The organism is Nocardia colli (genome assembly GCF_008704205.1).
Taxonomy (GTDB): Bacteria; Actinomycetota; Actinomycetes; order Mycobacteriales; family Mycobacteriaceae; genus Nocardia; species Nocardia colli.
This window is the reverse complement of the sequence record NZ_VXLC01000012.1, coordinates 115,344-171,654: the sequence shown is the minus strand read 5'-3', so window position 1 is coordinate 171,654 and position 56,311 is coordinate 115,344. Positions and strand designations below refer to the sequence as shown.

Genomic DNA, 56,311 nt, shown 5'->3' with positions numbered 1-56,311 from the left:
ATACATGAAGAGCGTTTCTATGTCCTGACCCACCCGGAATGGAACGGGCACATCGAACACCGAATGAAGCAGATCCTCAACGGCGACAACCCGACTCAATTGCCGCCGCCGGATATGTGATCGACGCTCAGGACGCTACATCGGACTGCTCGCGGCCGGTTCGGGGAAAGCCCAGCACCAGTCGGCAGACCTCGTCGGGGACGTCCAACTGCGGGCAATGGCCGACACCGGGCAAGGCGACGAACTCGCTGCCGGGCAGCATCGCGTGCAGCGCGCGGGCGGCGGACATCGGAATGATGCGGTCTTTGGTGCTGTGGACGACGAGGACCGGGCAGGCGACGACGAGATCGACGTGACCGGACGGGTGTTCGCGGGCGTAACGGGTCGCGTCCTGGCCGCGTGCCGCTACCGCGGCCATGTCGGGCACCGAACGGATTGCGGTGGTGAGGAATTCGGGATCGGCGACGACGCCGGGTCCGTAGACGAACAGTGCTACCGCGCGGCGCACACTCCAGCGCACCAGCGCGGCCGGAATGGGCAGGAGGCCGACCAGACGGAAGAACGTTCGGTACTCGCGCAGGCGACCGACGCGGGCCAGCCAGTGCCGGGCCAGCAGCGGCTCATCGAGCGAGACCACCGCGGTGACCTCGCCACCCGGATGCCGGGCGGCGGCGTGCAACGCGGTGGCGGCACCGAGGGAATTGCCGACCAGGACCAGTGGGCCGCGCTCGGCGATGATCGCATCGACGAAGCTGTCGAACTGCGGGGTCATCGGGCCAGGCCGGCGCTCATCCGCCAGGCCGAAGCCGGGAAGGTCGACGGCGAAAGCCGCACGGCCCGCGGCTTCCACAGCGGTGAGCACACCGCGCCAGGTATCCGCGCTATCGGCGTAACCATGCAGCAGCAGGATCGGCGTGCCGGACCCCGCGACGGAGAGAACGCGCGTGTTGACGCCGTCGTAGCGCGCGGTGGTTTCGGTGATCATCGGCCGGTTGCTCCTCGATGAGCACGCACCGATACGGCGCGTAGGACCAGCGGCGTTTCGATTGCGAGACCGGCGATCCCGGGTGCGCACGCCGTTGTAGCGCACCCGGGATTCGTAGCACGGTCAGGCCAGCAGACCCTTGGCGATGTGCGTCACCTGGATCTCGTTGCTGCCCGCGTAGATCATCAGCGACTTGGCGTCGCGCGCGAGCTGCTCCACCCGGTACTCGGTCATGTACCCGTTGCCGCCGAACAGCTGCACCGCCTCCATGGCGACCTCGGTGGCCGCCTCGGACGCGTAGAGCTTCATCGCGGACGCCTCGGCGAGCGTCGGCGGCTTGCCCGCGCGACCGCGCTCCAGCGTGTTGAACACCATGTTCTGCACGTTGATCCGGGCGATCTCCATCTTGGCCAGCTTGAGCTGGACGAGCTGGAAGCGGCCGATCTCCTGACCCCAGAGCTTGCGGTTCTTCGCGTAATCCAGGCAGAGCCGGTGACATTCGTTGATGATGCCCAGCGCCATGAAGGCCACGCCGACTCGCTCGGCGGTGAAGTTGGACCGCGCGCTCTCCCGGCCGTCGCCGCCCGTGTGCTCCTCGGTCTCGCCGAGCAGGCGGTCCTTGCCGAGCCGGACGTTGTCGAAGAACAACTCACCGGTGGGCGAGGCGTGCAGGCCCATCTTCTTGAACGGCTTGCCCTGGGTGAGCCCCTCCATGCCCTTGTCCAGGACGAAGGTGAGCACCTTGCGCTCGCGCTTGTCGCCGCCGTCGCCCTCGTCGACCTTGGCGTAGACGATCATCACGTCGGCGAACGGGCCGTTGGTGATGAAGGTCTTCTGGCCGTTGAGCAGGTAGTCGTCACCGTCGCGGCGGACGTAGGTCTTCATGCCGCCGAACGCGTCGGAGCCGGAGTCGGGCTCGGTGATCGCCCACGCCGCAACCTTTTTCATGGTCACGATGTCGGCGAGCCAGCGCTCCTTCTGTGCCAGCGTGCCGCGCGACATGATGGTGGTCGCGCCGAGGCCGATGCTGACGCCCATCGCGGTGACCAAACCCATGCAGACACCGGACAGTTCGCCGACCACCACCGCCATCAGCGATTCCTGCCCGGCGAACGGGCTACCGCCGGAAGACTTTTCCTTCTTCTTCTCCGGCAGCGGCTCGCCCGCGGCAATCGCCTCCGCTTTGGCGCGCTGCTTCGACAGCAGTTTCGCCACCGCCTCGCCGCCCATGGCGTCGATCCCGAACTCGCTGAACAGCTTCCGGATGATCGGATAGGGCGACAGTTCGCCGCTGTCGAGGGCGTCCAGGTTGGGCCGGATCTCCTTGTCGATGAACGTCCGCACGGCATCGCGGATCAAGACATCGGTCTCGGACCATTCGAACATCGTTGTTCTCCTTAACGTTGCGGCGAGCTCAGGGCAGCCGAGCGGAGATGTCGTCGATCAGCCACGGTCCCTCGGTCTCGATCGTCTTCACATCGTGCCAACCGGCCAGCTCGGAGATGGCCCCGCCCTGCACCGCGAACATCTTGCCGGTGATCGGGCACTTGTCCGAGGCGAGGTAGGCCACCAGGGGCGAGATGTTGGCGGGGCTGAACGCGTCGAATTCGCCGTCTTCGACCTCGTCGGCCTCGGCCGCCATCATGGCGCCCATGCCGGGCGTGGCCAGGGTGAGCCGGGTGCGCGCGATCGGCGCGATGGCGTTGACCCGCACGCCGTAGCGGGCGAGTTCGTCGGCGGCGACCAGGGTGAGCGCGGCGATCCCCGCCTTGGCCGCGCCGTAATTGGCCTGACCCGCGTTCGGCACCGTGGTGCCGGAGGCGGACGCGGTGTTGATCACCGCGGCGTTCGGCTGATTGCCCGCCTTGCTCTGGTCTTTCCAGAAGGCGGCGGCGTGGTGCAGCACGGCGGCGTGGCCCTTCAGGTGCACGGCGATCACCGCGTCCCACTGCGCCTCGTCCAGGCCCGCGATGAACGCGTCGCGCAGGATGCCCGCGTTGTTCACCACGATGTCGAGGCCGCCGAGCTCGGAAATCGCCTGGTCGACCACGTTCTTCGCGCCGTCCCAGGTGGCGATGTTCGCGGTGTTGGCGACCGCGGTGCCACCGGCGGCGATGATCTCGTTCGCGACCTCTTGGGCGGGCGTGGTGTCGGTGCCCTCGCCCGCATTGCTGCCGCCGAGGTCGTTGACGACCACGGCCGCGCCCTCCCGGGCGAACAGCAGGGCGTGCTCGCGACCGATGCCGCGACCGGCGCCGGTGATGATGGCTACTCGACCTTCGAGTGCACCCATCGATGTCTCCTCTTCCTCAAGTCTGTGCTGAATGTTGCGGCCGGACAACGACATTCGCCGGGACGGCGGAACCGTCCCGGCGAGCGGTCAATCGGCGATCTCGGCCAGCCCGTCGCTGAGGACCACGTCCTCGCCGCGCACGGTCTCGAAGGCGTAGGTGGTGACGCCGTCGGCGGAACCCACCTTCCAGATGCGGGTTTCCAGATCGTCGCCGGGGAACACCAGCTTGGCGAAGCGCACGGCAAACCGCTCGAGCCGGTTGACATCCGACCCACCGACCTCGGTGAGCACCGCCCAGGACGCGAACGCCATGGTGCACAGCCCGTGCGCGATGATGCCGGGCAGCCCGGCGTCCTTGGCCACCTGCTCGTCCAGATGCAGCGGCACCGGATCGCCGGAAGCCGGTGAGTACCTGAAGGTCTGGTCGTCGTCCACGTGCTGCGTGACGACCGCCGCCGGCGGCTGCGCGCGCAGGCCCTCGTCGAACTTGTGCGCCGGCGCCGCGGCACCGACCGTCTTGCCCGCGTCGATATTGCGGAAGAAGGCGGTCAGGTACTGCTCGTTGACCAATTCCCCGGCCTCGGTGCGGCATTCGATGAGGATGGTGATGGCCGTGCCGTTGGGCCGGCTGGTGTAGCCGGTCGCCTTGGCCCGCGAGACCAGCTGGTCGCCGGGCTGGATGGCCCGGTGGAAGTGGAAGTCCTGCTCGCCGTGCACGACCCGGCCGAAGATGTCCATCGGCGCGACCTCGATCACCGGCATCATCATCGCCTCGAAGACGGGGACGATGGCGAAGACCGGCGAGGCGACCTTGCCCGCGAGGTGCGCCTCGATCGGATCGTTGGTGGCCGCGGCATACTCGCCGATCCGCTCGCCGGTCACCTCGAAACGTTCGTCGTCACACCAGGTTTCGAGCCCGGCGTCGTCGAACTCGACGAGCCGGGCCGTGGTTGTCTCCGAGGTCATGCGGAAGCCAGGGCGTCGAGCTGCTCGAGCGACTTGTCCAGCTGCTTGAGGCCGTCCTTCTCGACCGCCTTGCCGAGCGCGCCCTTGATCAGCGCGCCCTCGAAGTCACCGGAGACCAGGATGGTGCTGCCGCCGTCGCCCTTGGGCTGGATGTCGAAGGTGAATTCGGTCTTCACCCCGGCCATTCCGGTGCCGCCGAGGGTGAGCTTGGTCGGCTGCTCGACCGAGACCACGGTCCACTCCAGCTTGTTCGCCATGCCGAGCATGACGATCTTGGCGACCAGCTTGGCGCCCTCGGTCAGCACGGCCGGCGGCTCCTCCATGAAGCGCTCGTGGATGGTGAACCACTTCTCCCAGGTGTTCGGGTCGGAGACGACCGTCCAGAGCGCCTCGGGGGTGGCGTTGACGTCCTTGGTGGCTTCGATGTGTCCCATTGAGATGACTCCTCGTCGAATTTCGTTGTGCGAGTTAAGCGATCAGCGGTCGGCGCGCCGGTAGGCGGTCACGACCGCGGCGCCGCCGAGGCCGATGTTGTGCTGCAGGCAGGCGGTGACGTCGTCGACCTGGCGCTTGTCCGCGGTGCCGCGCAGCTGCCAGGTGAGTTCGGAGCACTGCGCCAGACCCGTTGCGCCGAGCGGATGCCCCTTGGAGATCAGCCCGCCGGACGGGTTCACCACCCACTTGCCGCCGTAGGTGGTCAGGTTCTCGTCGATCAGCTTTCCGGCTTCGCCCGGGCCGCACAGGCCGAGCGCCTCGTAGGTCAGCAGCTCGTTGGCCGAGAAGCAGTCGTGCAGCTCGATGACCTGGAAGTCCTCGGCGCCGAGTCCGGCCTGCTCGTAGACCTTCCGCGCCGCCTGCACGGTCATGTCGTAGCCGACCAGGTTCTTGGCGGTCTCGTCGAAGGTGGACCGGTAGTCGGTGGTCATCGCCTGTCCGACGATCTCCACCGCCTGCGCGGCCAGGTTGTGCTTGTCCACGAACGCCTCGCCGGCCAGGATCACCGCGCCGGAACCGTCGGAGGTCGGCGAGCACTGCAGCTTGGTGAGCGGGTCGTAGATCATCCGCGAGCCGAGGATGTCATCCATCGAATACTCGTCCTGGAACTGCGAATACGGGTTGTTCACCGAGTGCTTGTGGTTCTTGTAGCCGATCTTGGCGAAGTGTTCGGCGGTGGTGCCGTACTGCTTCATGTGCTCACGGCCGGCCGCGCCGAACATCCACGGCGCCACCGGGAACAGCACCTCGGAGATCTCGGCGAGCGCCATGATGTGCCTCGCCATCGGCTGCTCGCGGTCGTCCCAGGTGGAGCCGAGCGAGCCCGGCTGCATCTTCTCGAAGCCGAGGGCCAGCGTGCACTCGGCCAGCCCGCCCCGGATCGCCTGTGCCGCAAGGTAAAGCGCGGTCGAACCGGTGGAACAGTTGTTGTTGACGTTGACCACCGGGATGCCGGTCATGCCGAGCTCGTAGACCGCGCGCTGGCCGGAGGTGGATTCGCCGTAGACGTAGCCGACGTAGGCCTGCTCGACCAGGTCGTAGGCGATGCCCGCGTCGGCGAGCGCCTTGGTCCCGGACTCGCGCGCCATATCCGGGTAGTCCCAATCGGTGCCGTCTTCGTTCTTGCGGCGGCCCGGCTTCTCGAACTTCGTCATGCCGACGCCGACGACGTAGACCTTGTTCGCCATCGAACTCCCTCAGGTTGTGCCTGTGCCGCCGCGTGCGGGCAGCGGTGAACCGATCCGTCCGGATCCAGCTGGAAACAAACATACAGAGATGTATGTAAGTACGCAAGGTTGTCAGCGTTACCGCAGGTTGCGGATACCGAATAGCCAGGTGGTAACACCCGGCCGTCGACATACAGCCCGAGGTGTATGTATCGCCAGTTTGCGCTGGTACGCAGCGATTTCCTGGTCCTGGGCCAGATCTCGATGCCATCGCTGTGACGTGCCTCACCGCCCCCGACGCCGTAACAGCCGCGTAATCGTTCGGAAATTCCCCGTCCACAACCGTGTACGACCGTCGAATGGTTGCAGTTATCGGTGCGGGGATGAGGAGTAAAACGTGGTCGAGCTCGATACCCGGTCGTCGAATTCCGACGGGATCGCCGCGGCGAAGGAAACCCTCGAGGACTACACGCTGCGGTTCGCGCCACGGAGCTACCGGAAATGGAGCCCGGCCGTGGTCGGCATCTCCGCCCTCGGCGGCATCGCCTACCTGGCCGACTTCGCCATCGGCGCGAACATCGGCATCGCGCACGGCACCGGGAACGCGCTGCTCGGCATCGGTTTCTTCGCGATCGTCATCATGGTCACCGGATTTCCGCTCGCCTATTACGCGGCGCGCTACAACCTCGATCTCGACTTGATCACGCGCGGTAGCGGATTCGGTTATTTCGGCTCGGTGCTCACCAATGTGGTGTTCGCCTCGTTCACCTTCATCTTCTTCGCGCTGGAGGGGTCGATCATGGCCCAGGGGCTGGAACTCGGTCTGGGCATACCGCTTTGGCTCGGCTATCTGGCCTCGACGCTGCTCATCTTCCCGCTGGTCATCTACGGCATGAATACGCTGGCCAAGCTGCAGGTCTGGACGACTCCGCTGTGGCTGCTGCTGATGGTGCTGCCGTTCGGATTCCTGCTGGTGCGCCATCCGGATTCGGTGTCGTCATTCTTCGCCTATGGCGGCGAGAACGGTTCCGGGGTAAGCGTTTCCGGCACGCTGCTGGCCGCGGGCGTGTGCCTGTCGTTGATCGCGCAGATCGCCGAGCAGATCGACTACCTCCGCTTCATGCCGCCGCGCACGCCGGAGAACGCGCGCAAGTGGTGGGGCTGGATGCTGCTGGCCGGTCCGGGCTGGGTGGTGTTCGGCGCGCTCAAGCAGGTGGTCGGGCTGTTCCTCGCGGTGTACCTGATCGCGAATCTGCCTGCCGCGCAGGGCATCGCGAACCAGCCGGTGCATCAGTTCCTGGAGATCTACCGGGACATGGTGCCAGGCTGGCTGGCCATGACGCTGGCCGTGGTGCTCGTGGTGATCAGCCAGATCAAAATCAATGTCACCAACGCGTATTCGGGGTCGCTGGCCTGGACCAACTCCTACACCCGGGTGACCAAGAGCTACCCCGGCCGGCTGATCTTCCTCGCGGTGAACCTGGTGATCGCGCTGATCCTGATGGAAGCCAACATGTTCGACTTCCTCAACAACATCCTCGGCTTCTACGCCAACTGCGGCATCGCCTGGATCGTCACCGTCGCAACGGATATCGCGGTCAACAAGTACCTGCTGAAGATCTCGCCGAAGCAGCCGGAGTTCCGCCGCGGCATGCTCTACGACTTCAACCCGGTGGGGCTGGTCGGATTCGGGCTCTCGGCGGTGCTGTCGATCATGACGTTCTTCGGCGTCTTCGGTGAGCTGCTGAAGCCGTACTCGCCGATCGTCGCGCTGGTGGTCGCGTTCGTCGCCACCCCGCTCACCGCGATCGCCACCAAGGGCAAGTACTACCTGCGCCGCACCGACGACGGCATCGACCTGCCGATGTTCGACGAGCACGGCAACCCGTCCGGCGAGACGCTGACCTGCCACGTGACCGGCCTGGAATTCGAACGGCCGGACATGATCGCCTCGGCGGTTCCGGGCCCGGAAGGCGAGATCCAGTACATCAGCTCGCTCGCCCTCTCCACCGACAAGGCCGGCGACCACCTACTCCCCCGGCAGCACTGACCCCTAGTCGGTAGCGCGAACGTCGGCGAGGGCCGCCTCGGCGATGTTGCGCAGGTGGGCGGTGGCGCGGCGCCAACGACGTTGGGCGCGTTCGTTGTCCGGGTCGACGAAGTTGGAGACGAGGATGCCGCGCAGGGCGTCCATCGCGGTGTAGATGAAGTCGCGGGCCTCTTTGCGGCGGATCTCGTCGGGAACGAAGCGGGCGACGGCCATCAGGACGGCGTTGTTGACGAACGGCTCGACCTTCTCCATCGCGGCGGCCAGCACCGGGTCGGTGCGACCGGCAACCCACAGTTCGACGGTCGCGATGAACAGCGGGCCCTGATGCAGTTCCCACAGGAATTCCAGCGCGGCGGCGACCGGGTCGTCGCCGCGCTCGACCTTGGCCATCTCCCGCATCGCGGTCTCGGCGCGCAGCTGGGCCAGATGGCTGATCGCGGCGACGACCAGGTCGGTCTTGGAACCGAAGTGATGCACCTGGGCGCCGCGGGTGACGCCGGCGCGTTCGGCGACCCGGGGCGTCGTGGTGCCCGCGTAGCCGTATTCGACCAGACAGTCGACGGTCGCGTCGAGCAGCCGGGTGCGCATCTCGGTGCTGCGCTGTTCCTGGGTGCGCCGCTGCGGTTTCGCGACTTCGATCCTGGCCATCCGGCGATTCTACACTTACATACAGCTCTGTATGTTGCCGAAGCGTCGGGTCAGGCGACCAGAGCCGCCGCCGCGACGAGGCGGGCGTCGCGCCGGGCGACCCCGACGGTGATCGCGAACAGCACCACACCGACCACGGCGAGGCCCGCCCCGACCACGGCGGGTGCGGTGTAACCGAGTCCGGCGGCGATCACGGCGCCGCCGAGCCAGGCGCCGCCGGCGTTGGCGATGTTCAGCGCGGCGTGGTTGAGCGCGGCGGCCAATGTCTGCGCCTCGTGCGCCACGTCCATCAACCGGGTCTGCAAGCCGGGCGCCAGCGACGCACCGGTCGCGCCGACCAGGAACGCGCCGATCGCGGCGGTGTACGGATTGTGCGCCGCCGCGACGAAGATCGCGAGGATGACGGCCATGCCGATCATCGAGGCGTAGATCGCCCGATCCACACCGCGGTCGGCGAGCACGCCGCCGACGATATTGCCGACCACCATGCCGACGCCGAACAGCATCAGCACGATCGGCACCAGCCCGGCGGACATGCCTGCCACACTGGTGAGAGTCGTGGTGATGTAGGTGTAGACGGCGAACATGCCGCCGAAGCCGATCGCGCCGACCAGCAGGGTCAGCAGCACCTGGGGACGGCGCAGGGCGCCGAGCTCGGTCATCGGGTTGGTCATGGTGATGCCGGTGAGCTCCGGCACGAAACGGATCAGCGCGGCTACCGTCGCCAGCCCGATCACCGCGACCACCACGTACGCGTCGCGCCAGCCGAGATGCTGGCCGAGCCAGGTGGCTGCGGGAACGCCGACAACATTGGCGGCGCTCAGACCGAGCATAACCGCGGCAACCGCTTTCGCGCGCTGACCCACCGGGGCGAGGGTGGCCGCGGCCAGCGAGGCCACGCCGAAGTAGGCGCCGTGCGGCAGGCCGGAGACGAACCGGGCGACCACCAGCAGGTGGAAGGTGGGGGCGAGCACGGTCGCCACGTTGCCCAGGGTGAACGCCGCCATCAAGGCGATGAGCAACTTCTTCCGTGAAGCCCGGGCGAACACGGCGGCGATCACCGGCGCGCCGATCACCACGCCGAGCGCGTACGCCGATACCGCGTGGCCTGCGGTCGGCTCGGAAACACCCATGGCGCGCGCGATCTCCGGCAGCAAACCCATGGTGACGAATTCTGTTGTGCCGATACCGAACCCGCCGAGCGCCAGCGCGAGCATGGCAGGCATATGCCAAGTCGTCCGCGCGGCCTCGGGGCGTGCGGGGGCCTGGGTAGCGAGGGGTGTGGTCACGTATCCATGAAACGCTTCCACTGGCCGTTTCGCTTCCCGAGTAAACGTGAGTTGAGACACGCTAACATCAAGAAAACGTGCAGGTCAGAATGCAAAACCGCGCATCAGGGACACCGCGGGCGCCCGACCTGGCAAATTCCATTCGGAAACAATCGCGTACCCCACGCCGGCTCGGACACCCGGGGCACCGGATGTGGCCAGCGTCATCGGGGCGTCGGATTCGCTTCCGGCTCCAGGAAATTCACGCCGGACGTTGCTCGAAGGTGCGGCGGTATTCGACCGGCGTGACCCCGACGACCGCGGCGAAGTGCCGCCGCAGATTGGGCGGCGGTGCCGAGGCCGCACATCCGGCTGATCCGATCGATGCCGAAATCGGTGGACTCGAGCAGGGATTGCGCGCGGGCCAGGCGCTGGGTCAGCAGCCATTGCTTCGGCGTCGAGCCGATCGACTGCCGCAGCCGCCGATGGAAGGTGCGCGGACTCATGGTGGCGCGGGCGGCGAGCAGCTCGACAGTCAGCGGCTCGTCGAGGTGTTCGACCGCCCATTCCAGCGCCGGACCGAGGTCGGCCTCGGCCCGTGCCGAGACGGACAGGTCGACGAACTGGGCCTGGCCGCCGGTCCGGCTCGGCGGCGCCACCAGCCGCCTGGCCAGCCGGTTCGCCACGGCGGCGCCGAAGTCGCGACGAACCAGGTGCAGCGAAAGATCCAGCGCGGCGGTCATTCCCGAGCTGGTGAGGATGTCGCCGTCGTCGACGTAGAGCGCGGACTCGTCCACCTCGACGGCGGGAAATCGGCGCGCCAGCACCGCCGCGTGCTCCCAGTGCGCGGTGACCCGGCGACCGTTCAGCAGACCCGCCGCGCCGAGCACGAAGGCGCCGTTGCACAGCGCGACCATCCGCGCGCCGCGCCGATGCGCCTCGACCAGGGCGTCGAGCAATTCGGGCGGCACCGGACGATCGTCGGTGGTGCAGTCGTAGGCGATCGACGGCACGAAAACGGTGTCGGCCGAGACCAGTTCGGCCACGCCGTACTCGGCGCGCAGGAATGCGCCGTGCCCGACGGCGGATTCGGGGACTTCCGGCAGCACCGAGCAGATCCGCAGCTCGTACCAGGGATCGGCGAGGTCGGGCTGGGGCGTGCCGAAGATCGCGCCGAGTTCGTAGAGGTCCCAGGGATGCAGCACGCCGGGGGTGACGGCGATGGCGACGGTATGGCCGGTCATGCCCGCCAGGATATGGCGGGAACCGTTCGCCACCGGTCGGTCCTGCCACTCGCGCGGTCCGCTCCGTCCGCGAAAACTGGGCACCGGGCGCCCACCCGACGAACTCACGGATCTACGGAGGAACGCATGACCAGCGATCACACGGCCGGCACGCGGGTGACGGTGCTCGGCCTCGGGCGGATGGGTTCGGCGATCGCCGAACGCTACCTGCGCGCCGGTTACCCGACGACGGTGTGGAATCGGACGCCGGGCCGGGCGGCGCACCTGGACGACCTCGGCGCCGAACGCGCCGAATCCCTCGCCGCCGCCATCGCGGCCGGCGAACTGATCGTCCTCTCACACATCGACACCGCGGGCGTAGCAGCCTTACTCGACACCGTCCCCGACGCGGTGGCCGGACGCACCGTGCTGAACGTCTCGACCGGTCGCCCCGACGACGCACGCGCCCTCGCGACTCGGATAGCCGCGCAGGGCGGACGATTCCTGGACGGCGCGATCCTCGGCATGCCCGCGACCCTCGGCACAACCGACGCGCTGATTCCCTACAGCGGATCGGCAGACGCGGCGGCCGAACACCGCACGACGATCGCGGAGCTGGGTGCCGCGACCTACCTCGGCGCCGACGCCGGACTGGCGGCGCTGCACGACATGGCGGTGCTGGCCGGCATGTACGGCATGTTCGGCGGCTTCTTCCAGGCGACGGCGATGCTCGGCGGCGAGCCGGCCACCGCGCACCGGCTCACCACCGAGTTCCTGGTGCCATGGCTGCGCGCGCTGCTCGACCTGTTGCCCGGCCTGGCCGCCGAAGTCGACGCGGGCGAGTTCGCGCCGACCTTCGCGAGCATCGCGGAGATGGGCGCGGTGCTGGAGACGATCCGCGGCGTGAGCCGCGATCAAGGCGTGCCCACCGACCTGCTCGACCCGCTCCAGCGGCTGCTCGAGACGGGCGTGGCACGCGGCCTCGGCGCGGACAACTTCACCCGCGCCGTCTCGGTGCTCCGCGACAATCCGGTCCCGGCCTGACCGGAAAAACAGTCCGGGCACCCGTACCACGATGTGGTGCGGGTGCCCGTTGTTCATTTCAGCCTGCCCGGGCGACATCTGATTTCGCTCGAACATGGGTAACTCACCGGGTACGCCCAGCGCCCATCCATGCCGTCACCGGCAGCCCGCCACGAAAATCTCGCGGCACCCGCGACCGGCAAAAGTCGCGGAGAGGCGGAGGAGCTCAGCGCAGAGCGCGGGCCAGGTTGGCGTCCAGGGCGCCGAGGAATTCCTCGGTGCTCAGGTAGCCCTGATCGCCGCCGACGAGCGAGGCGAGGTCCTTGGTCATCTGGCCGCCTTCGACGGTCTTGATGACGACATCCTCGAGGGTCTGCGCGAAGCCGATGACCTCGGGGGTGTTGTCCAGCTTGCCGCGGTGCTCGAGCCCGCGCGTCCAGGCGAAGATCGACGCGATCGGGTTGGTGGAGGTCGGCTTGCCCTGCTGATGCTGGCGGTAGTGCCGGGTGACGGTGCCGTGCGCGGCCTCCGCCTCACAGGTCTTGCCGTCCGGGGTCAGCAGCACCGACGTCATCAGGCCGAGCGAGCCGAAGCCCTGCGCCACGGTGTCGGACTGCACGTCACCGTCGTAGTTCTTACAGGCCCAGACGTAGCCGCCCTCCCACTTCATCGAGGAGGCGACCATGTCGTCGATCAGGCGGTGCTCGTAGGTCAGGCCCGCCGCGTCGAACTGGGTCTTGAACTCGGCATCGAACACCTCCTGGAAGGTGTCCTTGAACATGCCGTCGTAGGCCTTGAGGATGGTGTTCTTCGTGGACAGATACACCGGGTAGTTCTGCTGCAGGCCGTAGTTGAACGAGGCCCGCGCGAAATCGATGATCGAAGCCTTGAAGTTGTACATGCCCATGACGACGCCGCCGTCTTCGGGCATCTTCACGACCTCGTGATGGATCGGCTCGCTGCCGTCCTCCGGCGTGAAGGTGATGGTGACCGAGCCGGCCTGATACACCTTGAAGTCGGTGGCGCGGTACTGGTCGCCGAACGCGTGCCTGCCGATGATGATCGGCTTGGTCCAGCCGGGCACCAGGCGCGGAACGTTGGAGATAATGATCGGCGCACGGAAAATGGTGCCGCCGAGAATGTTGCGGATGGTGCCGTTGGGCGACCGCCACATCTTCTTCAGGCCGAATTCCTCGACGCGCGCCTCGTCCGGCGTGATGGTGGCGCACTTGACGCCGACGCCGTGGCGCTTGATCGCCTCGGCCGCGTCGACGGTGACCTGATCGTCCGTCTTATCCCGGTATTCGATGCCCAGGTCGTAGTACTCGAGATTCACATCGAGGTACGGGTGGATCAGCTTGTCCTTGATGAACTGCCAGATGATCCGGGTCATCTCGTCGCCGTCGAGTTCGACGACGGTACCTTCAACCTTGATTTTGGACATGGATCTTCGTGTCCTCCTAGGATGGTGCCCTCATTGCACGGCCAGGTGAACACGCTTGTGAGCGGACCCCAGCTGTTCCAACAGACAACGTATATGCCCCGCGTTGTCCGCGAGACGTGTGGTGCAAACAAGACAAGCGTACTGCTGCCGATGATCGTGGTGTGCGGGCAGCCCCCCGAGTGAGAAACCCCACGAACTTACTGACTGGTAGGTCATTCCGCAATTCGTCGTTCGCCACGCCCAACGACCTCGGTCCGCGCATCGCCGAGCTGGCGATACGCGGACCGAGGGGTATTTCGCGGAAATATCAGACGCCGACGTGCACCGGGCGCGCCCCGTCCTCGGAACCTTCGATCAGGTTCTCCGGCCGGTCCCTGATCATGAACGCGATCACCGGAACGGCGGCCAGGAAGAATCCGGCGCCGACGTAGAACGCCACGTCGTAACTGTGGATCGAGGCGCGGGCGATCAGGTTGTCGATCGTCGCGTGGCTCTCCGCGTAGGACTTGGCGGTCTGCACCGAGATGGTGGTCAGCAAGGCCGTGCCGACCGCGCCACCGACCTGCTGGGCCGCGTTCAGTAGCGCACTGGCCACGCCGGAGTCCGCCTCCTCGACCTGGTGCAGCGCGACGGTCTGCATGCCGACGAACAGCGGACCCATGCCCAGTGCGATCAGCACCTGCGCCGGCAGCACGCTGGCGGCGTAGCTGTCGCCGAAGCCGAGCTGGGCCAGCCACAGCAGGCCGAGCACGCCGAGCACAGCGCCGGCCACCATCAGCGGCCGCGGGCCGAGCTTCGGCAGCAGCGCACTGGTGATGCCCGCGGAGATCGCGATGCCGGCCGGGAAGGGCAGGAACGCGAAGCCGGCCTTGAGCGAGGAGTAGCCAAGGGTGATCTGGAAGTAGTAGCTCAGGAACAGGAACATCGCGAACATGGCGATCGGCACGAGCAACGCCGCCAGGAACGCGCCGCCCCGGTTGATCTCACCCGGAATGTGCAGCGGCAGCAGCGGATTGGCCGAGCGCCGTTCGATCACGACGAAGGCGATCAGCAGCGCGGCGCCGGCGATGAGCAGGCCCAGGGTGCTGCCGGAGAGCCAGCCGTCCTCGGCCGCGCGGCTGAAGCCGTAGACGATCGAGATCAGGCCGAGCGTCACGGTGACCGCGCCGGGCACGTCGTAGCCGCCGGTCCGCGGGGCAGGCACGTCCTTGACCACCCAGGCCAGCGCGCCGACCAGGGCGAGCAGCGCGATCGGGGTGTTCACCAGCAGGCACCAGCGCCACGAGGCGTACTCGGTGAGCGCGCCGCCGGCGATCAGGCCGAGCGCGGCGCCACCGGCGGAGATGCCGGCGAACACGCCGAACGCGGTGGCCCGCTCGCGCGCCTCGGTGAAGGTCACCGACAACAGCGACAACGCCGCGGGGGCGAGCAAGGCCGCGAACGCGCCTTGCAGCGCACGCCCGGCGAACATCTCCGCGCCGTTCTGCGCCAGACCGGCAAGTGCCGACGCACCGGCGAAGCCGATCAGTCCGACGATGAACATCCGGCGTCGGCCGAGGTAGTCGGCCAGCCGCCCGCCGAGCAGCAGCAGGCCGCCGAAGATCAGCGTGTAAGCGGTCAGCATCCACTGCTTGTTGCCGTCGCTGATGCCGAGATCAGCCTGGGCGAAGGGCAGCGAGATGGTCACGATTGTGGCATCCAGCACCACCATGAGCTGGGCCAATGCGATCACGCCGAGGGCGAACCAGCGTGCCGAACTGCCTTGTTTCTGGGGAACTTCTACCGCTTGCGCAGTGTCGGTCACGGTCATCTCCTCTTCGTTCGAACTCGGTGGCTATCCTGTCAGTAAGCGACATTTGGCGTCAAGAGCAAAATGTCGCAACACGACATTTGGCGGTTAAAGACACGAAAACACTGGGTTGCGATAGGGTGTGAACATGCTCGAGTCACCGACGCCGACGGGCGCGAGTGCCGCAGCGGAGCCCCCCGCGAACGCACATCCCGGCCTGCGCGAACGCAAGAAGCAGCAGACCCGGTTGCGGATCATCGAGGTCGGGCTGAACCTGTGCGACACACAGGGTTTCGACGCGACGACGGTCGAACAGATCGCCCACGCCGCGGACGTCTCGCCGCGCACGATCAACCGATACTTCGACAGCAAAGAGGACATCGTCCTCGGGCCGGTGCAGGACTTCGGTCAGGCCGTGGCGCAGACGCTGCGCGAACTGCCGGTCACCGACAACGAACTGGAATCACTGCGTACGGCGTTCTTGCGGGTGGTCGACCAGGCTGCGAACGAACCCCGCGGCGGGCCGATCTCGTTCCGGCAGTTCCAGCAGATGCAGCGGATCGTGCGCAGCAGTCCGGCGGTCAGCGCGCGCAGCCTCGAGCACGCGGACAACAAGAACATCGCCATCGCCGCGGTGGTCGCCGAACGAATGGGCACCACGCCCTGCGCACTGCCGGTACGGCTGGTCCTCGGCTCCTGGCAGCTCATCGCCCATCTCGCGATGGAGTGCGGGGAGAGCATGTTCGACTACGAGGATCTGCACGAGGCCGCGACCGCAGGCCGCAACTCGTTCTGCGCGGCGTTCGACGAGTTCGTCCGGGTCTGCGGCGGCGCGCGGACCAGCGCTTCCGGCTGAGTTCGCGGATAGGTTTCGGCTGTCGCGGGGCAGCCGGTTATGATGCCCTCAGGTCATGAGTGCCAGCGCGAAGCCCCGGCTTGCTGGACGGCAACCCTCCAGCAGCGGTGGGGTGCTCCGGGTGATGACCGGGCTCTCGAAGGTCGAGAGCAAGCGCGCTTTCAGGAGGTTCCCGAAATGTGTTGTTGTACTTCGCCCAAATCCCGATAACCCCCGTAGTTCTGGCGAACAACCCTTTTCATTGGAGCAAAGCTCATGAGTGATTCCACCGTGTCCGCGGCCGACGTCGATCCCACCGCGCAGTGGTCCTTCGAGACCAAGCAGGTGCACGCGGGCCAGGCCCCCGACAGCACCACCGGCGCCCGGGCCCTGCCCATCTACCAGACCACCTCGTACGCCTTCCGCGACACCGATCACGCCGCGGCGCTGTTCGGGCTCGCCGAGCCGGGCAACATCTACACCCGGATCATGAACCCGACCCAGGACGTGGTCGAGCAGCGCGTCGCCGCGCTCGAGGGCGGTGTCGCGGCCCTGCTGCTGGCCTCCGGCCAGGCCGCGGAGACCTTCGCGATCCTGAACCTGGCGTCCTCGGGCGACCACATCGTGTCCAGCCCGCACCTCTACGGCGGCACCTACAACCTCTTCCACTACTCGCTGCCCAAGCTCGGCATCGAGGTGTCCTTCGTCGACGATCCCGACGACCTGGACCAGTGGCGGGCCGCGATCCGCCCGAACACCAAGGCGTTCTACGGCGAGACCATCGCCAACCCGAGCAGCGCCATCTTCGACATCCCCGGCATCTCCGCTATCGCCCACGAGGCCGGGCTGCCGCTCATCGTGGACAACACGGTGGCCACCCCGTACCTGATCCAGCCGCTGGCGCACGGCGCGGACATCGTCGTGCACTCGGCGACCAAGTACCTCGGCGGGCACGGCTCGGCGGTGGCCGGCGTGATCGTCGACGGCGGCAACTTCGACTGGACGGTGACCGACGCGCAGGGCCAGCCGCGCTTCCCCGGTTTCACCACCCCGGACCCGAGCTACCACGGTGCGGTGTTCGCCGATCTCGGCGCGCCCGCGTTCGCGCTCAAGGCGCGCGTGCAGTTGCTGCGCGACCTCGGTTCGGCGATCTCGCCGTTCAACGCGTTCCTGATCAGCCAGGGCATCGAGACGCTCAGCCTGCGGGTCGAGCGGCACGTGGCCAACGCCAAGGCGGTCGCCGAATTCCTGACCCAGCAGCCCGACGTCACCAAGGTGATCTACGCCGGTCTGCCGGACTCGCCGTGGTACGAGCGCGCGCAGCAGCTGGCGCCGAAGGGGCCCGGCGCGATCGTCGCCTTCGAGCTGCGCGGTGGTGTCGATGCGGGCAAGAAGTTCGTGGACGGATTAGCCCTGCACAGCCATGTGGCTAACATCGGAGATGTGCGCTCTCTCGTGATTCACCCCGCGTCGACCACACACTCGCAGCTGACACCCGAAGAGCAACTGCTCGCCGGCGTCACCCCGGGTCTGGTCCGTCTGGCGGTGGGCATCGAGGGAATCGAGGACATCCTGAGCGACCTGCGTGCCGGTTTCGCGGCGGCGGCGACGTGACCTTGAGTACCGAACCGAGTTTCGCCCGTTCGTCCGGGGTGGCCCTGCCACCCCCGGACGGGCGGCTCGGCATCATCGCCATCGGGGACGTCAAGCTGGAGAGCGGCGCGGTCATCCCGCAGGTGCACCTCGCGGTGCAGCGCTGGGGCGAGCTCTCCCCCACGCTGGACAACGTGGTGCTGGTCGAGCACGCGCTGACCGGTGACTCGCACGTGGTCGGCCACCCCGACGACATCCACCCGCTGCCCGGCTGGTGGGACGGGATGGTCGGACCGGGCTGTCCGCTCGACACCGACGAGTGGTGTGTGATCGCGACGAACGTGCTCGGCGGCTGCCAGGGCAGCACCGGGCCGTCGACCCTGGCGCCGGACGGAAAGCCCTGGGGCGCACGGTTTCCGGAGATCTCCATCCGGGACCAGGTGGCGGCCGAGGCGGCGCTGATGGACCGGCTCGGCATCGAGCGGCTGGCCGCCGTGGTCGGCGGGTCGATGGGCGGCATGCGGGTGCTGGAGTGGATGGTCGGCGCGCCGGACCGGGTCGGCTCCGCGCTGGTGCTGGCCGTCGGCGCGCGCGCCACCGCCGATCAGATCGGCACCCAGACCACCCAGATCGCCGCGATCAAGGCCGATCCGGACTGGCAGGGCGGCGATTATCACGACACCGACCGCGCGCCGATGACCGGCATGGGCATCGCCCGGCGCATCGCGCACCTGACCTATCGCACCGAGGACGAGCTGGATCACCGGTTCGAGAACGGCGCGCAGGGCGCCGAGGATCCGTGGCGCGGCGGCCGGTACGCGGTGCAGAGCTACCTGGATCATCAGGCCGACAAGCTGTGCGGGCGGTTCGATCCCGGCACCTACGTGCTGCTGACCGAGGCGATGAACCGGCACGACATCGGGCGTGGCCGCGGCGGAGTGCGGGCGGCGCTGGCCGCTACGCCGGTGCCGTGCGTGGTCGGCGGGGTCGACTCGGATCGGCTGTATCCGCTGCGCACGCAGCAGGAACTGGCCGAGGGGCTGCCGGGGTGCGACGGGCTCGAGGTCGTGCACTCGCGGGACGGACACGACGGGTTCCTCACCGAAGCCGCGGCTGTGTCCAAACTGCTGACCGAGACCATGCGGCTGGCTCAGCAGAGCCGTCAACCCACCAGCTGAACCCACCTCGGACGCAACAGCTTTCCCCGCGCAGAGGTTCAAGTGCCGCGCACCGATTGTCGCGCAGCGCCCAAAACCACTGGCGATTCCACTCGCGGCGAGCGAATTGACGCGCGGCGTGCGGTAGCTACCTGCCGCGCAACATTTCGGCTGCTGCGCATCGATTCGCGAGTTGCGTCCAAAACTGCTGGCGATCATGTGCGCGGCGTGCGAATTGGTGCGCGTGATCAGTCGGCGGGCGGGGCGCCGACCAGTAGGCCGACGATGGCGTGGACGAAGCCCTGGAGGCGTTCGCGGGGGTATTCGTCGGGCTCGCTGACCGCCAGCCGGCCGAGCATCTCGGCGACCTGGAGCAGCGAGTTGGTGAGCAGCGCGGAATCCACTCCGGCCCATCGGGGTTCGAGCGCGGTGCCGATCCGGACCAGCGCTTCGGCCTGATCGAAGATGCCCGCGCGCGAATGGCGCAGTGCCTCCCGGTATTCGTCGGGGGCGTTGCCCGGTCCGGCGAGGATCAGTCGCCAGCGGGTCGGATTCTCCAGTGCCACACCGACGAACGCCTCGACCGTGGCCGAGGCGGCGACCACCGGGTCGGCGCCCATCAGGTCGGTCGGCAGGGTATCGGCGACCTGCTCGAGGCCGCGCTCGCGCTCGCGTTCCAGCAGCGCCGCAACAAGTTCCGCGCGGGTCTTGAACACGGTGTAGAGCACCGGCTTGCCGACGCCCGCCTCCTGGGCGACCGCCTCCATGCTCAGCTCGTGCAGCTCCACCCGGCTCAGCACCGTGAACGCGGCGTCGAGCAGCTGGGCCCGGCGCTGCTCCGGCGGCAGGCGTGGCGCATAGCGCCGGCGCGGCCGGTCCGCCGCGGTGCGCGATGTGGTCACTGCCGTTGCACCTCCATCGGTCCATCCTGACAGCATCCGGGCTCGAACCCGAATCCTTCCGGACACAAATGCTACGCAACCGTTGTATTCATTGCAGGCAATTGCTACGGTTGCGTTGTATTCACCCCCGGTGCCGGGGCGATCACCGCAAAGGAGCACGTGATGCACTTCGATCCGACCACCCTGCGCCGGGACGACTACGGGTTCTTCGGCCCCGGTTCGCCCAGCTGGAAGGTCTGGACCGCGCCGACCGCGGTCATCGGCTTCCAGCGCGCCGTCGTACTCGAGCACTTCGACCCGTTCCTCACCGCGGCCGTGGCCGACTCGCGCGGCATCTACAGCGACCCGCGCAAGCGCCTCGACCACACCTTCTCCTACTTCCTGATCGCCGCGATCGCCGACGGCCGCACCGCCATCCAGGCCGCCGAGCACCTGATGCAGATCCACGCGCCGATGACCGGCATCGAACCGATCAGCGGGAACCGCTACAGCGCGAACAGCCCGGACACCCAGCTGTGGATCCACATCACCGGCTGGCATTCGGTGCTCAAGGCCTACGAGATGTTCGGTCCCGGGCTCACGCCGGAAGAGGAAACCCAGTTCTGGCAGGAGTGTGCGGTCGCGGCAGAGTTGCAGACCTGCAAGCCCGAAGACGTGCCGCGCTCACGCGAAGAGGTACGCGCGTACTACGAGCGGGTGCGGCCGCGGCTGTGCACGTCCGAGCGGGCGGAGGAGGGCATGCACCATCTGCTGTGGACCTCGCCGCGCAACGGTGCGGGCCTCTCGTATTTCGTTGGCAGCAGGCTGCTTTCGCTCGCCTCGGTGGCGACGCTGCCGAAGTGGATGCGCAAGCTCGGCCGGTTCGATCGCTGGGGCATCGTCGACCTCGCGGTTCGGCTGCCCGCCAAGGTGCTGGTCTGGGGATTCAGCCGGTTCAACTCGTTCGGGCTGCTGGTCGCCGCGCCGTTCATCGCGCCGATGGCGGGGCAGATCCTGAAGGAGCACATCAACGCGGAGCCGCCGGCCCGGCTGGAGACGGTCAGCCCGAGCGAGGCACGCGCGTTGTACGGCAGTCGATCCGGACGCGCGGCCCTGGTCGCCGAGCCGGCCTGAGTTTCGGGATTCGCCCGCCGCGTCGAGGGGTTCGGCGGGCGGTTCACCGAATTGGTTTACGCCACAGCGGATTTTACGGAAGGTCAGCGATTTCCGGCGGCCGCGCGACGGGCCTGTTCGATCAGGTTGATGTTGGTTTCGATCCACTCGCGCAGGGCCGCGATGGGCGTACGCAGGCTGTGACCGAGTTCGGTCAGCTCGTAGTCGACGCGCGGCGGCACGGTGGGGTGCACTGTGCGCGTGAGGAATCCGTCCGCCTCCAGCTCGCGGAGGGTCTGCGTCAGCATCTTCTGCGAGATGCCATCGATGCGCTTGTGCAGATCGGTGTAGCGCATGGTGCCCGCGGCCAGGGCGTCGACGATGAGCACCGTCCACTTGCCCGCGATGTGGTCGAGCACCTGGCGGGTGGGGCATTTGGCCGAGTAGATGTCGGCGGGCAGGTCGGTGCCCTCGATGAGCGTGCGCACCAGACACTTTCGGTTCCCGCCGCGATCCGTGCCCGCCGGACCACCCGCCACTTCCAGCCCGCACCCATCGCACCGGAACTGATCGATGAACTGCTCGACCTGGCGGTGCAGGCGCCGAGCGCGTGGAACATGCAGGACCGCTCGATCGTCGTGGTCACCAGCGAGTCCGGGCGGCAGGCGCTGTCGAAGGCCGCGTTCGGTCAGCCGCAGCCTCTGGAAGCGCCCGTCGTCCTGGTCTTCGTCGCCGATCCCACGGCCTGGCAGGACAGCAATGCCGACATCGCCGAGCTGGCCGCAACGGCGCGTGGAACGCGGAGTTCACCGCGATGTTCAACTCCCGCAACGAGTTCCAATCGCTGCGGGAACGCGGGCTGCTCCGGGAGAACGCGGTCAAGAACGCGATGATCGCGGCCACCTACGTCATGCTCGCCGCCACCAGCCTCGGCCTGTCCTCGGCTCCGATGAACGGCTGGGACCCCGACTTGGTCAAGCAGGCCGTCGGCATCGGCGACCGCGACGACCTGGCCATCGCCGTCCTGGTCGCCGTCGGCTACAGCGATACCACCCCGCCGCACCCCGGCCGCCGCCCCCGCGGACAGTCGGTCTTCACCGAGCAGTACGCCGCGTCCCGCTGAACCCCTTGCGCGTCAACGGCTCCCGCCGCACACCTCTTGATTTCCCGCACACGGAATCGCATGCGATTCGGTGTGCGGGAAGTCGGAAGGTGTGCGGCTAACCGACGCCTAGGGTGTTGATGGTCGCGGCGATGAAGACGATGGCGGAGCCGAGCAGCGTCAGCGCGCCGACGTCGAAGGGTTTGCTGCGGACGGCGAGGAGGCCGACCCGGGCGGTCGGTAGGCACAGGCGGAATGCCGCGGCCAGCAAGGTCGCTCCGCCGAAGAACAGCGCGCCGCGACGCCACCGGTCCTGGGCCACGAACACGATCGCCACCGCGATGACCAGCGTCACGACCACCATCGGCAGGTGGCTGCGCAGGAACTGGGAGCCCAGGTTGCTGCCTGCCCGCTGGTCCGCGGTGGACGTGTCGGCTTCGGTCACCCCCCGATTCTTACAGACTCCCCCCACTACGCGCCCCCGACGGGCTCACTCGGCGACCGCGACGCCCTCGATCTCGATCAGGTGCTCCGGGGTGAACAGGGCGGCCACGCCGACCAGGGTGACGGTAGGCCGACGCGGCCGCGGGACGCGCGCCTGATTGACTGTCTGCCGTGTTCCGACTGATGTTTCATGAGCCCGCGATCCCCGGGAATACCGGTAATGCGATTCGGCTGGTCGCGGGGACGGGGTGTGAGCTGCACCTGGTCGAGCCGTTGGGGTTCGATCTCTCGGAGGCGAAGCTGCGGCGGGCCGGGTTGGATTACCACGATCTGGCGTCGGTGACGGTGCACAAGGATCTCGCGGCGGCGTGGGCGGCGATTCAGCCGGAGCGGGTGTTCGCGTTCACGACGCAGGCGAAGACGAGCTACGCGGAGGTGGAGTACCGCGAGGGTGACGTGCTGCTGTTCGGCACCGAGCCGACCGGGCTGCCCGCGGCGGTGCTCGAGGATCCGCACGTCACCGATCAGCTGCGCATTCCTATGCTGCCGGGCCGGCGTTCGATGAACCTGTCGAACGCCGCGGCGGTCGCGACCTACGAGGCCTGGCGGCAGGTCGGCTTCCCCGGCGGCGTGTGAGAAGGCCTGCCGCGCAGCCGGTTCAGCGATCGACGAGCGGGCCCTTACGGCTGTTCGGTTTTATGATCGCCCGGACCGTTTCCGGCACTCTGCTCTCCTGTCGCCGCGCTGCCCGCCGGTGTCGTAACCGGTGCGGCCCCTGCGCTTTCCGCGGGAGCGGGCCGCGGACCCGCCGGTGCCGATTCTGCCCGGCCGCGCTTGCCGCGCCGCAGCACCGCGCGCACGACGCCCCAGATCACGGCGGCCAGCACCACCAGGAAGCCGAGCCACGGCAACGCCTTACCGGTGAACACGACCGCGTCCTTCAGCCAATCCACCAGCGAGTTCCAGCCGGTGACGATGCCCTCCCAGAAGTTGTCGGCGCGATCCTCCTGGGCCTTCGTGGTCGCGGTGGTGATGTCGATATTGAGTGTGGACAGCGAGACCTCGTCGTCGAGGTGCTTCTTCTGCGCGGTCAGGCTGTCGAGTTCGCCCTGCCGGCTGGACAGCGCCTGTTCGGCGTTGAGCAGGTCGGCGGTGTTGGTCGCGCCGGCGATGAGCCCGCGCAGCCGGTCGACGGAGGCCTGCAGCGCCTTGATCCTGGCGTCCAGGTCTTCCCACTGCATGGTCACGTCGTCGCGGTTGGTGTGCACCCGGGTGATCCGGCCGAGGCCGCCGAGCCCGTCGATGAACGCGTCGGTCTTGTCCGCGGGCACCCGGACGGTGAGTGTGGCGCTGGGATCGTTGTCGTCGGTGCCGGGCTGTTCGGTCCGGCTGTCCACCCGGCCACCGGCCTCGCGCACCCGGTCGGCGATCCGGCCCGCCGCGTCGATCGGCTTGTCCGCCGTCATCTCGACGCTGCCGGTGACGACTTCCTTACGCGTGGTGACGGTTTCACCGCTGCCGGAGTTGTTGTCCTTGCGCGCCGGACCTTGATCACGCAACCCCGGTGGCGTCGCCGCGGGGGCGGGCTCCACGGTGGCGTAGGTTTCGAGCCGTCCCGGTGGCGGCGGGACCCGCTTGGCATTGTCGTTGTTGCTGCCACAGCCGACGAGCAACGTCAGACCGAGCAGACCGATGCACAGCACAGCAAGCTTCCGCATATTTCGCACAGTAGCCGCTTCAACTGCGCGAACAGCCCGACATAACCGTTCTCTAGAAGGCTTCTAACACTTCTCTAAAAGTGTGGGCGGCCAGGTCATTCGCGGAGCCGGAGTTTGATCTTCCGGATCCGGGCGGCCAGCGGCGGATGCGTCCCGTAGAGGCTGACCCGCAAGGCGACCAGCGGGGGTAGCGGCTGCTCGCCCCAGCGGCGCAGGGCGGCGGCCAGCGCACGGCCGTAACCGAGATCGACCGAGACCCGGTCGGCGGCGAATTCGTCCCGCCGCTGCTGCGCGCTCCTGGTCAGCGGCTCCACGACCAGCAGGACAACGATCCCGAGCGCGGCGGCGAGCCCCACGATCGGCGTCAGCACGATGGCCACGACGGGCAGCAACCCGACCGCCACGACCAACCGGACGTACGGTGCGAGCGGACCGAAGAGGCCGGCTATCCGCCCGGCCTTGCGGCACAACGCCCACATGACGCGGCCGGGCAGCGCAAGCCAGGTGTCGAACAAGCGCACCCGGGGGTCGACGTTGATGTGGTGTCCGAGTTCGTGCGCGAGAACCGCTTCGAGGTGCCGGGGTTTGAGCCCGGCGAGCGCCGAACTCGTCACCGCGACAATGCGACTCGGCACGGCGTAGGCATTCGGGTCGTCGGATTGCTCCACCCACAGCGAGTACGGCCACCCGTCCACTCCGGGCGCGCTGGTGACCTTCGCCCAGGCGGCGGCCAGGCGTTCGTCTTCGGGCGGGATCGGGCGCCGGAACTCGAAGGTCTTGGCGAATCGTTCGCGGTTGGGGGTGAACCAGGCCAGGTCGAAGAGCATGATCCCGAAGAACACCCAGAGCACCGTGACGGTGATCGCCAGCCAGATTCCGGCCCACGCGCCGAGGGTGAGAACGATTGCGGCACTGAGCAATACCGTGGGCAACGCCAGCACCAGCGTCAACCCCACCGCCAGGTAGTCGGTCGAGCGGGTGGTGGCGCGCTGTGGCGAATCGTCGGTTGACGGCGCAGGCATGGCAGCTCCCCGATGTGTCGAACGGGCCCGCGCTGGGCAGAACCCCTGATCGTACGACGACAACGATCCGGTGGAAACCGAGTTGTTCGGCGGCTCAGCGGAAGTCGCGCGACTTCGAATCGACGCGCAGATCCATCCGTTGCAGGTGTTCGGCGACGACACTGACCGCCCCCTCCGCGTTCTGCACGCGACCGCGGATGAGCAGGGCGGGAGCGCTCTGTGCGAGGCGGCGGAAGCGCGCCCACAGGCCGACCGAGCAGACGACGTTCACCATGCCGGTCTCGTCCTCCAGATTGATGAAGGTGACGCCAGCGGCCGTGGCCGGGCGCTGGCGGTGCGTCACCGCGCCGCCCACCAGAACTCGCGACCCGTCGCGCACGGCGAGCAGCCCGGCGGCCGGAATCACGCCGAGCGCGTCGAGCCGCGGGCGCAGGAATTCGGTGGGATAGCTGCCCGGGGAGACGCCGGTCGCCCAGACGTCGGCGGCGGCCAGCTCGAGGTCGCTCATGCCGGGCAGCACGGGGGCGGTGGTGGCGGCGCCGGTGCCGGGCAATCGATCCGGGCGTTCGCCCGCGGCGGCGCCGGCCGCCCACAGCGCTTCGCGGCGGGTGTTGCCCAGACCGCCGAGCGCGCCCGCGGTGGCGAGCGATTCCGCTTGGACGACGGTGAGTTCCACGCGTCCGGTCAGGTCGAGGAAGGAGGTGTACGGGCCCTGATCCCGTGCGGCGATGATCTTTTCGGCGAGGTCGGCGCCGATGTGCCGGATAGCAGCCAGGCCGAGGCGCACCTGGGTGCCCGCGTGCTCGAGGGTGGGTTCGGCGCGGCTGGCGTTGATGTCGGGGCCGTGCACCAGGACTCCGTGCCTGCGCGCGTCGGCGACCAGCGATTGCGGGGAGTAGAAGCCCATCGGTTGCGCGCGCAGCAGACCGGCGCAGAAGGCCGCGGGATGATGCAGCTTGAACCACGACGAGTAGAACACGATCGAGGCGAAGCTCTGCGAATGGCTTTCCGGGAAGCCGAAATTCGCGAAGGCGTAGAGCTTCTCGTAGATGCGGTCGGCGATCTCGCCGGTGATGCCGTGCAGGTCGCGCATGCCTTGGTAGAGGCGTTCTTTCAGCCCCTCCATGCGTTCCGGGGAACGTTTGGAGCCCATCGCGCGGCGCAGCAGATCGGCCTCGGCGGCGCTGAAACCGGCGATGTCGACGGCCATCTGCATGAGCTGCTCCTGGAACAGCGGAACGCCGAGCGTGCGGGACAGCGAATTCTCCAGCGCCGGATGGTCGTAGGCCACCTCCTCGGTGCCGTTGCGCCGCCGGATGTAGGGGTGCACCGAACCGCCCTGGATCGGACCGGGCCGGATCAGCGCCACCTCCACCACCAGGTCGTAGAACTCGCGCGGCTTCAGCCGGGGCAGCGTGGCCATCTGCGCCCGCGACTCCACCTGGAAGACGCCCACCGAGTCGGCACGGCAGAGCATGTCGTAGACGGCGGCTTCGCGCAGGTCGAGCTTGTGCAGCTCGACGATCTCGCCGGTGTGCTCGCGCACCAGGTCGATCATGTAGTGCAGCGCGGAGAGCATGCCGAGGCCGAGCAGGTCGAACTTCACCAGATCGATGGCGGCGCAATCGTCCTTGTCCCACTGCAATACGCTGCGGCCGGGCATGCGCGCCCATTCCACCGGGCAGACGTCGGCGATCGGGCGGTCGCAGATCACCATGCCGCCGGAGTGGATGCCGAGATGCCTTGGCAGTCCTTCGATTTCGGCGGCCAGCTCCAGCACCTCGGTGGGGATGTCGGTGCCGGTCTCGCCGCCGACGCCGTTCCACCGGCTCACCTGCTTGCTCCACGCGTCCTGCTGGCCCGGCGAAAAGCCCAGTGCGCGTGCGGCATCGCGAACCGCCGACTTGCCGCGATAGGTGATCACGTTGGCGACCTGGGCGGCGTACGCGCGGCCGTACTTGGTGTAGACGTGCTGGATGGCCTCCTCGCGGCGGTCGGATTCGATGTCGATATCGATGTCGGGCGGGCCGTCGCGTTCCGGCGAGAGGAAGCGTTCGAACAGCAGGTTGTTGGTGACCGGGTCGACGTTGGTGATGCCGATCGCGTAGCAGACGGCCGAGTTGGCCGCCGAACCCCGGCCCTGGCAGAGGATGTCGTGCTCCTTGCAGAAGGTGATGATGTCGTGCACCACCAGGAAGTATCCGGGGAAGTCCAGCTTGTCGATCACCGCGAGTTCGTGCTCGATCTGCCGGTACGCCTGCGGGTTTCGCTCCGGCGGGCCGTAGCGGGCGGCGGCGCCGAGATAGGTGAGCTCGCGCAGCCAGGACTTCTCGTCGTGCCCGGCGGGTACCTCGAACGGCGGCAGGTTCGGCGCGATCAGCTTCAGGTCGAAGGCGCATTCGCGGGCGAGCGTGGCCGCGTTGCGTACCGCCTGCGGGCAGTCGGCGAACAGCCGCGCCATCTCCGCGCCGGAGCGCAGGTGCGCGCCGCCGGCCGGGGCCAGCCAGCCGGCGATCTCGTCCAGGCTCTGCCTGGCCCGGATCGCGGCGAGCGCCATGGCCCGGCGGCGCTGGCCCGGTGCGGCGAAATGTGCTCCGGTGGTGGCGATTACCGGCAGGCCGAGGCGATCGGCCAGGGCGATGAGGTAGGTGTTGCGCTCGTCGTCCTCCGGGATGCCGTGGTGGGTCAGCTCCACGCTCACCCGGTCGGCGCCGAAGCGTTCGGTCAGGTCGCGCAGCGCGGCCTCGGATCGCACGAGACGGGTACTGCCCGAATGCAAATCGTCCGCGAGTGCTTGCCGCAGATGCCCTTTCCGGCAGCCGGTCAGGATCTGCCACTGTCCCTCGGCGGCCGCGGTGAGCACGTCGAGGTCGTAGCGCAGGATGCCCTTCTCCCCCGCCGCCATGTGGGCGGCCGCGATCTCCCGCGACAGCCGGCGATAGCCCTCTTGCCCGCGGGCCAGCACCAGCAGGTGCGGTCCGGCGGGATCGGGAGATCCGGTGCGCGGCATGGAATCCGGTGCGCCCGTGAGCCCGGTTCCCAGCGACAGCTCGGACCCGAAGACCGTCGGCATGCCCAGCTCCCTGGCCGCTTCCGCGAAGCGCACGGTTCCGTAGAAGCCGTCGTGATCGGTGAGCGCGATCGCCTCCAGGCCGAGCCGTACGGCCTCCTCCACCAGTTCCTCGGGCTGGCTCGCGCCGTCGAGGAAGCTGTAGGCCGAGTGCGCGTGCAGTTCCGCGTACGGCACCGTCGGCTCGCCTGCGGGCGGGGCGGGCTCGGCCAGGTAGTCCCCGCGTTTGCGGGACCAAGCCGGGCTGTCGCCGCCGTCGCCGGGGTACATGGCTTCGGGGTTGGTCCGGCCGGGGCGGCCGGACAGCACCCGCTCCAGTTCCGACCAGGTAGGCGGCCCGTTGCTCCAGCCCACCGCGGCTCACCTCCTCCGGACGGGTCAGTTGGTCGGTAGCGGTGCCGTGGAGCCCTCGGCGAGCGCCGTGTCGACCTGGTCGAGCCCGGCGCGGATCAGGGCGCCGTAGGCGTCGTTGGCGAGCACGTCGAGGTGGCCGCGGGCGATGGCCAGCTGCATGCGGGCGGCCTCGAAATCGCCGACTCGGCGGTGGCTGTCGGCCAGGTTGAGATACAGCGACGGCAGGAAGCTGCGCAGGCCCTCGTCCAGCGGGATGCCGGGGCCGAACACCGCGGCGAGCGCCCGGCGATCCCAGAGCAGCGCGGCGGCCGGGGTGTCCTGTAGGTCGGCGAGGTGATGCGCAATCACGCAGCGGTGCAAGGGATCACCGCCCTCACCGATCTCGTCCCACAACTTCTCCAGCGCCTGTCGCGCCGCCGCTTGGTCCCCGCCACCGAGCCGCACCGCGGCAAAGATTTCCGCCATCCGATCGTCCGCCATGCGCAGAGTATCGCACATATGTTCGATGGATTTCGAGAGGTTGTTCGACCCGTGTTCACCACCTCGACCCCAGCCCCGAAAAGTGACGCGTTCCACTTGGCGAGTAAACTTACTTCGGAGTAAGTTCATGCCCACCAAACCTGCAAAGGAGCACGATGAGTGAAGCATCGCGCAGCGATTCGATGAGGGGCGGTGGCCGGGCGACGGGCGGGCGTGCAGCATCCGCTGATGCCGGCCTGCCCGAGAACCGGCGCGGCCGGCGCAACCGGGACATCGCCGGGCGGCATGTCCTGATCACCGGCGCTTCCTCCGGCATCGGCAAGGCGGCGGCGATCGCCGTCGCGGGCAAGGGCGCCACCGTGTTCCTGCTCGCGCGCCGCGCCGAGGAACTCGCGTCCGTGGTCGAGGAGATCAAGGCGGCGGGTGGCAGCGCATACGGATACCAGTGTGACGTCACCGATTCCGACTCGGTCGACCACGCGGTGAAGACCATCCTGGACGAGCACGGCCACGTCGACATGCTGGTGAACAACGCGGGCCGGTCCATCCGCCGCGCCATCCACCGCTCCACCGACCGGCTGCACGACTTCGAACGCACCATGGCGGTCAACTACTTCGGCGCGCTGCGCATGACGCTGGCCCTGCTGCCGCAGATGCGGGAACGCAAGTTCGGCCACATCGTCAACATCAGCAGCGCGGGCGTGCAGGTGGCGACCCCGCGCTTCGCCGCGTACCTGGCCAGCAAGGCGGCCCTGGACAAGTTCGCCGAGGTGGCCTCGGTCGAGACCATGGCCGACGGCGTCACCTTCACCACCATCCACATGCCGCTGGTGCGCACCCCGATGATCACCCCCAGCGGCGATCAGGGCCAGCCCGCCGAATCCCCCGAGTGGGCGGCCGCGACGATCGTGCGCGCCCTGACCGAACGCCCCAAGCGCATCGACGTGCCGATCGGCACCTTCGCCGAATACGGCGCCCTGCTCACCCCCAAGTTCCGCGACCGCATCCTGCACCGCTACTACCGCGCCCTCCCGGACTCCCCCGCCGCCAAGGGCGAACTGGTGGAAGAACCCGAAGACACGGAACCCGCTGTGCCCGAACGCGAACCACGCCCCCGCTCGGCCGCCCGCCGAGTCACCGGCACCGCCCTCCGCCGCGCCGCCCGCTGGGTCCCCGGAACCCACTGGTAAAGCACGGCAAACGGATTCAGCCACGCCACTGACCTATCCGAGTGGCGATGCGTTCCGTGGTCTTTCAGTCTGCGGGTAGCTGCTCGACGGTGTCGACGGCGAGGGCGGTTACGGGTTTGGGGGCGGCGTTGCAACTGGCCTGGCGGGGTGGGAAGGCGATGGTGTGGGCGGTTACTCGCCAGCGGCGGCCGTCGCGGTGGGTGACGAGGGCGGCGGCGGGCGAGGCGGGGTCGGCCGGAGCCACCGAGTCAGGGGTGACGGTGAGATCGTCGGTAGTGGCGGAGATCTGTTCGCGCACAGCGATTTCTGCGAGTTGTTCGAGGGGTGCGTAGCAGCTGCGGCCGCGTAGGCCGGACAGTGAGACCTCGCCTCGGCGGGCGGCTTCGACCATCTCCTCGGCGGTTGTGGCATCCAGTCGGCCGTAGGTCAGGCCGGAAGGCAGTAGGACCAGGGCGGGGGCGAAGCGGTGGCCGCCGGTGTGCGAGCACTCCCACACTTGGCCAGGATATTTCGTGGCCAGTTCGGCGGCGATGGGGCGGCCGAGCAGGGCGCAGCACTGGTCGCGTTTTCCGTGCGCGCATACCAGTACCAGCGGATCATGTACTGGCACACCGATTCCCGGTGGCGGGCCGTTCAGCAGGTGCAGGTCGAGGTCGAGCAGCTGGTTCAGGTCGGTGATCTCCAAGCGTTCGCACCAGGAGCCCTCGGGGCGCGAGCCGGCGAGCAGAACCGTTCGGGTGCCGGTGAATTCGTTGCGGCCGGGGCGGCGGATCAAGGTCGGGCGCACGTGTGCGGCGGCGGTGCGGGCGGCCAGCTCGGGCGTGAGTTCCGGGCCGAGCACCTCGTCGCCGATCACGTCGCGACCCCACGCGCCGGGGTGTTCGACGCACAACCAGCCGGTCACCCGGGTGGCGGTGCCGGGCAGCGGAACCTCCGCCGCGGCGGCCGAGCAGAGCATTCCCTCGAAGGCACCCGCGTGCGCGCTCGGCTCGGCCGTGCGCAGGACGTCGCTCACGCCGCGAGGAACGGGTGCACGACGGCCGCGAACGCCCGATAGCGGTCGCGATGGATGCTGTGACCGGAGGAGAAGGCGGTGACCGCGCAGTCGGGGATGGCGGCGCGCATGAGCTCGAGTTTGGCCGGGTCGACCATGCCGCCGGGACCGCCGCGCAGCACCAGCGTGCGCGCGGTGATGTCGGGCAGCCGGTCCCACCACTCCGGGTTCGGCTTGCGGAACTGTTCCAGCGCGGTCCTGGTCATGGACCGGTCGAAGGCGAGCACCGCGCGCGGATGCCGGGCCAGGCTGCTGGTGGCGTGCCAGAGTTCCGGCACGGTCGGGAAGCGGCGGGTCAGCCGCAGCTCCTCGGCGCCGGACTGCAACGGCAGCGGGCACTCCTCGATGACCAGGCGACGGACCAGCTCCGGCCGCTCCTGCGCGACGCAGGAGACCGCGTAGCCGCCCAGCGAATGGCCGACCAGATCGACCGTGGACAGTTCCAGGCTTTCGCACAGCTTCCGCACGTCGGCGCCGAATTCGTCGAACCGGTACGAATCGGTGTGCGAACTGCGACCGTGTCCGCGCAGGTCGGGAATGATGACGCGCCGGCCGGCCTGCACCAGTTCGCGGGCGAGCCGATCCCAGGTGTGGCCGTCCCCGCCCATGCCGTGCACCAGGACCACGGGCACGCCGGAACCCGCGGTCGCCCCGGAATCCCGATAGGCGATCCGCACGTCACCGAGGTCGAGTCTGGTCACCGTGAGATCCACGATCTTCGAGAATACTGGTGTTATCGGTCACCGGCCTGGAACTTGTTGCAGGGATCACCTGAGCCGAGCGCCACAGCCCAGGTCAACCGCCTACTTCGGAAGAAATCCGGTGGCGAATCCGATCGCGCCGCGAAATACTCCGCGCATGCCGTCATTCGCGGAGTACGACCGCCGAAACTATCCCACCGTCGATGTCGCCACCGGATACGACGGATGGTCGACGACGTACGAGCAGACCGTCATGGACGAGATGGATCTCGCGCTGCTGGCTCGGCTGCGGCGACCGGAGTGGGCAGGAGTGCGGCGGGCCGCCGACCTGGGCTGCGGGACCGGGCGGACCGGGGCTTGGCTGCGCACGCAAGGTGTTTCGCATATCGACGGAGTCGATGTGAGCGCGGGCATGCTGGCGCGGGCCGCGGAGCGCGGGGCACACACCACGCTCACCCAGGCGGACGTGCGCGACACCGGACTCGACGGCGGCGCTTACGATTTGGTGATCGCGTCGTTGATCGATGAGCACCTCCCCGAGCTGGCTCCGTTCTATGCCGAGGCCTGGCGGCTGGCCGCGCCCGGCGCACGGTGCGTCCTGGTCAGCTTCCACCCGCAGTTCATGATGACGACCGGGATGCCGACGCACTACACGCCGCAGGGCGGCGAGCCGGTGGCGATCAGCACCAACCTGCACCTGCTCAGCGAGCACGTGACGGCGGCGCTGGACGCGGGCTGGGTGCTCAGCGAACTCACCGAGACGCTCATCGACGACACCTGGCTCACCGCCAAGCCGAAGTGGAAAGAGCTGCGCGGGCAACCGTTCACGATGGCGACGGTGTGGTCGCGGCCTCAGTCGTAAAGTCCTTCCGCACGCCAGCTCTCGTCGTGATAGACGAGCAGTAGCACCCGCACGTCGGACGGTTCGCCGTCGAGCTGGACCTGCGCGCGGGCGGTGAAAGTGGTTGGGGCGTCGCTGTTCCCGGCCGATTCCGGCACCCACCAGCGTTCGTCCACCGGCCACGGGCCCGCCCAGCCGGTCAGCCGCCACTGCCTGCTGCCCCAGCGCAGGCGCGACGGGTCGGCGTTGAACAGGGATCGCTCGGTGACCTGGATCGGCGCGCCGTCCACCGCTTCCAGATGGACCAGCGGAAGGCTGAGCAGCAGCAGCGCGGGCGCGGGTTCGGGCAGCCGGCCCGGCCACGGCAAGGCCGGATCGGCGGCGGGCACGGGTTCGTCGCCCAGCGCGACCAGGGTGATCCGCTCGGCCGGCCCGCGACCGCCGCTGAGCACGCCGACCCGCACCGCTTCGCCGCCGAGCAGGCCCTGCACCCGGACCAGCGCGCGCCGGGCCCGCTCGTCCTGCTCGCCGACGCCGCCCCACAGTCCGAGCTGTAGCGCGCCGGCCGCCACCACCTCCACGGGTTCCAAGCGCAGCAAAGTGACCGGCGCGGTAGGGCGGTCGCGCCTGGTGAGCCAGCCGTCCAGCTGCCAGCGCACCCGGTCCGCGGTGCCGTCCGGAGTCAGCGGTTCCGCGCACCGCCAGATCCGGGAAAGCTCCTCCCCCGCATCGGTTTCCGCGAAGATCGATAATCGGGTGCAGGCCAGTCCGGCGTTCGACAGCACGGCATGCAACTCGGCGGCGAGCATGCGGCCGGCGAAGGCGGCGGCATCGACCCGCTCGATCGGCGGGTCACAGCGATACTCCACGGTCAGGTCTTTGGGCGGCGGTTGCGCGGAGGGCGGGCGCTCGGGTTGCGCCTGCGCACAGCGGTGCGCGAGCACGGCGTCGGCGCCGAATCGGGAGGCGACCTCGCCGGGGGTCAGTGCGGCGAAATCGCCGATCCGGCGTAAACCCAAGCGGTGCAACAGATCCACCAGGTCGGCACGTTCCGGCGCGGCCAGGCTCGGCTCGACCGCGAGCTCGCGCACCGGCATCGGCGCGAGAAACTTCGCGCCCGCCCCGGCGGGCACGATCGCGCCGCGCCGGGCGGCGATCACCGCCGTGGACAGTTCGTCGGCGATGCCGATCTGCGCCTCCACCCCGGCCGCGGCCGCCGCGTCGACCAGCCGTTCGGCCGCCTCCTCCTCGGAACCGAAAAACCTGGCGGCGCCGCGCGCCCCGAGCACCAGCAGCCCCGGCCGCAGCACTTCGACCCCGGGCACCGTCGCGTCGACGGCCGCGACCACCGGCTCGAACAGCCGCGCGTCCCGATCCGGATCCGCCTGCGCGAGAAACAGATCCGGGCACCGCGCCTGCGCCTCCCGGCGCTTGAGCCCGCGCCGCACCCCGTCGCCCCGCGCGATCGCCGAACACGCGATCACCCGATTGGCGAAGAGCACCGCCACCGGTTGCGTCGCAGGCAATCGCGCCACCGCGGCAGCGGCAACCGCGGGCCAATCCGGGCACCACAGCGCCAATACCCGCGCCGCGCCTTTCTCTCGGCTGGGCAGAATCACGGTGCCGCACCGGATATCTCGGCACTGCCAGAAGCGGCCGAGGTCCCGATCTCCGACACCGGCGCGGACCGGCTTGGCCGCAAGCTGATCGACGGAGGTAACGGAGGTACGCGCGGCGGAGCGGCCAGGCATCGCGGCGCAGACCCATGTCGGCTCGAATAGTCAGGCCGAATCACGGTGCCGCGCGATCTATCTGCGGCCACCGCTGCACGGCTCGTCCGAGCGGGGCCCGGTCGACCGCGTGGCCGACAACGAGACCGCTTTCCCCGCAGCGCATTCCATCCGGAACGGGCGCGAGCAATAACTTCGCCGTCACGAGGCTGCCTCGTTGGCATCTACCGGTGCGACGGTGCGGGTCACTGTTTCGTGCCGGGCCCATTCGACGCGTCCGGCGTTCGAGCAGAGATCCAGCCGCCCCCGCCGGGGCGGACCCGCCTTGCCGCGCACTTCGACCTCGAGCCCGAGCGAACGTAACCGCCCTCGGCCGCGACCGAGACCCGCGTATCCGGCGACGCGAGCGTCGAGGTGCAGGGCGGCACCGGGCCAGCGGCCGTCGGTGACCACGAGGGTGGCGCCCTTGTTGCGGGCGCGGGCGGCGATCACCCGGGTGCGGGCGGGCGCGACGGCGGCGCCGCCGAGGCCGAGCACGACCAGGTCGAGCCCGTCGAGCAACACGGCGGCCACCTCCACCGGGTCCGGACCCGGATCGGGAATCACCGCCAATCGCTCCAATTGGGCGCCCATCTCCACCGCGGCGAGCAGGCCCAGCCGGGGCACGCCGACCACCGCGGCATGCCCGCCGTCCTCGGTCACCGCGGCGAGCAGGCCGGCCAGCAGCGAGCGAGCACCCGTATAGGACACGACGGAACCCTTGGCCAGGCCGCCGCCGGGCAACAGCCCAGCGAGCGCGGGCGGCACCGCGAGCGACTCCCGCCGCAGCTCGGCGTCGAGCGGAATGCGCGCGGCCGCCGCCTCGCCGCGACCGGGGATGGCCGCCATTCTTCTGCGCAGCTCAGCCAGCGTCGGCGGGCGTTCTCGGCCTACCTCGGGCGGACTCGCATGCGGTTGTGTCCCCTCCTGTGGTTTCGCATCCGAACCCATCCCTACCACCTACTTCCCACGATGGACCCGAGGCGAGCACCGGTTCAGCTATCGATCTGTATCGAATATACGTTCGATACCTGCTCAGTAGAAACCGACCCCCGGGTTCCGTCAAGTGCCCACTCCCCGCACCGCGATTTCGAAACGATGCCGTTGTAAACCGACGCCCGGTCTGTGCGCAGTCGTTATCCCGGCAGGTAAGCACGACAACCGGTGTCACAGTGACGAACACGGCCGACCGGCGGCATCGCGCCGCCGCACCTCTGCGGCGGGCTCAGCGGACGGAGCGACAGAGCAGAGCCGCGCCGAAACGGCAACCGTTCGTGTCAGCAAACCCCGTAGGCCACCTTGTTTTCCGCTACCCTCGCACCGTGACCGAACGCGCTCGTCCCATTGTCGGCCCCGACTATCTGGTCGCCGGCCGCTACCGGCTGCAGTCGAAGCTGGGTGGCGGTGGCATGGGCGCGGTGTGGCTCGCGCACGACCGCCTGCTGGACCGCGACGTCGCGATCAAGCAGGTCATCTCGACGGCCGGGCTCGATGAGGCCGAGGCCAACGAGATCCGCAGCCAGATCATGCACGAGGGCCGGGTCGCGGCCAAGCTCTCACACGAGCACGCGATCGCCGTCTACGACGTGGTGCTGGAGGCCGGCGAGCCCTGGCTGGTGATGGAGCACCTGCCCTCGCGCAATGTGGCCAAGGCGCTCGCGCTGGTGGACACGCTGCCGCCGATCGAGGTGGCCCAGATCGGCGCGCAGGTCGCCGACGCGCTGGCCGCCGCGCACGCCGCGGGCATCACCCACCGCGACATCAAGCCGGGCAACATCCTGGTGGCAGACCGCGGCCCGATCGTCGGCATGGCCAAGCTCAGCGACTTCGGCATCTCGCGCGGCGCGGGCGAGCACTCCGACGAACCCGACGGCGTGATCACCGGCACCCCCGCCTATCTGCCGCCGGAGGTGGCGCGCGGCGCGCAGCCGACCAAGGCGAGCGACGTGTTCTCCCTCGGCGCCACGCTGTACACCGCGATCGAGGGGCAGCCGCCGTTCGGTCTCGACGAGGACAGCGATGTGCTGGTGCACCGCGCGGCGATGGCGCAGATCATCCCGCCGACCCGCAGCGGAATGCTGACCGAGGCGCTGCTGCACATGCTCGAGCCCGCGCCGCAGCGGCGGCCGACCATGGCCGAGGCCAGGGACGAAATCCTCACCGCGGCATTCGGTCCCGGGACCGGGCCGTACATCCTCGGCGCGCCGGTGCGCACCGAGGACGGCACGATTCCGGCCTGGGCGGCGCGCAATTCGGCCTCCGGCCTGCGCAGTCCGCACTCGACCCCGCTGCCTCGGCGACCACAGCGCGCACCGGCCGGCGCCGCGGCGGCGCCCGTGCCGCAGCGGAACAAGCCGCCGCAGGCGAGCAACGCGCCGCTGGCGATCGCCGTCGGGCTGCTGATCGGCCTGATCATCATCATCGCGATCATCATCGCGGTGATGTGAAGCGCGTCAGTCGATTCGGCGGCGGTGCGCCCACCGGGTGAGCGCGTTGCGATTGGACTGCTGGGTCTTGCGCAGCACGTTGGAGGCGTGGGTTTCCACGGTTTTCACCGAGATGAACAGGTTTTCGGCGATTTCGCGGTAGGTGTAGCCGCGCGCGAGCAGGCGCAGCACCTCGAGTTCGCGCGGGGTCAGCGAGTCCAGTTCCGGATCGAGCGGCGGCTCGGGCACCTGTGACTTACCGGTGAACGAGTCGAGCACGAAACCGGCCAGCCGCGGGCTGAACACCGCGTCGCCGCCGGACACCCGGCGAATGCCGTCGGCCAGCTCGGCACCCGAAATCGTCTTGGTCACATAGCCTCTGGCGCCCGCCCGGATCACCGCGATGACATCCTCGGCGGCATCGGACACGCTCAGCGCCAGGCACACCGGACCCTCTTCGATGCCGGCCAGCACCGCGACACCGCCGCCATCAGGCATGTGCACGTCGAGCAGCACCACATCGGGATTCGTCGCCTTGATCCCGGCAATCGCCTCGGCCACGCCACCTGCCTCGCCGACGACCTCCATGTCGGTTTCCCGGCTCAACTCCGCCCGCACACCCGACCGGAACACTGCGTGATCGTCAACCAGAAAGACCCGCACGGCCACCCTGCTATCTCCTCAACTGTCGGTGGATCGAACCACCCTGGCGCGCGAGCCGCCCACGGGCCGCCCACACCCACATCGGTACCACATGTCGGCCGGGAAAGCGGTCACTGCCCGGGATGCACCGGCTCCGGCACCTGCTCGGCGTCGATGGTCGCGGCCGGCTCCCCCGTGTCCTGGTCGTCCTGACCACCGGAATCCGTGCGCGGCATGGTGATTCGGACCTCGGTGCCGCGGCCGGGGGTGGACAGGATCTCCACGTGACCGCCGCGACGTTCGATCCGGCCGCGGATGGACTTCGCCAGGCCCTGCCGGTCCTGCGGCACCGCGGTGGTGTCGAAACCGGCGCCACGGTCGCGCACGAAAATGCTCACCTGGTGCGGCTCGGTCTCGGCGAACAGGTCGATCTCCGGGACGCCGGCGTGCTTGGCGGCATTGACCAGCGCCTCCCGGCTGGCCCCGAGCAGCGCGGTGAAGTGTTCCTTCGGCAGGCCGGCTCCGGTCTCGCCGATGTCCATCGACACGTCGCCGACGGTCACCGGGGTTACCTTCACGCCGTGCTGATCCTCGACCTCGCCCGCGATGGTGCGCAGCGCGGCCGCCAGACTCGACTGGGCCGGACCGGAATCCTCGAACAGCCACTTGCGCAGTTCGCGCTCCTGGCTGCGGGCCAGCCGCAGCACCTCCTGCGGGTCCTCGGCCTGGCGCTGGATCAGGGCCAGCGTCTGCAACACCGAATCGTGCAGGTGCGAGGCGATCTCCTCGCGTTCCTCATTGCGGATGCGCGCCGAACGTTCGGCGTTCAGCGCCCGCATCATGCGCAACCACAGCGGAACCGTCAGCAGCCCCGCGCCGACCAGCGTGACCGCCACCGCGATCAACGCCGACCCGAGCGAACTCAGATCGATCCTGGCCAGCACCACCACGCCGAGCCCGGCCACGATCAGCGTGCCGCCGGCGACGATGCGCGCCCAGGTCACCACCGACGGCCGCGCGGGCAGCCCGAGCAGCGACCGCGGGCCGTCGGCGTCGTACTCCCGCCACACCAGCGCCGCGCCGATGGCGACCACGATGATGGGTGCGATCACATTCGCGGCGGTCCCGCTGAACAGCCACGACACCCCGACGGCCAGGCTGATGCCGAGGATCGCGAGCCCGATCGCCTGGCGCCGTTCGGAGCCGGACGCCTTCGCCACATCCGAGCCGCCCGGGGTGAAGATCCACAGCAACCCGTAGGTGACGATGCCCGCCCCGAACGCGGACAGCAGCACGAACGCCATCCGCACCTTGAACACGTCGACGCCGAGGTGATCGGCGAGCCCGCCCGCCACCCCGCCGACGATCCGGCCGCCCGAACGCCGCGTCATCCGCGCATACGGCGGCCGTCCCTGGTCCAACACCGGCGCGGGACCGAAGCCGCGCGCGGCCTCGAACCCCCGAGTGGCATCGAACCCTCGGGTGTCGAACGAGGGCGCAGACGGGTACATGCTCTCGATAGTGGCACGACCCGGCGACAGCTAGCCATCAGGAATCTCCCTGATCTTGCGCACTGGGTGGATGATTACTTTGACCATGCGGCTCCAAAAGGATCAGGAGAATCTTCAGGGTTCTCCCCGATGTGCGGATGTGCTGGTCAGGCACAGGATGGGAACCATGACGAAAACGAGCTTCGGGGATCAGCTCCAGCAGATCTGGCGGACACGGCCGGTGCGGTTGCCTCGGCAGGGGCCGATCGCTGGCGTGGCGGCCGGGTTCGCGCAGCGCTACAACGTCGATCCGGTGCTGGTGCGGGTGGCCTTCGTGGTGTCGGCCATCTTCGGCGGATCCGGGGTCGTCCTCTATCTCCTGGCCTGGCTGCTGTTCAGCGCCGCCGGTGACCAGTCCTCGGCGGCCGAGTCGCTGGTCGGCAAGGGGCACAGCTCCCAATCACAGACCAAAACGATCGTGTTGATCGTCGCGCTCGCCATCGCGGTGAGCACGATGGGTCCGGTCGGCGTCGGCCTCGGCGGCTCGGGGCTGATCAGCATGGTGCTGATGCTGGCGGGCTGGTGGATGCTGCACCTGCGCAATCCGGAACCGCCGCCGGGCACCACGAGCGAGTTCAGCGGGCTCGTCGCGGACAGCGGGATCATGGCGACCGGCTACCCCGGCGCGGTCTTCCCGCAGGGCGCGCAACGGCCCACCGGGGACATGTATATGCCGCCGACCAGCGTGTACACGCCGTACACGAAGCTGCCGGAGACCTACGCACCGGAAACGCCGAGCGCCGAACCGGTAGTGCCGCACCGGGATTCCGGACCGGCCGATCAGGTCCAGCAGGTCGACGCGGAGACCGTGCTGCTGCACAAGGGCGAAAAGGACGACGCACCAGCCGAATCCGTTTCACTCGACAAGGCCGGCAACACCACCGAGGTGCTCGACCCGCGCCCGCCGGCCTCCCCCGAGGTCCGCACTCCGTCGCTCGGCAAAGACGCGGCACCGCGCAGCACCGCCGCGCTGAAGCCGCCGACCCCGGCCACCATCGGCCGCCCGGCCCCGCCCTCCTGGGATCCGCTCGGCGTCGCGCCGCTGGCCTGGGACCTGCCCGAACCGACCCCGGTCCGCACCGTCGTCGCGCCGCCGCCGAAGCGCCCGCGCTCCCGGCTGACCCCGGTGGTGATCGGCCTGGCCATCCTCGCCGCCGCCGGCGCGGGTGCGCTGGCCGCCTCGGGCGTCGAGTGGATGACGCCCGGCCGGATCGCGGCGGTGGCGCTGGCGGTGATCGGGCTCGGCCTGGTGCTCGGCGCGTTCCTGCGGCGCGGCTACGGCCTGCTGGTGCTGACCGCTCCGCTGGCCGGGTTCGTCCTGCTGGCCTCGGCGGTCGGCCCGGTCGACTTCAACCGCGGCGCGATGGGCGAGCACAACTGGACAGTCACCTCGGCCGGTCAGCTCGAGCCGACCTATCGAGTGTCGATGGGTTCCGGCAAGCTGGACCTGCGGCCGCTGACCCTGACCGCGAATCGCACCGTCGATGTGGACGTGCAGATGGGCGACTTCCAGGTGCTGGTGCCCCCGAGCATGACCGTGCGGGCCAAGTGCAACGCGACCATGGGTAATGCCAAGTGCGACAACGGCATCACCGGACCGAACACCCCGGGCGCTCCGGTGCTCGACCTGAACATCAATGTCCGGGCCGGAAACGCGGAGGTGCACCGTGGGTGACAAGTCCAGCGAAACCACCGAGACCCGGCGCGGCCCGTCCGCCTCGCTGCTGATCATCGGACTGCTCGCCCTCGGCGTCAGCGCTTGGGCTTTCGTCGGCCCCGAGTCGTGGCCTTCGAACAGTGCGGCCCCGATCGGCTGGATCGTGGTGCTCGCCGCGATCATCGTCGGCATCGTGCTGGTGGTCTCCCCACGCCGCCGCCACTGACCTCCGGACAAAGCATGGCCCCGTCCACGGACGGGGCCATGCTTGTTGCGCTATCGGGGATTCACTCCCACTCGATGGTGCCCGGCGGCTTGCTGGTCACATCGAGGACGACCCGGTTGACCTCCGCCACCTCGTTGGTGATCCGGGTGGAGATCCGCTCCAGCACCTCGTAGGGCAGCCGGGTCCAGTCCGCGGTCATCGCGTCCTCGCTGGAGACCGGGCGCAGCACGATCGGGTGGCCGTAGGTGCGGCCGTCGCCTTGCACGCCGACGCTGCGCACGTCCGCGAGCAACACCACGGGGCACTGCCAGATCTGCTTGTCCAGCCCGGCCGCGGTGAGCTCCTCGCGCGCGATGGCGTCCGCCTGCCGCAGCGTGACCAGCCGGTCCTCGGTGACCTCGCCGACGATGCGGATGGCCAGGCCCGGGCCCGGGAACGGCTGGCGGCCGACGATCTCCTCCGGCAGCCCGAGCTCGCGGCCGACGGCGCGCACCTCGTCCTTGAACAACAGGCGCAGCGGCTCGACCAGATCGAATTCCAGGTCGTCCGGCAGGCCGCCGACGTTGTGGTGGCTCTTGATGTTCGCGGTGCCGCTGCCGCCGCCGGATTCGACGACGTCCGGGTAGAGCGTTCCCTGCACCAGGAACTCGACCTTCGGCGTCTCCCCGCCGCTCTGCTCGATCACGACCTCGGAGACCGCGTCCTCGAACGACCGGATGAACTCCCGGCCGATGATCTTGCGCTTCTCCTCCGGGTCGGTGACGCCCTTCAGCTCGCCGAGGAACTTGTCCACCGCGTCGACGGTCACCAGCTTGGCGCCGGTCGCGGCGACGAAGTCCTGCTGCACCTGCTCGCGCTCGCCCGCCCGCAACAGGCCGTGGTCGACGAACACACAGGTCAGCTTGTCCCCGATGGCGCGCTGCACCAGCGCGGCGGCGACCGCGGAATCGACCCCGCCGGACAGCCCGCAGATCGCGTGCCCGTCGCCGATCTGCTCGCGCACCGCGGTGATCAGCGAATCGGCGATATTGGCCGGGGTCCAGGTGGCGCGGATGCCGGCGATCTCGTGCAGGAAGCGGCTGAGCACCTGCTGGCCGTGCGGCGAATGCAGGACCTCCGGGTGGTACTGCACGCCGGCCAGGCGGCGGGCCCGGTTCTCGAACGCGGCGACCGGGGCGCCCGCGGAGGTCCCGGTGACCTCGAAGCCCTCGGGCGCGTCGGTGACCGCGTCACCGTGGCTCATCCAGACCGGCTGGATGGTCGGCAGGCCACCGTGCAGCACGCCACCGTCGACGTTGAGCTCGGTACGGCCGTACTCGCGGGTGCCGGTGTGGGTGACGGTGCCGCCGAGCGCCTGGGCCATCGCCTGGAAGCCGTAGCAGATGCCGAAGACGGGGATGTCCAGATCGAACAGCCGCGCGTCCAATTGCGGTGCGCCGTCGGCATACACGCTGGACGGGCCGCCGGACAGGATCACAGCGAGCGGCTGCTTCTCGGCGATCTCCTCGACCGTGGTGGTATGCGGAATCACCTCCGAGAACACACTCGACTCACGAACCCGACGGGCGATCAGCTGTGCGTATTGCGCGCCGAAATCGACGACGAGGACCGGTCTCTGTGTATCTGCCACCAGCACAGTTTAGTGACGCGGCAACCCGGGCGAACCATCGGCACAGCACCTTCGCCGAGCCCAGCTCCAGCAAGCAAAAAGGCGAGCCAGCAAATCGCCCCACCCGCCCCCGCGCCGCTGGCTATCCTCGTGCTCGTGCCATTCGCCCGCGCGATCGACGCCGACATCCACTACGAGGACAGCGGCGGGAGCGGCCCGGTGGTGCTGCTAGCACACGAATTCTTCATGGACCGGACGATGTTCGCGGCTCAGATGGCCGCGCTGGCACCGGAATTCCGGATCGTCTCCTGGGACGCGCGCGGCCACGGCCGCACCAGGGACGAGGGTTTGCCGTTCACCTATTGGACCGCCGCCCGCGACGCCCTGACCGTGCTCGATCACCTCGGCGCCGAGCGCGCGGTGGTCGGCGGCACCGCGCAGGGCGGCTTCACCGCGCTGCGCACCGCGCTCATCGCGCCCGAACGCGTGTCGGCGCTCATCCTGATCAGCACCGAGGCCAACGGCCCGACCGCCGAGCAGTCCGATGCCACCCAGAAGTTCCTGGCCGAGTGGTACGACGACGGCTCGCGCCAGCAGGCGGCCAATCAGCTGGCGTCCTGGCTGATCGGCGACGACAACTGGCACCGCACGGTCTGGACCACCCGCTGGTTGCTGCGCGACTGCCGCGGCATCGAGGTCGCCGCCGGCTGCCTGCTCAGCCGCGACTCGGTGCTCGAGCGGCTGTCCGAAATCACCTGTCCCGCTTTGGTGATCCACGCCACCGACAGCGGCATCCCACCCGACCGCGCCCAGCAACTGACGCAAGGCATCACCGGCGCGAGCTACGTGGAAATCGCCGGCGCCCGCCTAGCAGTCACCATGACCCACCCCGAACCGGTGAACATCGCCATGCGCCAGTTCCTGCGCGAACGAATCACGCCCTCACACGCGCGCTGAGCGACACTGCCACCTGCGCGCACGGACACTGCCACCTCGGCGCGGGACTGCCATCGTGTGCACGAATCTGTCCGGCGGGGAACCGGTTTCGGGGCTGCGCCGTCCAAGATATTCGAGTGCCGAACCCGGCCTCGAATTCGCACAGATCACACCCGATTTCGGGGGGAGCCGAGAATGACCAGTTCAATCGTCCGCAGAGGACTCAGCGCGCTAGCCGTCGCCGCCGCAACCGCGGCGAGCATCGGAGCAGTCGCCATCGGAGCGGGTAGCGCGGCCGCGGTGGAGGCGGACGGAGACGGCTGCCTGGCGCGTCAGACGTTCCCGATGGACGGCGGCGGCACCCTCTACGTCTGCGTCACCGCGGCCCGACCGACTTGCATCAGCTGGGTGAACGGTACGGCCGCCGCCGTCGGCGGCATAGTTTCCGAGAGCACGTGCGGTCACGTCGAGCAGGGTCAAGGCCGGTGGAACCATCCTGCCGGGTTCTACGGCGCCGTCGTCCGCCCGAAATAGCGGCTGCCACGTTTCCGGGTCGCCACCACCAGCAGGCGGTGACGACCCGGAACGCGGTCGTCCACGGCTCAGCCGCGGACGCTGAGGCCGACCTTCTGGAATTCTTTGAGGTCGGAGTAGCCGGCCTTGGCCATCGAACGGCGGAGGCCGCCAACCAGATTCAGGGAGCCGAAGGGGTCGTCGGAGGGGCCGTAGAGGACCTGTTCGAGGCTGGGGCGCACGACGTCGCCGTTGCCCTCGTCCAGTTCCCACTCGACGCCGAGCAGCGAGCCACGCGGCACCGAGGGGTGCGCGGCGGCGGACGGCCAGTACCAGCCGCGGCCGGGCGCCTCGGCGGCCACCGCGAGCGGCACGCCGAGCATCGCGGCGTCCGCGCCGCAGGCGATCGTCTTGGCCAGCTGGCCGGAGGTCTCCACGTCGCCGTCGGCGATGACGTGCACGTAGCGCCCGCCGGTCTCGTCGAGGTAGTCGCGGCGCGCGGCGGCGGCGTCGGCGATCGCGGTGGCCATCGGCACACCGATGCCGAGCACCTCGCGGGTGGTGGTCGCGCCCTGGAACGAGCCGTAGCCGACGATGACGCCGGCCGCGCCGGTGCGCATCAGGTGCAGCGCGGTGCGGTGGTCGCTGACCCCGCCGGCCACCACGGGCACGTCGAGTTCGGCGATGAAGGTCTTGAGGTTCAACGGCTCACCGTCGCCGACGTGCTCGGCGGAGATGATGGTGCCGTGCACGACCAGCAGGTCGACGCCGGCCTGCACCAGCGCGGGCGTGAGCGCACGGGCGTTCTGCGGGCTGACCCGCACCGCGACCGTCACACCGGCCGCCTTGACCTGCGCGACGGCGGCGGCGAGCAGCTCCGGCTGCATCGGCGCGGCGTGCAGCTCTTGGAGCAGCGAGACGGCCCGCTCGTAACCGCCCTTGCCGACCAGCTCGAGCAGCTGGTCGATCTTCGCGGCGACATCGGCGTGCCTGGCCCACAGACCCTCGCCGTTGATCACGCCGAGCCCGCCGAGCCGGCCGAGCTCGATCGCGAACTCCGGCGACACCAGGGCGTCGGTCGGGTGCGCGAGGAACGGGATCTCGAAGCGGTAGGCGTCGAGCTGCCAGGACAGCGACACCTGCTTCGACGAGCGGGTCCGGCGCGAGGGAACGATGTCGATATCGTCCAGCTCATAGGTACGCCGGGCGGTCCGGCCCATGCCGATCTCGACCATGTCGCGCACGTGTCTACTCCTTGCTCTGTTGGATTGCCGCGCCTGCGGCGCAGCGTGTTCGCGGGCGGCCGGCCTCGGCAACCGCGCGGGGCGCACGGGCTCATCAGGCTCGTGTCGTGCCTTCCGCTAGGCAGACCTCTGCCCACCGGTTGGTCCGGACACCGCCGGACCCGCGGATCAGGTCGTCGCTCCGCACGCGGCGGCACACCGACCCGATTGCCCGCGAACAGGGTCAATCATGCACGGACTGGGCGGTCCAGTACACAAGCCGACGCGGGCTAGCCGCGCCCAGTGTAGTTAGGGGCCTCGACGGTCATCGTGATGTCGTGCGGGTGGCTTTCCTTGAGTCCGGCCGCGGTGATCTGCACGAACTGCGCGTCCTGCAGGTGCGCGATGGACTGCGAACCGGTGTAGCCCATGGCCGCGCGCAGGCCGCCGACGAGCTGGTGGATGACCTGGTTGACCGGTCCGCGGAACGGCACCCGGCCCTCGATGCCCTCGGGCACCAGCTTGTCCTCGGCGAGCACGTCGTCCTGGAAGTAGCGGTCCTTGGAGAAGGACTTGGCCTGGCCGCGTCCCTGCATCGCGCCGAGCGAACCCATGCCGCGGTAGCTCTTGAACTGCTTGCCGCCCACCAGGATCAGCTCACCGGGCGATTCGGCGGTGCCGGCCAGCAGCGAGCCGAGCATCACGGTGGACGCGCCCGCGGCGATCGCCTTGGCGATGTCGCCGGAGAACTGGATGCCGCCGTCGGCGATCACCGGAACGCCGTGCGGCTTGCACGCGGCGACGGCCTCGAGGATCGCGGTGATCTGCGGCGCGCCGACACCGGCGACCACGCGGGTGGTGCAGATGGAGCCGGGACCGACGCCGACCTTCACCGCGTCCGCGCCCGCCTCGACCAGCGCGAGGGCGCCGGCCCTGGTCGCGACGTTGCCGCCGACGATCTGGATCCGGTCGCCGACCTCGGCCTTGATCTTGGTCACCATCTGCAGCACCTGGGCCTGATGGCCGTGCGCGGTGTCCACGATGAGCACGTCGACGCCCGCGTCGGACAGCGTCATGGCGCGCGACCAGGCGTCGTCGCCGACGCCGACCGCGGCGCCGACCAGCAGGCGGCCGTCGCGGTCCTTGGTGGCGTTCGGGTACTGATCGGTCTTGACGAAGTCCTTGACCGTGATGAGCCCGCGCAGCTTGCCGTTGCCGTCCACGATGGGCAGCTTCTCGATCTTGTGCCGGCGCAGCAGGCCGAGCGCGGCCTCCGCGGTGACGCCCTCCTGCGCGGTGATCAGCGGCGCCTTGGTCATCACCTCTTCGACCCTGCGGTTCTGATCGACCTCGAACCGCATGTCGCGGTTGGTGATGATGCCCACAAGGCTGCCGACCTCGTCCACCACCGGCAGACCGGAGATGCGGAACCGGGCGCACATGGCGTCGACCTCGGCCAGGGTGTCGGACGGGCGGCAGGTGACCGGGTCGGTGACCATGCCGGCCTCGGACCGCTTCACGGTCTCCACCTGGGCGGCCTGATCGGCGCCGGACAGGTTGCGGTGCAGCACGCCCATGCCGCCGGCCCTGGCCATCGAGATGGCCATCCGCGCCTCGGTCACCGTATCCATGGCCGAGCTGACCAGCGGGGTCCGCAGGCGGATATCCCTGGTCAACTGGCTGGAGGTCTCCACAGAGCTGGGGATGAGATCCGAGGCGGCGGGCAGCAACAGCACATCGTCGAATGTGAGGCCGAGCATGGCGATCTTGTTCGGATCGTCACCACCCGTAGATGGGCGGACAGCGGTGCGTTCGCCCGATACGGGATTACTCATTCGGATCGACCCCTCCTGGACGTCGACAGCGACCGGCACCGGGATTACCGGCGCCGCGCGCAGCTGATGGGATGGACTGGTGGCTCCGGGAATCGTGTCGGGTGCTCGCCGGGGCCTGAGACCATGGTATCTGTCCCGCAAACTCGTCGGCGAAGTGAGCCCACCCGGGGATGACGGGGAGGCGAAGCCGAGCAGGGGCGGGGGACGGCGGGGAGGCGAAGCCGGCCGGACAGGTAGGGGCAGACGAAACTTGCGGCCGACATAGCTGGCGCAGACCACCCTGTTCTGCGTACCGTGGGGATGTGCGTGACCATCTACCACCTGGCTTGCCGCCGGATCCGTTCGCCGGAGACCCCTCCGACCCGTCCGCCGCGCTCGACGCCATCGAGCCCGGTGAGCCGCTGGATCCCCACGAGCGCCTTGCGGTCGAGGAAGATCTCGCCGATCTGGCCGTCTACGAGGCGCTACTAGCGCACCGCGGAATCCGCGGACTCGTGGTGAGCTGCGAAGACTGTCGGCAGGATCACTACCACGACTGGGACATGTTGCGCGCCAACCTACTTCAGCTGTTGGTGGACGGCACCGTGCGCCCGCACGAGCCCGCTTACGATCCGACGCCGGAAGCGTATGTCACCTGGGATTACTGCCGGGGATACGCGGACGCCTCGATGAACGAGGCCTTCCACGGCGACGGCTTCGACGGGTTCGACAACTGAGGTTCGGCACACCGAACCGATGACGCGCCCCTTCCGGGGGTCCGCGCACCGCGGCATATAGCGCTGTGATCTTCGCCGCATCACCACGGGGCACGATGCCCCGAACGACAGAAAACCGACCGCCAATCGGCAATCGGTTCTTGTCTTGTTCGATTTTCCCGAGGGTTGCTGACGCCGGCTAACTCGGAGTCGCCGAGCCACCCGCTCCGGGCGGGATCACGAATGTGGTGCCCGGATTGTTCTGTGTCGGTGCCCGAGTCGGCGCCACAGTCGGCGCGCCGCCGTTGTCACCGGTCGGCTCGACCACCGTCGGCTTGGACACCGTGGTCGGTGTGGCCGGCGGCTGGGTGGTCGGCTCCACCGTCGGCGGCGGTGTCGTCACCGTCGGCGGAGTCGGCTTGTCATCGGTCGGCGGGGTGGTCGGGTCGGTCGGCTCAGTGGGCTTGTCGCTCGGCTGAGTCGGCTTCGTCTGCATGATCGTCGGGTCGACCGGCGGCTTCGGCTTCGGTGTCACGCTGACATCCGTCGACGGGTCGGTCGGCTTCGTCGAGGTGCCCTGATCCAGCTGATCGGCCAAATCGTCGTGACCGGCCGCGCGCAACTGATCGACGAGGCGTTGCCACTCCGTCATCAGCTTGTCGTGCTTCTCCGGGCTGTCGACCTGGTCGGCGTTCACCTTCGCCTGCACCAGACGCTCCTTGGCCTGCACCGGATTCTGGTTGATCAGCTTCCCCGCTTCATCCAGATCGGTGTTCGCCCGTTGCGCCACGGTGCTCTGCGCCGCCTGATTGAAGACGACTTCCTTGACCTTCCACAGCGGATCGCCGGGTTCGGACTGATACGAGAACGCCGTCATGCCGCCGAAGACCAGGGCGAGTGCCGCCGCGGTTCCGAGCAACGGGCGAACCAACTTCAGTCGGGTGCTGCCTACGCCGGTCCGCGCCTGACGCGCCGCGCCGATCTCCTGATTGACCGCCGCGACGATCTCATCCAGATCCGGTCCCGCGGCCATCGGCGGAGCGATCAGCTCCGCTCGCCAGTCCGCGAGCAAGGTCGCGAGCTGGTATTCCTCCGCGCTGTCGGTCCGTACCGGGCCATCGCTTGCGATCGCTTCGATCAACGCATCGTCGCGGCGTACCGCGGCGATATCGACCGGTCCCGTGTCTCCGGACGCGTCGGCGTAGGGACCGCTGTTTCGCGATCCAAGCCGCGCTTTCCAGTCACCCCGACCGCGCTCGCCATCCCTAGCCATACATTTCACCTGCCCTCGCCACTTGAGACTTCAGTTTCGCGAGTGCCCTGTGCTGGGCCACTCGTATCGCCCCCGCCGTACTGCCCACGGCGACTGCGGTTTCTTCGGCTGACAAACCCATGACCAATCGCAGGATCAGGATCTCTCGATGTTTCTCGGGGAGTGTCGCGAGCAGACTGTTCATCTGCCTGCTCGTCTCCGATTCGAGAGCTCGTTGTTCCGGACCATGGTCGGTGGATATGACATCTGGTACTTCGGCCATTGCCTCCGCCTTGTTACGGGCGGCGTTGCGATGGGCGTCGGCGACCTTGTGCGAAGCGATTCCGTAAACGAAGGCCATGAAGGGCCTGCCCTGGTCTTGATACCTGGGCAAGGCGGTCATCACAGCCAGACAGACCTCCTGCGCAACATCATCCGCGGAGAGCTGCCCACGCTCCGCGGCTCCGATCCGCGCGCGGCAATAACGCACCACGAGCGGGCGGATCATCTCCAGTACCTGAGCTAAAGCGGATCTGTCGCCCTGCGCAGCCGCAGAGACGGCGAGGTCCAACTCTTCGCCCATGTTCGTCATCGTCAGAGAGATTCCCGGCGTTACAAGTGGCACGGTCGGTGATGACCAGTGCTTCCGCCGAAGGGGCGGAACGGAACTAACAATAGCGATACAGCGCGCGGAACAAGGCAACACGGTCGCCCTTACCCGTTCGGGCCCCGCCCAACCAGATGCAGTCCCGCTTAACGGCTAGGCCACCGCCGGCGGACGAAACCGACCGCCACGTCGGGAGATGGTCGCCGCACAGTCCTCGGCCTCCGCCGCGGCGCCCTCGACCGCCAGCCCCGCGCGCAGCATCGCACCGGCCCAGCGCAACGGGAGCAGACCGTGTTCGCGGCACTCCTCGGCGACCTGATCGGCGAGCGCACGCGACCGATCGTGCTCCCCCGCCACCGCGGCGGCCGCGGCGGCCAGCAGCCGGGACTTGACCAGATGCCGCACCGACGGACCCCGCTCGGCGAGCTCGAGCGCGGTCGCCGCATGGGCCAGCGCGGGCTCGACAGTGCCTGCGGCAAGCGAGGTTTCGGCGCTGACCCACTGCCTGCGGATGGCAGGCCGCCAGCCGAGCCGCTCCTCCGGCACCACGTCGGCGCAGCGTTGCAGCAGCCGCCAGGCCAGCGCCACCCGGCCGAGGCCGAGCGCGTCGGCGGCGAGACCGGTCAGCGCGTCGCAGATCGCGTCGTCGCGATCGAACGGGTGGCCCGGCGCCTCGGCCGCGCGGCCGAGATCGCCTATGGATTTCGTAGAGATCAGGGCGACAGCCCGCCCGTCGAGGACGGCGGCCCTGGCATGCCAGCCGAGCTGGCGAAGCAGCGAACCCTCGGTACTCGCGGCCAGCGAAAGCACCATCGGATCGGTGCTGTGGGCCCGAGCAATTCGCAATTCGGCACGGGCCGCGGCATAACGGCCCTGACCGCCGAGAATCACCGCTCGATACCAGGAACCCAGCGCATCGGGCGCGGTCGGCAACTCGGCAGCGGCGCGGCCGGGGCGCGGGCCGAAGGCACTCTCGGCGAGTATCTCGAATCGGGTATCTCCGAGCGGAGCAGGTGCGAACACGGCCGAAACTGTATCCCGGGCCGGCCGGAGATGGCCGGGAGAAAGACCGGACCCGACCAACCGGCAACTACTCAGCATTTCTGATCTCTATCCGATGTTTCCATCAGGTAAATCTCGTACCGGCAATCCCCGGGCGCCCGCGATCGGAATTCACATGCGTTTCGCGCAATTAACCTCGATGCCCCGTTTCCGCCATCTCGGATCTGCTCGCCGAACCGGCCGCCGGGCGACGCTGTGACCGCCCCCACCCGACCGCGGCTGGGCTCTGATCCGGCGCCTGCCCCAGAAAATGGGGTCTACCAGCGGAAATACGCCCCGATCCAGAGCAGCGAGTACCCCGCCGCCACTGGTCAACCGATCAGTATCCCTGGAACCAATGCGAAAAGTAAACAGCTCAAAGGTTAAATTTCACGCCATGAGATTTGGGAAACTGCTGCGTCGAACTATTGACGGAATTTCGCGGCTGGACCTAACGTAGCTCATCGCCACGGACGGCGCCGCGCGAAATTGCAGCGACCGCAACGGGCGAGCACAGGGGCACCCGCCGACACAGCGCCGTGGCCTACCACACTTTGCAGAACAACTGCTCGACAACGCTGACGAGCTCGCACCACGAGGAGTTCACACAATGCCCATGCCGACCCACCTCCCCGGGCCGAACGCCGATGTCTGGGATTGGCAGATGCGAGGGTCCTGCCGCGGGCAGGACTCCGCCGTGTTCTTCCATCCCGACGGCGAACGTGGCCGAGCCCGTACCGCGCGCGAAATGCGCGCCAAAGAGATCTGCCGGGCCTGCCCGGTGCTGATGCAGTGCCGCAGCCACGCCCTCAAAGTCAGCGAACCTTACGGCATCTGGGGCGGCATGTCCGAGACCGAGCGCGAGATGCACGCCCGACGCAATCGGCGGCGCATGGCGGTTTAGTTGAAATTTGTTCCCATCCGCGGGGGGCGGCGCGCCGAATCCCTAGCAAACAACCGGCAGGCAACAAGCGGTCACCTCCGCCACGCCTGCAGCGGCGACCACCCGAAGCCGCACACCCTGTCGAGCCCTGCGTTTCGCGGTTAACTATCGGCGTGTCACGGCGTGTCTCTGATTAGAGCCACCTGGCGTGTCGAAGTTTTCCGCAAAGTCGCTGGGCCACAGGTGGTTTGCCGACACCCCAGCCGAAGGGAGGTCATAGCGACCCGCTACGGTGGTGACCGATGACACAGAATGGAGCGTTGTGACAACGCGGCAGCCGGCCGCAGAGGGCGACTCGTTCCGAAGAGATGCCTTCCCACCCGGTGTGGATTCTGCGGTTACGGCCCGCGCCGCCGAGAGCATCGAACTCGCCGACCTGCTACATCGTTGCGGTGAGTCCGACCAGGAAGCCTTTGCCGAGCTATACGACCGGACGTCCGCGCGCGTCTTCGGTCTGGTGCTGCGCGTCCTGCACGACCCCGGCTACGCCGAGGAGACGACGCAGGAGGTGTACCTGCAAATCTGGCGTACGGCAGCCAGTTTCGACGCCGACAAGGGTTCGGCCGTGACCTGGCTGATGACGCTCGCCCACCGGCGGGCCGTCGACCGGGTGCGCGCCGAGCAGGCCCACACCCAACGCGAGGTCGCCTACGGAATCCGGGTTCTCGGTAACGAATTCGACGAGGTGACCGAAGAAGTAGAGCGAAGGCTCGAACAACAGGCCGTGCTCGACGGGCTCGCCACTTTGACCGAGACCCAGCGAGAGGCCATCTCGCTCGCCTACTACGGCGGGCGAACCTACGCGGAGGTCGCGCTGTACCTCGGAGTAGGGTTACCGACCGTTAAGTCCCGAATTCGGGACGGATTGACACGACTCAAAAGAAGTTTGGGGGTGACGTGAGATGAACGAACGCCAGGTCGATCTCGCGCACACCGTCGCGCTCGGATCGATCGACGACGTAGATCACCATGAGGTGCAGGACCTGCTCGATACCGAAGACCCCGCGCTACGTGCGGCGTTCATGAGGGAGATAAGGCAGACGAGAGAAGCACTCGCCACGCTCGCCAGTGCGACGGCGACCCCGCCGCCCGCCACGCTGCGCAGCCAATTGCTCGCGGCCATCGCCGCCGAACAGCCGCCCGTCGCTTCTTGACCTAGGTAAACCGAAGGCCCCCGGACAGTCGTCCGAGGGCCTTCTCTGGTTTCAGCTCAGTGGCTGTGACCGTGGTGGCTGTGGTCATGCGCCTCTTCGGCGGGCTTGTCCACAACCGCACTCTCGGTGGTCAGGATCATCCGCGCCACCGACGCCGCGTTCACGACGGCCGAGCGGGTCACCTTCACCGGGTCGACGACACCGTCGGCCAGCAGGTCACCGTAGGTGAGGGTGGCCGCGTTGAAGCCATCCTTGCCGTCGGCGACCTTGCTGACCACCACGGAGCCGTCCACGCCCGCGTTGGTGGCGATCCAGAACAGCGGCGCCGACAGTGCGGTCCGCACCACCTCGACGCCGACCGCCTCGTCGCCGGACAGCGAGTCGCGCAGCTCGATCAGCTTCGCGGCCGCCTGCACCAGTGCGGAGCCGCCACCGGGCACGATGCCCTCCTCGACGGCGGCCTTGGCCGCGCTCACCGCGTCCTCGACCCGGTACTTGCGCTCCTTGAGCGCGGTCTCGGTGGCCGCGCCGACCTTGATCACCGCGACGCCGCCGGACAGCTTCGCCAGGCGCTCCTCGAGCTTCTCCCGATCCCAGTCGGAATCGGTGGCCTCGATCTCGCGTCGCAGCTGCGCGCCGCGGGCCGCGATGTCTTCCTTGGTGCCGACGCCGTCGACGATGGTGGTGTCGTCCTTGGTGACGACGATGCGCCGCGCCTGGCCCAGTGCGTCCAGGCCGGCCTCGCGCAGGTTGATGCCGAGGTCCGGGTTGATCACGGTGCCCGCGGTGACCACGGCCAGGTCGTCCAGGAACGCCTTGCGCCGGTCACCGAAGAACGGCGCCTTGACCGCGACGGCCTTGATCGTCTTGCGGATCGAGTTGACCACCAGGGTGGACAGCGCCTCACCCTCGACGTCCTCGGCGATGATCAGCACCGGCTTGCCGGATTCGGCGATCTTCTCCAGCAGCGGCAGGAAGTCCGGCAGCGAGCTGATCTTCTCGCGGTGCAGCAGGATGAGCGCATCCTCGAGCACGGCCTGCTGGCTGTCGGTGTCGGTGACGAAGTAGGGCGAGAGGTAGCCCTTGTCGAACTGGACACCCTCGGTGACCACGAGCTCGGTCTGCGTGGTCGAGGATTCCTCCACCGTGACCACGCCGTCCTTGCCGACCACGGTCAGGGCCTTGCCGACCATCTCGCCGATTTCCTCGTCCCGCGAGGACACGGTGGCAACCTGGGCGATCGCCTTCTCGCCGGACACCGGGGTGGCCGCGGCGAGCAGCGCCGCGGCGACCGCGTCGGCGGCCTTGGCGATGCCGGCGCCGAGCGAGATCGGATTCGCGCCCGCGGCAACGTTCTTCAGGCCCGCGCGGACCAGCGCCTGGGCCAGCACGGTGGCGGTGGTGGTGCCGTCGCCCGCGACGTCGTTGGTCTTGGTGGCGACGCTCTTGACCAGCTGCGCGCCGAGGTTCTCGAACGGGTCTTCCAGGTCGATCTCGCGCGCGATGGTGACACCGTCGTTGGTCACGGTCGGGCCGCCGAAGGCCTTCGCGAGCACCACGTGCCGGCCGCGCGGGCCGAGGGTGACCTTGACGGCGTCGGCGAGCTTGTCGACGCCGCGTTCCAGAGCCCGGCGAGCCTTCTCGTCGAACTCGATCTGCTTTGGCATAAGTCCTATTCCTTGGATTGAGACGAGACTGCCCCGGTCCCCGCTCAGGGGAACCGGGGCAGTGTCATGACGACTCGATCCCGGCGGTCGGGTGAGCGTTCATCACTCGATTGCGGCTCGCGCCGCGACGACCGCGCGGAGCGCGGGTCACTTGGTGACGACGGCCAGCACGTCGCGCGCCGACAGGATGAGGTATTCCTCGCCCTGGTACTTGATCTCGGTGCCGCCGTACTTGCTGTAGATGACGGTGTCACCCTCCTTGACGTCGACCGGGATGCGGTCACCCTTGTCGGTGACGCGTCCTTCGCCGACGGCGATGACGGTGCCCTCCTGCGGCTTTTCCTTCGCCGTGTCGGGGATGACCAGGCCGGAGGCCGTCGTCGTCTCGGCCTCGTTGGCCTGGACGAGGATCTTGTCCTCGAGCGGCTTGATGTTCACGCTCGCCACGTTGAGCCCTCCACTTTCAGGGGATGTCGTCCGCAACTGTTGTTCCGGACCATCGGTATCAGGTTTTGATGCTGACCCTGTCGCATAGCCCCGTCGTCGCGGGTGCCGGGACCCCTGCTCAGTAGTCAAAAATGCCTGGCACACGCCCAGTGCGCCGAACGAACGAAGTCCGACCGCGCACATCAGCAGTACCGACTAGCACTCTATACATGAGAGTGCCAGCGCTCAAGGCCGGGATGTGCCAATTTCGGATCGCGCGGCCCGGCGGATTCGCCCGCGCGAGCGCTCCGGCGAACACCCCGTGGTCGCCGACACGCCCAACGCACGCCCGGAGGGGTTTTCAAGAGATCCGGAAAACTGTAACGTTCGGATAACGGATTGTGACAGTATTGACGACGGTCGCTGTCCGACCGCTGTGTTCGTCACGAACCAGTGCCGTCGGAGACCAGGGGTTGTCACAGAACGTACGTCGCTACACCGCTCGGCGTCACCGAATACCTCAGCGTGATCCGAAGTTCCGGCGTCATCGAACACCCAGCGTCCGAGAAGAACCAGCGCCAATCGAGCTGCACCAGAGAGCTAGCCACACGTGATCCCTCGCCGGTCCCCGCGACCCATCCGGATAACGGGACCGAGCAGGTTTCGAAGCCGGATCGTCCGTCGACCACAGGCGACTCGGCAGTCCAATCGAGATGGTCAGCGACACAGGGCCATCCGCGCGAAGGGAGGTGAATGAACATGCGAACATCCCTCGGTATCTCGGCCGGGTCCGAGGTCGTGTGCTCGGCGCTCGTCGCCACCGCGTCGAACGGCGCGCAGAGCTTCGACTACCGCGTCGTCTCCGCCGACGCGGCCCACTCCGACCTCGGTGACCTCGTCGCGTCCTCGATCGAGCTGATGACCACCCAGCTACCCACCACGCAGCTGCACGACGCCGGCTATCCGGTCGGCGCGCGCTTCGCCGGCGCGCAGCCGCGCAACCTGGAATCGCCGACCAGTCGCCCGCCGACCAGCGTCGCCGTCGCCTACCGCAGCAAGGAGCAGGCGCAGGCGATCCGCTCGGCCACCGGCAAGCAGCGCGAACTCCGGCTCGTCCCGGAGGGCACCGCGGCGCTCACCTTCCTGCGGCACACCGGCCTGCTCGATCGTTACGACACCGTCGCCATCGTCGACCTCGGCGCGACCGGACTCACCGTGACCGTCGCCGATCAGGC

54 protein-coding genes and 1 riboswitch (2 of these 55 only partly in view) are annotated in these 56,311 nt (G+C 68.6%); of the genes, 22 read left to right on the top strand and 32 right to left on the bottom strand.

What is annotated here, in order from left to right; genetic code table 11:
* On the top strand, positions 1–120 hold the 3' end of the coding sequence (locus F3087_RS23865; RefSeq protein ID WP_191094114.1) for an SDR family NAD(P)-dependent oxidoreductase. The gene continues 720 nt to the left of window position 1, outside the view; 120 of the gene's 840 nt are visible here — the last part of the coding sequence; its start codon lies off the left edge, out of view; the stop codon is at positions 118–120.
* 7 nt (positions 121–127) lie between these two features.
* Here the strand turns inward: F3087_RS23865 and F3087_RS23860 are convergent, their stop codons facing one another.
* The 6 genes from F3087_RS23860 to F3087_RS23835 form a co-directional block, all read right to left on the bottom strand.
* Positions 128–985, bottom strand: a complete 858-nt coding sequence (locus tag F3087_RS23860) for an alpha/beta fold hydrolase (RefSeq protein WP_150404249.1) — start codon at positions 983–985, stop codon at positions 128–130.
* A 123-nt stretch (positions 986–1,108) separates the two neighbouring features.
* Positions 1,109–2,371 (bottom strand): acyl-CoA dehydrogenase family protein, encoded by a 1,263-nt coding sequence (locus F3087_RS23855; RefSeq protein ID WP_150404248.1) that lies wholly within the window; start codon positions 2,369–2,371, stop codon positions 1,109–1,111.
* A gap of 28 nt (positions 2,372–2,399) precedes the next feature.
* Entirely contained in the window at positions 2,400–3,278 is an 879-nt protein-coding gene (locus F3087_RS23850) for an SDR family oxidoreductase (protein ID WP_150404247.1), read from the bottom strand.
* Between the two features lie 87 nt (positions 3,279–3,365).
* A complete protein-coding gene (locus tag F3087_RS23845; RefSeq protein ID WP_150404246.1) occupies positions 3,366–4,244 on the bottom strand; it encodes a MaoC/PaaZ C-terminal domain-containing protein in 879 nt (292 codons plus the stop codon).
* A complete protein-coding gene (locus F3087_RS23840; protein ID WP_150404245.1) occupies positions 4,241–4,678 on the bottom strand; it encodes a type II toxin-antitoxin system Rv0910 family toxin in 438 nt (145 codons plus the stop codon). The genes F3087_RS23845 and F3087_RS23840 overlap by 4 nt, the downstream gene beginning before the upstream one ends.
* A gap of 42 nt (positions 4,679–4,720) precedes the next feature.
* The gene (locus F3087_RS23835) at positions 4,721–5,926 is read right to left on the bottom strand and encodes a lipid-transfer protein (protein ID WP_150404244.1); all 1,206 of its coding nucleotides are present in this window, start codon (positions 5,924–5,926) and stop codon (positions 4,721–4,723) included.
* A gap of 376 nt (positions 5,927–6,302) precedes the next feature.
* Between F3087_RS23835 and F3087_RS23830 the strand changes: the two genes are divergently transcribed.
* Positions 6,303–7,955: a purine-cytosine permease family protein gene (locus tag F3087_RS23830; protein WP_191094113.1), complete on the top strand. Its 1,653-nt coding sequence runs from the start codon at positions 6,303–6,305 to the stop codon at positions 7,953–7,955.
* A gap of 3 nt (positions 7,956–7,958) precedes the next feature.
* Here F3087_RS23830 and F3087_RS23825 read toward each other — a convergent pair whose 3' ends face one another.
* From F3087_RS23825 to F3087_RS23815, 3 genes are all read right to left on the bottom strand, one after another.
* Positions 7,959–8,603: a TetR/AcrR family transcriptional regulator gene (locus F3087_RS23825; protein WP_150404243.1), complete on the bottom strand. Its 645-nt coding sequence runs from the start codon at positions 8,601–8,603 to the stop codon at positions 7,959–7,961.
* A gap of 50 nt (positions 8,604–8,653) precedes the next feature.
* Positions 8,654–9,820: an MFS transporter gene (locus F3087_RS23820; protein WP_150404291.1), complete on the bottom strand. Its 1,167-nt coding sequence runs from the start codon at positions 9,818–9,820 to the stop codon at positions 8,654–8,656.
* A 275-nt stretch (positions 9,821–10,095) separates the two neighbouring features.
* Positions 10,096–11,115 carry a helix-turn-helix domain-containing protein gene (locus F3087_RS23815; RefSeq protein WP_223885289.1) on the bottom strand — a complete coding sequence of 340 codons (1,020 nt, stop codon included), beginning with the start codon at positions 11,113–11,115 and terminating at the stop codon, positions 10,096–10,098.
* Between F3087_RS23815 and F3087_RS23810 the strand changes: the two genes are divergently transcribed.
* Positions 11,068–12,138 carry an NAD(P)-dependent oxidoreductase gene (locus tag F3087_RS23810; protein ID WP_317983933.1) on the top strand — a complete coding sequence of 357 codons (1,071 nt, stop codon included), beginning with the start codon at positions 11,068–11,070 and terminating at the stop codon, positions 12,136–12,138. The genes F3087_RS23815 and F3087_RS23810 overlap by 48 nt on opposite strands.
* 205 nt (positions 12,139–12,343) lie before the next feature.
* On the opposite strand, the gene F3087_RS23805 is transcribed toward F3087_RS23810, so the two are convergent.
* Complete coding sequence (locus F3087_RS23805; protein ID WP_150404241.1) at positions 12,344–13,561, bottom strand: NADP-dependent isocitrate dehydrogenase; 1,218 nt, start codon at positions 13,559–13,561, stop codon at positions 12,344–12,346.
* Between the two features lie 307 nt (positions 13,562–13,868).
* The gene (locus F3087_RS23800) at positions 13,869–15,371 is read right to left on the bottom strand and encodes an MFS transporter (RefSeq protein ID WP_150404240.1); all 1,503 of its coding nucleotides are present in this window, start codon (positions 15,369–15,371) and stop codon (positions 13,869–13,871) included.
* 127 nt (positions 15,372–15,498) lie between these two features.
* On the opposite strand from F3087_RS23800, the gene F3087_RS23795 reads away from it, so the two are divergent.
* From F3087_RS23795 to metX, 3 genes are all read left to right on the top strand, one after another.
* A complete protein-coding gene (locus F3087_RS23795) occupies positions 15,499–16,206 on the top strand; it encodes a TetR/AcrR family transcriptional regulator (RefSeq protein WP_150404239.1) in 708 nt (235 codons plus the stop codon).
* Between the two features lie 51 nt (positions 16,207–16,257).
* Positions 16,258–16,368, top strand: a riboswitch (SAM riboswitch).
* Positions 16,369–16,461: 93 nt separating this feature from the next.
* A complete protein-coding gene (locus F3087_RS23790) occupies positions 16,462–17,799 on the top strand; it encodes a bifunctional o-acetylhomoserine/o-acetylserine sulfhydrylase (protein ID WP_150404238.1) in 1,338 nt (445 codons plus the stop codon).
* 38 nt (positions 17,800–17,837) lie between these two features.
* Positions 17,838–18,956: a homoserine O-acetyltransferase MetX gene (gene metX / locus F3087_RS23785; RefSeq protein ID WP_150404290.1), complete on the top strand. Its 1,119-nt coding sequence runs from the start codon at positions 17,838–17,840 to the stop codon at positions 18,954–18,956.
* A gap of 227 nt (positions 18,957–19,183) precedes the next feature.
* Here the strand turns inward: metX and F3087_RS23780 are convergent, their stop codons facing one another.
* Positions 19,184–19,837 carry a TetR/AcrR family transcriptional regulator gene (locus F3087_RS23780; protein WP_150404237.1) on the bottom strand — a complete coding sequence of 218 codons (654 nt, stop codon included), beginning with the start codon at positions 19,835–19,837 and terminating at the stop codon, positions 19,184–19,186.
* Positions 19,838–19,999: 162 nt separating this feature from the next.
* Between F3087_RS23780 and F3087_RS23775 the strand changes: the two genes are divergently transcribed.
* The gene (locus F3087_RS23775) at positions 20,000–20,950 is read left to right on the top strand and encodes an oxygenase MpaB family protein (protein WP_150404236.1); all 951 of its coding nucleotides are present in this window, start codon (positions 20,000–20,002) and stop codon (positions 20,948–20,950) included.
* An 83-nt stretch (positions 20,951–21,033) separates the two neighbouring features.
* Here F3087_RS23775 and F3087_RS23770 read toward each other — a convergent pair whose 3' ends face one another.
* Complete coding sequence (locus tag F3087_RS23770) at positions 21,034–21,417, bottom strand: winged helix-turn-helix transcriptional regulator (protein ID WP_150404235.1); 384 nt, start codon at positions 21,415–21,417, stop codon at positions 21,034–21,036.
* Between F3087_RS23770 and F3087_RS47480 the strand changes: the two genes are divergently transcribed.
* Both F3087_RS47480 and F3087_RS47475 read left to right on the top strand, forming a co-directional pair.
* On the top strand, positions 21,337–21,822 hold the full coding sequence (locus F3087_RS47480) for a nitroreductase family protein (protein WP_396897581.1): 486 nt from the start codon (positions 21,337–21,339) through the stop codon (positions 21,820–21,822). The genes F3087_RS23770 and F3087_RS47480 overlap by 81 nt on opposite strands.
* Positions 21,744–22,052, top strand: coding sequence for a nitroreductase family protein (locus F3087_RS47475; protein WP_396897580.1), 309 nt, complete (start codon positions 21,744–21,746; stop codon positions 22,050–22,052). The genes F3087_RS47480 and F3087_RS47475 overlap by 79 nt, the downstream gene beginning before the upstream one ends.
* A 97-nt stretch (positions 22,053–22,149) precedes the next feature.
* Here F3087_RS47475 and F3087_RS23760 read toward each other — a convergent pair whose 3' ends face one another.
* Positions 22,150–22,395, bottom strand: a complete 246-nt coding sequence (locus tag F3087_RS23760; RefSeq protein WP_223885296.1) for a DUF3017 domain-containing protein — start codon at positions 22,393–22,395, stop codon at positions 22,150–22,152.
* A 251-nt stretch (positions 22,396–22,646) separates the two neighbouring features.
* Here F3087_RS23760 and F3087_RS23755 point away from each other — a divergent pair, with 251 nt between their 5' ends.
* Complete coding sequence (locus F3087_RS23755; RefSeq protein WP_150404234.1) at positions 22,647–23,111, top strand: tRNA (cytidine(34)-2'-O)-methyltransferase; 465 nt, start codon at positions 22,647–22,649, stop codon at positions 23,109–23,111.
* 44 nt (positions 23,112–23,155) lie between these two features.
* Here the strand turns inward: F3087_RS23755 and F3087_RS23750 are convergent, their stop codons facing one another.
* The 4 genes from F3087_RS23750 to F3087_RS23735 all read right to left on the bottom strand — a co-directional run bounded on the left by F3087_RS23750 (position 23,156) and on the right by F3087_RS23735 (position 29,119).
* Positions 23,156–24,193 carry a DUF4349 domain-containing protein gene (locus tag F3087_RS23750; protein WP_150404233.1) on the bottom strand — a complete coding sequence of 346 codons (1,038 nt, stop codon included), beginning with the start codon at positions 24,191–24,193 and terminating at the stop codon, positions 23,156–23,158.
* 95 nt (positions 24,194–24,288) lie between these two features.
* Positions 24,289–25,215 (bottom strand): M48 family metalloprotease, encoded by a 927-nt coding sequence (locus F3087_RS23745; RefSeq protein WP_150404232.1) that lies wholly within the window; start codon positions 25,213–25,215, stop codon positions 24,289–24,291.
* 94 nt (positions 25,216–25,309) lie between these two features.
* Positions 25,310–28,639: an error-prone DNA polymerase gene (locus F3087_RS23740; protein ID WP_150404231.1), complete on the bottom strand. Its 3,330-nt coding sequence runs from the start codon at positions 28,637–28,639 to the stop codon at positions 25,310–25,312.
* A gap of 24 nt (positions 28,640–28,663) precedes the next feature.
* Positions 28,664–29,119, bottom strand: a complete 456-nt coding sequence (locus F3087_RS23735; RefSeq protein ID WP_150404230.1) for a hypothetical protein — start codon at positions 29,117–29,119, stop codon at positions 28,664–28,666.
* A gap of 155 nt (positions 29,120–29,274) precedes the next feature.
* Between F3087_RS23735 and F3087_RS23730 the strand changes: the two genes are divergently transcribed.
* Complete coding sequence (locus tag F3087_RS23730) at positions 29,275–30,309, top strand: SDR family NAD(P)-dependent oxidoreductase (RefSeq protein ID WP_396897579.1); 1,035 nt, start codon at positions 29,275–29,277, stop codon at positions 30,307–30,309.
* A gap of 64 nt (positions 30,310–30,373) precedes the next feature.
* On the opposite strand, the gene F3087_RS23725 is transcribed toward F3087_RS23730, so the two are convergent.
* On the bottom strand, positions 30,374–31,267 hold the full coding sequence (locus tag F3087_RS23725; RefSeq protein ID WP_150404287.1) for a sucrase ferredoxin: 894 nt from the start codon (positions 31,265–31,267) through the stop codon (positions 30,374–30,376).
* 53 nt (positions 31,268–31,320) lie between these two features.
* A complete protein-coding gene (locus F3087_RS23720; protein ID WP_150404229.1) occupies positions 31,321–32,076 on the bottom strand; it encodes an alpha/beta fold hydrolase in 756 nt (251 codons plus the stop codon).
* A 145-nt stretch (positions 32,077–32,221) separates the two neighbouring features.
* Here F3087_RS23720 and F3087_RS23715 point away from each other — a divergent pair, with 145 nt between their 5' ends.
* Entirely contained in the window at positions 32,222–32,926 is a 705-nt protein-coding gene (locus tag F3087_RS23715) for a class I SAM-dependent DNA methyltransferase (RefSeq protein WP_150404228.1), read from the top strand.
* Here F3087_RS23715 and F3087_RS23710 read toward each other — a convergent pair.
* Together F3087_RS23710 and F3087_RS23705 are read right to left on the bottom strand one after the other, a co-directional pair.
* Positions 32,917–34,656 carry a Y-family DNA polymerase gene (locus F3087_RS23710; RefSeq protein WP_150404227.1) on the bottom strand — a complete coding sequence of 580 codons (1,740 nt, stop codon included), beginning with the start codon at positions 34,654–34,656 and terminating at the stop codon, positions 32,917–32,919. The two genes, F3087_RS23715 and F3087_RS23710, sit on opposite strands and share 10 nt — an antisense overlap.
* Before the next feature lie 180 nt (positions 34,657–34,836).
* A complete protein-coding gene (locus F3087_RS23705) occupies positions 34,837–35,625 on the bottom strand; it encodes a hypothetical protein (protein WP_150404226.1) in 789 nt (262 codons plus the stop codon).
* A gap of 371 nt (positions 35,626–35,996) precedes the next feature.
* Here F3087_RS23705 and F3087_RS23700 point away from each other — a divergent pair, with 371 nt between their 5' ends.
* On the top strand, positions 35,997–37,121 hold the full coding sequence (locus F3087_RS23700; RefSeq protein ID WP_150404225.1) for a serine/threonine-protein kinase: 1,125 nt from the start codon (positions 35,997–35,999) through the stop codon (positions 37,119–37,121).
* Positions 37,122–37,127: 6 nt separating this feature from the next.
* Here the strand turns inward: F3087_RS23700 and F3087_RS23695 are convergent, their stop codons facing one another.
* Positions 37,128–37,763 carry a response regulator gene (locus F3087_RS23695; protein WP_150404286.1) on the bottom strand — a complete coding sequence of 212 codons (636 nt, stop codon included), beginning with the start codon at positions 37,761–37,763 and terminating at the stop codon, positions 37,128–37,130.
* Between the two features lie 110 nt (positions 37,764–37,873).
* Complete coding sequence (locus tag F3087_RS23690) at positions 37,874–39,253, bottom strand: ATP-binding protein (protein WP_396897578.1); 1,380 nt, start codon at positions 39,251–39,253, stop codon at positions 37,874–37,876.
* Positions 39,254–39,410: 157 nt separating this feature from the next.
* On the opposite strand from F3087_RS23690, the gene F3087_RS23685 reads away from it, so the two are divergent.
* Together F3087_RS23685 and F3087_RS23680 are read left to right on the top strand one after the other, a co-directional pair.
* Positions 39,411–40,967 carry a PspC domain-containing protein gene (locus F3087_RS23685; protein WP_191094110.1) on the top strand — a complete coding sequence of 519 codons (1,557 nt, stop codon included), beginning with the start codon at positions 39,411–39,413 and terminating at the stop codon, positions 40,965–40,967.
* Positions 40,960–41,175 (top strand): hypothetical protein, encoded by a 216-nt coding sequence (locus tag F3087_RS23680; protein ID WP_223885288.1) that lies wholly within the window; start codon positions 40,960–40,962, stop codon positions 41,173–41,175. Before F3087_RS23685 ends, F3087_RS23680 begins: the two co-directional genes overlap by 8 nt.
* A gap of 61 nt (positions 41,176–41,236) precedes the next feature.
* Here F3087_RS23680 and guaA read toward each other — a convergent pair whose 3' ends face one another.
* The gene (gene guaA, locus F3087_RS23675) at positions 41,237–42,805 is read right to left on the bottom strand and encodes a glutamine-hydrolyzing GMP synthase (protein ID WP_150404222.1); all 1,569 of its coding nucleotides are present in this window, start codon (positions 42,803–42,805) and stop codon (positions 41,237–41,239) included.
* Positions 42,806–42,940: 135 nt separating this feature from the next.
* On the opposite strand from guaA, the gene F3087_RS23670 reads away from it, so the two are divergent.
* A complete protein-coding gene (locus tag F3087_RS23670; RefSeq protein WP_150404221.1) occupies positions 42,941–43,741 on the top strand; it encodes an alpha/beta fold hydrolase in 801 nt (266 codons plus the stop codon).
* A 174-nt stretch (positions 43,742–43,915) separates the two neighbouring features.
* Positions 43,916–44,254: a hypothetical protein gene (locus tag F3087_RS23665; RefSeq protein ID WP_150404220.1), complete on the top strand. Its 339-nt coding sequence runs from the start codon at positions 43,916–43,918 to the stop codon at positions 44,252–44,254.
* 68 nt (positions 44,255–44,322) lie between these two features.
* Here F3087_RS23665 and F3087_RS23660 read toward each other — a convergent pair whose 3' ends face one another.
* The gene (locus F3087_RS23660) at positions 44,323–45,477 is read right to left on the bottom strand and encodes a GuaB3 family IMP dehydrogenase-related protein (RefSeq protein ID WP_150404219.1); all 1,155 of its coding nucleotides are present in this window, start codon (positions 45,475–45,477) and stop codon (positions 44,323–44,325) included.
* A 269-nt stretch (positions 45,478–45,746) separates the two neighbouring features.
* Complete coding sequence (gene guaB / locus F3087_RS23655) at positions 45,747–47,291, bottom strand: IMP dehydrogenase (RefSeq protein WP_150404218.1); 1,545 nt, start codon at positions 47,289–47,291, stop codon at positions 45,747–45,749.
* Positions 47,292–47,593: 302 nt separating this feature from the next.
* On the opposite strand from guaB, the gene F3087_RS23650 reads away from it, so the two are divergent.
* Positions 47,594–48,007, top strand: a complete 414-nt coding sequence (locus tag F3087_RS23650; RefSeq protein WP_022567296.1) for a DUF5319 domain-containing protein — start codon at positions 47,594–47,596, stop codon at positions 48,005–48,007.
* Positions 48,008–48,185: 178 nt separating this feature from the next.
* On the opposite strand, the gene F3087_RS23645 is transcribed toward F3087_RS23650, so the two are convergent.
* The 3 genes from F3087_RS23645 to F3087_RS23635 all read right to left on the bottom strand — a co-directional run bounded on the left by F3087_RS23645 (position 48,186) and on the right by F3087_RS23635 (position 50,868).
* Entirely contained in the window at positions 48,186–49,259 is a 1,074-nt protein-coding gene (locus F3087_RS23645; protein ID WP_150404217.1) for an anti-sigma-D factor RsdA, read from the bottom strand.
* Positions 49,252–49,830 carry a sigma-70 family RNA polymerase sigma factor gene (locus F3087_RS23640; protein WP_150404216.1) on the bottom strand — a complete coding sequence of 193 codons (579 nt, stop codon included), beginning with the start codon at positions 49,828–49,830 and terminating at the stop codon, positions 49,252–49,254. Before F3087_RS23640 ends, F3087_RS23645 begins: the two co-directional genes overlap by 8 nt.
* 168 nt (positions 49,831–49,998) lie before the next feature.
* The gene (locus F3087_RS23635; RefSeq protein WP_191094109.1) at positions 49,999–50,868 is read right to left on the bottom strand and encodes a hypothetical protein; all 870 of its coding nucleotides are present in this window, start codon (positions 50,866–50,868) and stop codon (positions 49,999–50,001) included.
* 628 nt (positions 50,869–51,496) lie between these two features.
* Here F3087_RS23635 and F3087_RS23630 point away from each other — a divergent pair.
* From F3087_RS23630 to F3087_RS23620, 3 genes are all read left to right on the top strand, one after another.
* Positions 51,497–51,790 (top strand): WhiB family transcriptional regulator, encoded by a 294-nt coding sequence (locus F3087_RS23630; protein ID WP_014981828.1) that lies wholly within the window; start codon positions 51,497–51,499, stop codon positions 51,788–51,790.
* A gap of 364 nt (positions 51,791–52,154) precedes the next feature.
* The gene (locus F3087_RS23625) at positions 52,155–52,730 is read left to right on the top strand and encodes a sigma-70 family RNA polymerase sigma factor (protein ID WP_150404215.1); all 576 of its coding nucleotides are present in this window, start codon (positions 52,155–52,157) and stop codon (positions 52,728–52,730) included.
* A 1-nt stretch (position 52,731) separates the two neighbouring features.
* Entirely contained in the window at positions 52,732–52,983 is a 252-nt protein-coding gene (locus F3087_RS23620; RefSeq protein WP_150404214.1) for an RskA family anti-sigma factor, read from the top strand.
* A gap of 56 nt (positions 52,984–53,039) precedes the next feature.
* Here F3087_RS23620 and groL read toward each other — a convergent pair whose 3' ends face one another.
* Both groL and groES read right to left on the bottom strand, forming a co-directional pair.
* Positions 53,040–54,650: a chaperonin GroEL gene (gene groL, locus F3087_RS23615; protein ID WP_150404213.1), complete on the bottom strand. Its 1,611-nt coding sequence runs from the start codon at positions 54,648–54,650 to the stop codon at positions 53,040–53,042.
* Between the two features lie 147 nt (positions 54,651–54,797).
* On the bottom strand, positions 54,798–55,097 hold the full coding sequence (groES, locus tag F3087_RS23610) for a co-chaperone GroES (protein ID WP_014981824.1): 300 nt from the start codon (positions 55,095–55,097) through the stop codon (positions 54,798–54,800).
* 738 nt (positions 55,098–55,835) lie between these two features.
* On the opposite strand from groES, the gene F3087_RS23605 reads away from it, so the two are divergent.
* A protein-coding gene (locus tag F3087_RS23605; protein ID WP_191094108.1) for an Hsp70 family protein crosses the window boundary here: on the top strand, positions 55,836–56,311 show its 5' portion. 1,069 nt of this gene lie beyond the right edge of the window; only the first 476 of its 1,545 coding nucleotides appear in the window; the start codon lies at positions 55,836–55,838; its stop codon lies beyond the right edge, outside the window.

Excerpts from the sequence above, each read along its gene's own strand:
- F3087_RS23685 (WP_191094110.1), top strand. The coding sequence starts at position 39,411 with ATGGGAACCATGACGAAAACGAGCTTCGGGGATCAGCTCCAGCAGATC.
- F3087_RS23745 (WP_150404232.1), bottom strand. The coding sequence starts at position 25,215 with ATGCCTGCGCCGTCAACCGACGATTCGCCACAGCGCGCCACCACCCGC.
- F3087_RS23810 (WP_317983933.1), top strand. The coding sequence starts at position 11,068 with ATGCAGCACGCCGGGGGTGACGGCGATGGCGACGGTATGGCCGGTCAT.
- F3087_RS23820 (WP_150404291.1), bottom strand. The coding sequence starts at position 9,820 with ATGCTCGCGCTGGCGCTCGGCGGGTTCGGTATCGGCACAACAGAATTC.
- F3087_RS23835 (WP_150404244.1), bottom strand. The coding sequence starts at position 5,926 with ATGGCGAACAAGGTCTACGTCGTCGGCGTCGGCATGACGAAGTTCGAG.
- groL (WP_150404213.1), bottom strand. The coding sequence starts at position 54,650 with ATGCCAAAGCAGATCGAGTTCGACGAGAAGGCTCGCCGGGCTCTGGAA.
- F3087_RS23640 (WP_150404216.1), bottom strand. The coding sequence starts at position 49,830 with ATGACGAACATGGGCGAAGAGTTGGACCTCGCCGTCTCTGCGGCTGCG.
- F3087_RS23750 (WP_150404233.1), bottom strand. The coding sequence starts at position 24,193 with ATGCGGAAGCTTGCTGTGCTGTGCATCGGTCTGCTCGGTCTGACGTTG.
- F3087_RS23795 (WP_150404239.1), top strand. The coding sequence starts at position 15,499 with ATGCTCGAGTCACCGACGCCGACGGGCGCGAGTGCCGCAGCGGAGCCC.
- F3087_RS23840 (WP_150404245.1), bottom strand. The coding sequence starts at position 4,678 with ATGGGACACATCGAAGCCACCAAGGACGTCAACGCCACCCCCGAGGCG.
- F3087_RS23735 (WP_150404230.1), bottom strand. The coding sequence starts at position 29,119 with ATGGCGGACGATCGGATGGCGGAAATCTTTGCCGCGGTGCGGCTCGGT.
- F3087_RS23715 (WP_150404228.1), top strand. The coding sequence starts at position 32,222 with ATGCCGTCATTCGCGGAGTACGACCGCCGAAACTATCCCACCGTCGAT.
- F3087_RS23790 (WP_150404238.1), top strand. The coding sequence starts at position 16,462 with ATGAGTGATTCCACCGTGTCCGCGGCCGACGTCGATCCCACCGCGCAG.
- F3087_RS23705 (WP_150404226.1), bottom strand. The coding sequence starts at position 35,625 with ATGGGTTCGGATGCGAAACCACAGGAGGGGACACAACCGCATGCGAGT.
- F3087_RS23710 (WP_150404227.1), bottom strand. The coding sequence starts at position 34,656 with ATGCCTGGCCGCTCCGCCGCGCGTACCTCCGTTACCTCCGTCGATCAG.
- F3087_RS23850 (WP_150404247.1), bottom strand. The coding sequence starts at position 3,278 with ATGGGTGCACTCGAAGGTCGAGTAGCCATCATCACCGGCGCCGGTCGC.
- F3087_RS23825 (WP_150404243.1), bottom strand. The coding sequence starts at position 8,603 with ATGGCCAGGATCGAAGTCGCGAAACCGCAGCGGCGCACCCAGGAACAG.
- F3087_RS23630 (WP_014981828.1), top strand. The coding sequence starts at position 51,497 with ATGCCCATGCCGACCCACCTCCCCGGGCCGAACGCCGATGTCTGGGAT.
- F3087_RS23665 (WP_150404220.1), top strand. The coding sequence starts at position 43,916 with ATGACCAGTTCAATCGTCCGCAGAGGACTCAGCGCGCTAGCCGTCGCC.
- F3087_RS23760 (WP_223885296.1), bottom strand. The coding sequence starts at position 22,395 with ATGGTGGTCGTGACGCTGGTCATCGCGGTGGCGATCGTGTTCGTGGCC.
- F3087_RS23805 (WP_150404241.1), bottom strand. The coding sequence starts at position 13,561 with ATGTCCAAAATCAAGGTTGAAGGTACCGTCGTCGAACTCGACGGCGAC.
- F3087_RS23800 (WP_150404240.1), bottom strand. The coding sequence starts at position 15,371 with ATGACCGTGACCGACACTGCGCAAGCGGTAGAAGTTCCCCAGAAACAA.
- F3087_RS23690 (WP_396897578.1), bottom strand. The coding sequence starts at position 39,253 with ATGTACCCGTCTGCGCCCTCGTTCGACACCCGAGGGTTCGATGCCACT.
- F3087_RS23855 (WP_150404248.1), bottom strand. The coding sequence starts at position 2,371 with ATGTTCGAATGGTCCGAGACCGATGTCTTGATCCGCGATGCCGTGCGG.
- F3087_RS23815 (WP_223885289.1), bottom strand. The coding sequence starts at position 11,115 with ATGACCGGCCATACCGTCGCCATCGCCGTCACCCCCGGCGTGCTGCAT.
- F3087_RS23845 (WP_150404246.1), bottom strand. The coding sequence starts at position 4,244 with ATGACCTCGGAGACAACCACGGCCCGGCTCGTCGAGTTCGACGACGCC.
- F3087_RS23860 (WP_150404249.1), bottom strand. The coding sequence starts at position 985 with ATGATCACCGAAACCACCGCGCGCTACGACGGCGTCAACACGCGCGTT.
- F3087_RS23725 (WP_150404287.1), bottom strand. The coding sequence starts at position 31,267 with ATGCTCTGCTCGGCCGCCGCGGCGGAGGTTCCGCTGCCCGGCACCGCC.
- F3087_RS23645 (WP_150404217.1), bottom strand. The coding sequence starts at position 49,259 with ATGGCTAGGGATGGCGAGCGCGGTCGGGGTGACTGGAAAGCGCGGCTT.
- F3087_RS47475 (WP_396897580.1), top strand. The coding sequence starts at position 21,744 with ATGTTCAACTCCCGCAACGAGTTCCAATCGCTGCGGGAACGCGGGCTG.
- F3087_RS23775 (WP_150404236.1), top strand. The coding sequence starts at position 20,000 with ATGCACTTCGATCCGACCACCCTGCGCCGGGACGACTACGGGTTCTTC.
- F3087_RS23730 (WP_396897579.1), top strand. The coding sequence starts at position 29,275 with ATGAGTGAAGCATCGCGCAGCGATTCGATGAGGGGCGGTGGCCGGGCG.
- guaB (WP_150404218.1), bottom strand. The coding sequence starts at position 47,291 with ATGAGTAATCCCGTATCGGGCGAACGCACCGCTGTCCGCCCATCTACG.
- F3087_RS23620 (WP_150404214.1), top strand. The coding sequence starts at position 52,732 with ATGAACGAACGCCAGGTCGATCTCGCGCACACCGTCGCGCTCGGATCG.